The sequence below is a fragment of the Hamadaea tsunoensis DSM 44101 genome (genome assembly GCF_000428945.1).
Classification (GTDB): Bacteria; Actinomycetota; Actinomycetes; order Mycobacteriales; family Micromonosporaceae; genus Hamadaea; species Hamadaea tsunoensis.
In genome coordinates this window covers 1-57,160 of the sequence record NZ_AUAX01000035.1, presented here as the reverse complement: position 1 = coordinate 57,160, position 57,160 = coordinate 1, and the positions used below count along the sequence as shown (strand labels likewise).

General features: G+C 70.4%; 51 protein-coding genes. 32 read left to right on the top strand and 19 right to left on the bottom strand.

The features are described 5' to 3' along the window. Positions 1–833 precede the first annotated feature (833 nt). The 3 genes from G401_RS0134445 (at position 834) to G401_RS50395 (ending at position 3,789) form a co-directional block, all read left to right on the top strand. Positions 834–1,682: a sterol desaturase family protein gene (locus G401_RS0134445; RefSeq protein ID WP_027346071.1), complete on the top strand. Its 849-nt coding sequence runs from the start codon at positions 834–836 to the stop codon at positions 1,680–1,682. After that, positions 1,679–2,308 carry a lysoplasmalogenase gene (locus G401_RS0134440; protein WP_027346070.1) on the top strand — a complete coding sequence of 210 codons (630 nt, stop codon included), beginning with the start codon at positions 1,679–1,681 and terminating at the stop codon, positions 2,306–2,308. The genes G401_RS0134445 and G401_RS0134440 overlap by 4 nt, the downstream gene beginning before the upstream one ends. Before the next feature lie 122 nt (positions 2,309–2,430). Beyond that, positions 2,431–3,789 carry a nitric oxide synthase oxygenase gene (locus G401_RS50395; RefSeq protein WP_064741924.1) on the top strand — a complete coding sequence of 453 codons (1,359 nt, stop codon included), beginning with the start codon at positions 2,431–2,433 and terminating at the stop codon, positions 3,787–3,789. A 109-nt stretch (positions 3,790–3,898) separates the two neighbouring features. Here G401_RS50395 and G401_RS0134430 read toward each other — a convergent pair whose 3' ends face one another. Further along, on the bottom strand, positions 3,899–4,531 hold the full coding sequence (locus tag G401_RS0134430) for a hypothetical protein (RefSeq protein ID WP_027346069.1): 633 nt from the start codon (positions 4,529–4,531) through the stop codon (positions 3,899–3,901). A gap of 107 nt (positions 4,532–4,638) precedes the next feature. Between G401_RS0134430 and G401_RS50390 the strand changes: the two genes are divergently transcribed. Genes G401_RS50390 through G401_RS0134415 form a run of 3 tightly spaced genes read left to right on the top strand, consistent with a single transcriptional unit; the run spans position 4,639 to position 7,295 of the window. Continuing rightward, positions 4,639–5,313 (top strand): TMEM175 family protein, encoded by a 675-nt coding sequence (locus G401_RS50390; RefSeq protein WP_051367573.1) that lies wholly within the window; start codon positions 4,639–4,641, stop codon positions 5,311–5,313. A gap of 15 nt (positions 5,314–5,328) precedes the next feature. Next, complete coding sequence (locus G401_RS50385; RefSeq protein WP_051367571.1) at positions 5,329–6,396, top strand: SPFH domain-containing protein; 1,068 nt, start codon at positions 5,329–5,331, stop codon at positions 6,394–6,396. After that, positions 6,393–7,295, top strand: coding sequence for a diacylglycerol kinase catalytic domain-containing protein (locus G401_RS0134415; RefSeq protein WP_027346068.1), 903 nt, complete (start codon positions 6,393–6,395; stop codon positions 7,293–7,295). The genes G401_RS50385 and G401_RS0134415 overlap by 4 nt, the downstream gene beginning before the upstream one ends. Positions 7,296–7,417: 122 nt before the next feature. Here the strand turns inward: G401_RS0134415 and G401_RS0134410 are convergent, their stop codons facing one another. After that, positions 7,418–8,671, bottom strand: a complete 1,254-nt coding sequence (locus G401_RS0134410) for a glycosyltransferase (protein WP_157546689.1) — start codon at positions 8,669–8,671, stop codon at positions 7,418–7,420. 121 nt (positions 8,672–8,792) lie between these two features. On the opposite strand from G401_RS0134410, the gene G401_RS0134405 reads away from it, so the two are divergent. After that, positions 8,793–10,793 carry an SPFH domain-containing protein gene (locus G401_RS0134405; RefSeq protein ID WP_027346066.1) on the top strand — a complete coding sequence of 667 codons (2,001 nt, stop codon included), beginning with the start codon at positions 8,793–8,795 and terminating at the stop codon, positions 10,791–10,793. Positions 10,794–10,811: 18 nt separating this feature from the next. Here the strand turns inward: G401_RS0134405 and G401_RS0134400 are convergent, their stop codons facing one another. From G401_RS0134400 to G401_RS0134370, 7 genes are all read right to left on the bottom strand, one after another. Further along, positions 10,812–11,834 carry a GNAT family N-acetyltransferase gene (locus tag G401_RS0134400; RefSeq protein WP_027346065.1) on the bottom strand — a complete coding sequence of 341 codons (1,023 nt, stop codon included), beginning with the start codon at positions 11,832–11,834 and terminating at the stop codon, positions 10,812–10,814. 126 nt (positions 11,835–11,960) lie between these two features. Next, positions 11,961–12,746: an ACT domain-containing protein gene (locus G401_RS0134395; protein ID WP_027346064.1), complete on the bottom strand. Its 786-nt coding sequence runs from the start codon at positions 12,744–12,746 to the stop codon at positions 11,961–11,963. A 242-nt stretch (positions 12,747–12,988) separates the two neighbouring features. After that, positions 12,989–14,017 (bottom strand): LacI family DNA-binding transcriptional regulator, encoded by a 1,029-nt coding sequence (locus G401_RS0134390; RefSeq protein WP_027346063.1) that lies wholly within the window; start codon positions 14,015–14,017, stop codon positions 12,989–12,991. Between the two features lie 11 nt (positions 14,018–14,028). Next, positions 14,029–15,435 carry a GH1 family beta-glucosidase gene (locus G401_RS0134385; RefSeq protein WP_027346062.1) on the bottom strand — a complete coding sequence of 469 codons (1,407 nt, stop codon included), beginning with the start codon at positions 15,433–15,435 and terminating at the stop codon, positions 14,029–14,031. After that, a complete protein-coding gene (locus tag G401_RS0134380) occupies positions 15,432–16,256 on the bottom strand; it encodes a carbohydrate ABC transporter permease (RefSeq protein ID WP_027346061.1) in 825 nt (274 codons plus the stop codon). Before G401_RS0134380 ends, G401_RS0134385 begins: the two co-directional genes overlap by 4 nt. Before the next feature lie 68 nt (positions 16,257–16,324). Then, complete coding sequence (locus tag G401_RS50380; RefSeq protein WP_051367568.1) at positions 16,325–17,338, bottom strand: carbohydrate ABC transporter permease; 1,014 nt, start codon at positions 17,336–17,338, stop codon at positions 16,325–16,327. 74 nt (positions 17,339–17,412) lie between these two features. Beyond that, positions 17,413–18,720 carry an ABC transporter substrate-binding protein gene (locus G401_RS0134370; RefSeq protein ID WP_027346060.1) on the bottom strand — a complete coding sequence of 436 codons (1,308 nt, stop codon included), beginning with the start codon at positions 18,718–18,720 and terminating at the stop codon, positions 17,413–17,415. Positions 18,721–19,010: 290 nt separating this feature from the next. Between G401_RS0134370 and G401_RS50375 the strand changes: the two genes are divergently transcribed. The 9 genes from G401_RS50375 to G401_RS0134325 all read left to right on the top strand — a co-directional run bounded on the left by G401_RS50375 (position 19,011) and on the right by G401_RS0134325 (position 29,817). Next, positions 19,011–20,036: a potassium channel family protein gene (locus G401_RS50375; RefSeq protein ID WP_034594000.1), complete on the top strand. Its 1,026-nt coding sequence runs from the start codon at positions 19,011–19,013 to the stop codon at positions 20,034–20,036. Positions 20,037–20,044: 8 nt separating this feature from the next. Beyond that, a complete protein-coding gene (locus tag G401_RS0134360) occupies positions 20,045–20,707 on the top strand; it encodes a dihydrofolate reductase family protein (RefSeq protein ID WP_245601959.1) in 663 nt (220 codons plus the stop codon). A 99-nt stretch (positions 20,708–20,806) separates the two neighbouring features. After that, positions 20,807–21,298: a SigE family RNA polymerase sigma factor gene (locus G401_RS0134355; RefSeq protein WP_245601958.1), complete on the top strand. Its 492-nt coding sequence runs from the start codon at positions 20,807–20,809 to the stop codon at positions 21,296–21,298. Beyond that, the gene (locus tag G401_RS0134350; RefSeq protein ID WP_027346058.1) at positions 21,298–22,350 is read left to right on the top strand and encodes a hypothetical protein; all 1,053 of its coding nucleotides are present in this window, start codon (positions 21,298–21,300) and stop codon (positions 22,348–22,350) included. Before G401_RS0134355 ends, G401_RS0134350 begins: the two co-directional genes overlap by 1 nt. 116 nt (positions 22,351–22,466) lie before the next feature. Further along, entirely contained in the window at positions 22,467–24,248 is a 1,782-nt protein-coding gene (locus G401_RS0134345; RefSeq protein ID WP_027346057.1) for an ATP-binding protein, read from the top strand. A 28-nt stretch (positions 24,249–24,276) separates the two neighbouring features. Then, on the top strand, positions 24,277–25,416 hold the full coding sequence (locus G401_RS0134340) for an exonuclease SbcCD subunit D (RefSeq protein ID WP_027346056.1): 1,140 nt from the start codon (positions 24,277–24,279) through the stop codon (positions 25,414–25,416). Beyond that, positions 25,417–27,897, top strand: coding sequence for an AAA family ATPase (locus G401_RS0134335; RefSeq protein ID WP_027346055.1), 2,481 nt, complete (start codon positions 25,417–25,419; stop codon positions 27,895–27,897). It begins immediately after the preceding gene. A 10-nt stretch (positions 27,898–27,907) separates the two neighbouring features. Further along, a complete protein-coding gene (locus G401_RS0134330; protein ID WP_027346054.1) occupies positions 27,908–28,855 on the top strand; it encodes a hypothetical protein in 948 nt (315 codons plus the stop codon). Positions 28,856–28,917: 62 nt separating this feature from the next. Further along, entirely contained in the window at positions 28,918–29,817 is a 900-nt protein-coding gene (locus G401_RS0134325; RefSeq protein ID WP_027346053.1) for a DNA-3-methyladenine glycosylase family protein, read from the top strand. A gap of 892 nt (positions 29,818–30,709) precedes the next feature. On the opposite strand, the gene G401_RS58455 is transcribed toward G401_RS0134325, so the two are convergent. Then, a complete protein-coding gene (locus G401_RS58455; protein ID WP_064741923.1) occupies positions 30,710–32,692 on the bottom strand; it encodes a glycosyl hydrolase family 18 protein in 1,983 nt (660 codons plus the stop codon). 288 nt (positions 32,693–32,980) lie between these two features. On the opposite strand from G401_RS58455, the gene G401_RS0134315 reads away from it, so the two are divergent. Then, entirely contained in the window at positions 32,981–34,057 is a 1,077-nt protein-coding gene (locus tag G401_RS0134315; protein WP_027346052.1) for an ATP-dependent DNA ligase, read from the top strand. A 39-nt stretch (positions 34,058–34,096) separates the two neighbouring features. Beyond that, positions 34,097–35,602: an alpha/beta hydrolase gene (locus G401_RS0134310; protein WP_027346051.1), complete on the top strand. Its 1,506-nt coding sequence runs from the start codon at positions 34,097–34,099 to the stop codon at positions 35,600–35,602. 13 nt (positions 35,603–35,615) lie between these two features. Here G401_RS0134310 and ligD read toward each other — a convergent pair whose 3' ends face one another. Then, a complete protein-coding gene (gene ligD, locus G401_RS0134305; protein ID WP_027346050.1) occupies positions 35,616–36,623 on the bottom strand; it encodes a non-homologous end-joining DNA ligase in 1,008 nt (335 codons plus the stop codon). Between the two features lie 29 nt (positions 36,624–36,652). Between ligD and msrB the strand changes: the two genes are divergently transcribed. Continuing rightward, positions 36,653–37,075: a peptide-methionine (R)-S-oxide reductase MsrB gene (msrB, locus tag G401_RS0134300; RefSeq protein ID WP_027346049.1), complete on the top strand. Its 423-nt coding sequence runs from the start codon at positions 36,653–36,655 to the stop codon at positions 37,073–37,075. Positions 37,076–37,155: 80 nt separating this feature from the next. Continuing rightward, positions 37,156–37,401: a hypothetical protein gene (locus G401_RS0134295; protein WP_027346048.1), complete on the top strand. Its 246-nt coding sequence runs from the start codon at positions 37,156–37,158 to the stop codon at positions 37,399–37,401. 16 nt (positions 37,402–37,417) lie between these two features. Here G401_RS0134295 and G401_RS0134290 read toward each other — a convergent pair whose 3' ends face one another. After that, the gene (locus G401_RS0134290; RefSeq protein WP_027346047.1) at positions 37,418–37,789 is read right to left on the bottom strand and encodes an STAS domain-containing protein; all 372 of its coding nucleotides are present in this window, start codon (positions 37,787–37,789) and stop codon (positions 37,418–37,420) included. A 230-nt stretch (positions 37,790–38,019) separates the two neighbouring features. On the opposite strand from G401_RS0134290, the gene G401_RS50365 reads away from it, so the two are divergent. The 3 genes from G401_RS50365 to G401_RS0134275 are packed head-to-tail and all read left to right on the top strand — an operon-like array spanning position 38,020 to position 41,457. Then, positions 38,020–39,309, top strand: coding sequence for a PP2C family protein-serine/threonine phosphatase (locus G401_RS50365; RefSeq protein ID WP_084557933.1), 1,290 nt, complete (start codon positions 38,020–38,022; stop codon positions 39,307–39,309). A gap of 37 nt (positions 39,310–39,346) precedes the next feature. Further along, positions 39,347–41,020: a sensor histidine kinase gene (locus G401_RS50360; protein WP_064741921.1), complete on the top strand. Its 1,674-nt coding sequence runs from the start codon at positions 39,347–39,349 to the stop codon at positions 41,018–41,020. Then, entirely contained in the window at positions 41,017–41,457 is a 441-nt protein-coding gene (locus G401_RS0134275; RefSeq protein ID WP_027346046.1) for a response regulator, read from the top strand. The genes G401_RS50360 and G401_RS0134275 overlap by 4 nt, the downstream gene beginning before the upstream one ends. 16 nt (positions 41,458–41,473) lie before the next feature. Here the strand turns inward: G401_RS0134275 and G401_RS50355 are convergent, their stop codons facing one another. Beyond that, positions 41,474–43,747 carry a beta-glucosidase family protein gene (locus tag G401_RS50355; RefSeq protein WP_051367566.1) on the bottom strand — a complete coding sequence of 758 codons (2,274 nt, stop codon included), beginning with the start codon at positions 43,745–43,747 and terminating at the stop codon, positions 41,474–41,476. Between the two features lie 21 nt (positions 43,748–43,768). After that, the gene (locus G401_RS0134265; RefSeq protein ID WP_027346045.1) at positions 43,769–44,770 is read right to left on the bottom strand and encodes a LacI family DNA-binding transcriptional regulator; all 1,002 of its coding nucleotides are present in this window, start codon (positions 44,768–44,770) and stop codon (positions 43,769–43,771) included. Positions 44,771–45,039: 269 nt separating this feature from the next. On the opposite strand from G401_RS0134265, the gene G401_RS0134260 reads away from it, so the two are divergent. Further along, positions 45,040–45,498, top strand: coding sequence for a DUF4442 domain-containing protein (locus G401_RS0134260; RefSeq protein WP_027346044.1), 459 nt, complete (start codon positions 45,040–45,042; stop codon positions 45,496–45,498). A 10-nt stretch (positions 45,499–45,508) separates the two neighbouring features. Continuing rightward, positions 45,509–46,678: a winged helix DNA-binding domain-containing protein gene (locus tag G401_RS0134255; protein WP_027346043.1), complete on the top strand. Its 1,170-nt coding sequence runs from the start codon at positions 45,509–45,511 to the stop codon at positions 46,676–46,678. 12 nt (positions 46,679–46,690) lie between these two features. Here the strand turns inward: G401_RS0134255 and G401_RS0134250 are convergent, their stop codons facing one another. Beyond that, on the bottom strand, positions 46,691–47,794 hold the full coding sequence (locus G401_RS0134250) for a winged helix DNA-binding domain-containing protein (RefSeq protein ID WP_027346042.1): 1,104 nt from the start codon (positions 47,792–47,794) through the stop codon (positions 46,691–46,693). A gap of 23 nt (positions 47,795–47,817) precedes the next feature. Here G401_RS0134250 and G401_RS0134245 point away from each other — a divergent pair, with 23 nt between their 5' ends. Together G401_RS0134245 and mscL are read left to right on the top strand one after the other, a co-directional pair. Further along, positions 47,818–48,240 carry a hypothetical protein gene (locus G401_RS0134245; RefSeq protein ID WP_027346041.1) on the top strand — a complete coding sequence of 141 codons (423 nt, stop codon included), beginning with the start codon at positions 47,818–47,820 and terminating at the stop codon, positions 48,238–48,240. A gap of 36 nt (positions 48,241–48,276) precedes the next feature. Further along, entirely contained in the window at positions 48,277–48,735 is a 459-nt protein-coding gene (gene mscL, locus G401_RS0134240) for a large conductance mechanosensitive channel protein MscL (RefSeq protein ID WP_027346040.1), read from the top strand. Positions 48,736–48,738: 3 nt separating this feature from the next. On the opposite strand, the gene G401_RS0134235 is transcribed toward mscL, so the two are convergent. Together G401_RS0134235 and G401_RS0134230 are read right to left on the bottom strand one after the other, a co-directional pair. Continuing rightward, positions 48,739–49,992: an enolase C-terminal domain-like protein gene (locus G401_RS0134235; RefSeq protein WP_034593987.1), complete on the bottom strand. Its 1,254-nt coding sequence runs from the start codon at positions 49,990–49,992 to the stop codon at positions 48,739–48,741. 9 nt (positions 49,993–50,001) lie between these two features. After that, positions 50,002–50,337 (bottom strand): NIPSNAP family protein, encoded by a 336-nt coding sequence (locus tag G401_RS0134230; RefSeq protein WP_034593986.1) that lies wholly within the window; start codon positions 50,335–50,337, stop codon positions 50,002–50,004. 245 nt (positions 50,338–50,582) lie between these two features. Between G401_RS0134230 and G401_RS0134225 the strand changes: the two genes are divergently transcribed. After that, positions 50,583–51,656 (top strand): 3-deoxy-7-phosphoheptulonate synthase, encoded by a 1,074-nt coding sequence (locus G401_RS0134225; protein WP_027346037.1) that lies wholly within the window; start codon positions 50,583–50,585, stop codon positions 51,654–51,656. Positions 51,657–51,809: 153 nt separating this feature from the next. Here the strand turns inward: G401_RS0134225 and G401_RS56385 are convergent, their stop codons facing one another. Further along, a complete protein-coding gene (locus G401_RS56385) occupies positions 51,810–51,986 on the bottom strand; it encodes a hypothetical protein (RefSeq protein WP_157546688.1) in 177 nt (58 codons plus the stop codon). A gap of 87 nt (positions 51,987–52,073) precedes the next feature. Next, positions 52,074–52,445 (bottom strand): cupin domain-containing protein, encoded by a 372-nt coding sequence (locus G401_RS0134215; protein WP_027346036.1) that lies wholly within the window; start codon positions 52,443–52,445, stop codon positions 52,074–52,076. Positions 52,446–52,510: 65 nt separating this feature from the next. Here G401_RS0134215 and G401_RS0134210 point away from each other — a divergent pair, with 65 nt between their 5' ends. The 4 genes from G401_RS0134210 (at position 52,511) to G401_RS50350 (ending at position 56,181) form a co-directional block, all read left to right on the top strand. Beyond that, positions 52,511–52,987, top strand: a complete 477-nt coding sequence (locus tag G401_RS0134210; protein ID WP_027346035.1) for a MarR family winged helix-turn-helix transcriptional regulator — start codon at positions 52,511–52,513, stop codon at positions 52,985–52,987. A gap of 49 nt (positions 52,988–53,036) precedes the next feature. Continuing rightward, on the top strand, positions 53,037–54,539 hold the full coding sequence (locus tag G401_RS0134205) for an outer membrane protein assembly factor BamB family protein (protein WP_027346034.1): 1,503 nt from the start codon (positions 53,037–53,039) through the stop codon (positions 54,537–54,539). A 101-nt stretch (positions 54,540–54,640) separates the two neighbouring features. Continuing rightward, a complete protein-coding gene (locus tag G401_RS0134200) occupies positions 54,641–55,186 on the top strand; it encodes an EF-hand domain-containing protein (protein ID WP_027346033.1) in 546 nt (181 codons plus the stop codon). An 11-nt stretch (positions 55,187–55,197) separates the two neighbouring features. Beyond that, positions 55,198–56,181, top strand: coding sequence for a terpene synthase family protein (locus tag G401_RS50350; RefSeq protein ID WP_051367564.1), 984 nt, complete (start codon positions 55,198–55,200; stop codon positions 56,179–56,181). The last annotated feature ends 979 nt before the right edge of the window (positions 56,182–57,160 follow it).

Sequence of the window (57,160 nt, the reverse complement as noted above, 5' to 3'; positions counted from 1 at the left end):
GTTCGTCGATCTCACTTCCGCCCCTCCCGCGGGAGACCGTTGCGCCCCTGTCGCTGCGCTCCGGGGACTCCACTGCCAGCTTTCTGGGGCGACGCATCGTCCACCGTCGTCCGGTCACCGTCCAACGCCACCCCCGCCCAGCCCTTGTCCTGACTGTCCGGCTTGCGGCGGTCGCGGTCGACGATCTTGAGGATCGGGGTCACCATCCGCCCTGGCCGGTTCTGGCTTTGTCGCGACTGTCCGATATGGGTGCGGGGCGGCGGTCGGTGGGGTGATCGTTTACGGCTGTGGTGTGGAAACGGCCACCCGATGCATGATCGTTTACGGTTCTGGAGCGCGCTGACCGGGTCCTGCTACACCTGACGCGTAATTGATCATGCAGATCGGGCCGGATTTACACCCCAGCCGCAAACGATCAAGGAGCCAGTGCGCCGTGCCCGCCTGGCGGAAGATCGTTCCCGCATCACGGACTATGGCTCTCAGCGGGACGGCGTGGACGTGATCCACAACGGCTGAGACGTCAAAACGCACCCCATCTCCAAGATCCACGGCGGTCGGGATGCAGGAAAACAGCCTCTACCCACATCCCAACCGCAATGGATCGAGAGGATGGACCCGGAAACTACATCCCCACCGCGAACGATCACCGACCAGCCGATCCACCCAGCCGCCACATCAGACAGTCGCGACAAAGGCCGGGCAGGGGTTGGGGGTAAACGGTCTCCCGCGCGAGGAGCGGACGTGAGATCGACAAACCCGGGACAAAATCTTATAAAAGATCTTGAACTTGAAGCCTCTTCCTAACGCGAAAAGTACTCGCTAGTATCCCGCGCATGCCCGCGCTGCCCAACGTCGTGCTGTGGTCCGTCCCGGCGTTCATCCTGCTCACCCTGCTGGAGGCGATCTCCTACCGGCTCCATCCGGACGAGGACGAGGTCGGCTACGGCGCCAAGGACACCGCCACGAGCCTGTCCATGGGCCTGGGCAGCCTCTTCTTCGACACGCTCTGGGGCATCATCCCGGCCCTCGTGTACTCGGCGATCTACACGGTCACGCCGGTACGCGTACCGATCGAGTGGCAGTGGATCCTGCTGTGCCTGCTGGCCCAGGACTTCTTCTACTACTGGTCGCACCGGGGCCACCACAACATCCGGCTGCTGTGGGCGTCGCACGTCGTGCACCACTCCAGCCGGCGGTTCAACCTGTCGACCGCCCTCCGGCAGCCGTGGACCGGCTTCACGAGCTGGCTGTTCTACCTGCCGATGATCGCGCTCGGCGTACACCCGGCGGTGCTGGCGTTCTGCAGTTCGGTGAACCTGGTGTACCAGTTCTGGATCCACACCGAGCGCATCGACAGGCTGCCCCGGCCGTTCGAGTTCATGCTGAACACGCCGTCGCACCACCGCGTACACCATGCTTCGCAGGGCGGGTACCTGGACCGCAACTTCGGCGGCATCCTGATCGTCTGGGACCGGCTCTTCGGCTCGTTCGCCCCGGAGACCGAGCGGCCCGTCTACGGCCTGACCAAGAACATCGACACCTTCAACCCGCTGCGCGTGGCCCTGCACGAGTACGCGTCCATCGGCCGTGACCTGAAGGCCGCCACGACCTGGCGTGAGCGCCTCGGCCGTGTCTTCGGCGGCCCGGGCTGGCAGCCGTCCCGCTCGGAGGGAGACGCATGATCCTCGTCGCGTACGCCATGGTGGGTCTGGCTCATCTGGTCTCGCTCGAAACGGGGCCGCACTGGCTGGAGCAGCTGACGAAGTGGGTGCTGGTGCCCACGCTGGCGCTGTGGGTGGCGACGCGGCGGGGGCCGAAGCCGATCGTCGCGGCGCTGCTGTTCGGCGCGGCGGGCGACATCACGCTGGGCTTCGACGGCTGGTTCATCGTCGGCATGGGGTGCTTCGCGGTCGGGCACGCCTGCTACGTGACGTACTTCGTGCGCAACGGCGCCTTCGCGGGCCTGCGCAGGCGGCCGTGGATCCCGGCGGCCTACCTGGTCGTGTGGCTGCTGCTGATCGTGTGGCTGTGGCCGGGGCTGGACGCGGGTCTGCGCGTCCCGGTGGCGGCCTACTCTCTGCTGCTGATCGCCACCGGCGCGACGTCGGCCGGCTACGGCCTGCGTACGGGCCTCGGCGGGCTGCTGTTCGTCGTGTCCGACGCGATCCTCGCGATGGGACTGGCCGACCGGCCGCAGCTGTGGCCGTCGGACATCTGGGTGATGACCACCTACATCCTGGCCCAGTTCCTGCTCGCGACCGGTGTCGTGTACGCGCTGCGCCCGGCGGTGCGGGAGGCCGTCGCCTAGACGGACGGTCACCGGGAAGGGCTCCCCCGTCCGAGCGGCATCGACATTCGGTCATGTGTGGCCCACGCGTGTCGCACATTATGTCCGACACGCCGCATCAAGCCACACCAATAACTGACGGAATGAACCCGCCCCCCGGCTATCGTGATGCGCCCCTCAGCCAGTTCCACAACGAGCCCACCGATCCCGACGAGGCAGCGGACTTCCTGCAACGGGTGTACGCCGAGAACCCCAAGCTCGGCGGGGACGCCCAGGCGGCACACCGGATCGAGCAGGTACGCGAGCAGATCGCCGCCCTCGGCACGTACGCGCACACCCGCGCGGAACTGGCGCACGGTGCCCGGATGGCGTGGCGCAACGCGAGCCGGTGCATCGGCCGGCTCTACTGGAACAGTCTGGTCGTCCGCGACCTGCGCGGGGTCACCACCGTCGAGGCCACCGCCGAGCACCTCGTCGAGCACCTGCTGATGGCTTCCGGCCGGGGCGTGAACCGGGGCCGCCTGCGGCCGGTCATCTCGATCTTCCCGCAGGCCGTGCCGGGGCGGCCGCGTACCGTGCTGTGGAACGAGCAGCTCATCCGGTACGCCGGCTACCGCGACGGGCTCGGCGACCAGGCGTACGTGGAGTTCACCGAGGCGGTGTCGGAGCTCGGCTGGCGGGGCAAGCACAGCTCGTTCGACATCCTGCCGCTCGTCCTGCAGGAACCCGGGCAGGAACCCCACCTCGTCGACCTGCCCGAGGACGCCGTCCTCGAAGTGCCGCTCAGCCACCCCGACCTGCCGTGGTTCGCCGAGCTGGGGCTGCGGTGGCACGGCGTACCGGCGATCTCCAACATGCGGCTGACCATCGGCGGCGTGCACTATCCGCTCGCCCCGTTCTCGGGCTGGTACATGGGTACCGAGATCGGCGCGCGCAACCTCGCCGACGCCGACCGCTACGACCAGCTGCCGGTCATCGCCGCCCGGCTCGGCCTCGACACCGGCCGCGAGACGACCCTCTGGCGGGACCGGGCGCTGGTCGAGCTCAACCGCGCGGTCCTCTGGTCGTTCGAGCAGGCCGGCGTGAAGATCGCCGACCACCACACCGAGTCCCGGCACTTCCTGACGCACATCGAACGCGAGGAACGGTCGGGGCGTACCGTCCCCGGGGACTGGACCTGGCTCGTGCCGCCGATGTCGGGCTCGATCTCGCCGGTCTTCCACCGGTACTACCCCGAAGCGGACCAGCGCCCCAACTTCTACCTCGACGAGACAGCCCGCGACCTGGGCCGTTGTCCGTTCCACGCGTCGGCGACGGCACCGGTCCCGACGCCGGCCATCCCCGCCCAGCGCCGGGCAGCACCGATCGTCCGGCCGCCGGTCCCCGGCCTGTCCGAGCCGACCGGAGAACTGCCGGTGATCACCCCCGAACGGCTGCAACTCGGCGGCCCGGAATCCGGCCCCGTCCGCAAGGGCTGGCTCCTGGGGTCCCGCAAGAACTGATCTCCGCTCCCGACGATCTTGCACGAATGTCTCAAAATTCGTCCGGAATGCCCGACAGGCCCGAACATTCGCGCAAGATCGCCGGAAGAGGGGGAGAGGAGAGAAGGAGCTACAGGCCCGCGACCTTGTCCTTCGCCTGCTGTACGCGGCTGATCAGGTCGTGCACGGGCTTGGTTCCACTGCCGACGATCAGGCCGGTGATCAGCGCGTCCAGCCACTGCGGGATCACGTTCCAGTCCGGATTCGACGCGATCATGTGGAGCATGTAGAACCCGCTGCCCGCCGAGAACAGCGTGGCCAGCGCGGTCGCGATGCCCCAGGCGATGACGCCCTTGTCCGCCTTGGCCTGCTCGGCCCCGGCCTTGGCGTCCGCGGCGCTGACGACGCTGCCGACGCCGTTCTCCATCGCGGCGATCGCCCAGTCCAGTTTCTGCTGCGCGGTCTTGCCGGGCAGCCAGCGGGTGAAGGGCTCCATGACCCGCTCGACCGCGGCGGTGAAGACGACCAGGGCGGCGAAGATGGATCCTTCGCTGGTCGCGCGGAAGGTGTTGGCGTGCATGCCGTTCCAGATCAGGTACCCCCCGAGCAGGCCGGCCGCGACGAAGCCGACGCCGATCGCCACGGCCCACAGGTGGGCGGGCTTGGTCGGCGCCGCCGCGGTGTCCGACGCCGCCGGTGTCGCGGGTGCTGCCGCTGCTGTCTGATGTGGTACGACGTTGCCCGTACGCCTGACGACCGCCATGGAGTCTCCCTGAGCCTGACCGCCCGGCCGGGCGGAACCGGGGGCGAGCGTAGACGGCGGGCGACCGGCGAGTCCCACAACTGTCGGGCGTATTGCAGAATGACGCCGTGACGACGACCGCCGAAACGACCGCCGACCTCGACGAGCCGGGCCACAGCCTCGAACGGACCATCTACTTCTCCGACGCCGTGATCGCGATCGCGCTGACGCTGCTGGCGCTGGAGCTGCCGGTGCCCGAGGGCCTCGGCAAGAGCACCCATGAGGTGTGGGTGGAGTTCCTGGCGGGAGGAGACGAGTACCGGTCCTTCGCCATCAGCTTCGCCGTGATCTCGTTCTTCTGGTGGGAGCACCACCGGTTCTTCCAGCGCATCAACGTGCTCAGCGGCCGGCTCGTCTTCCTCAACATGGTGAGCCTGTTCGCGATCGTGGTCGTGCCGTTCGGAACGCGGCTGCTCAGCGTCGACAACGGCGGCCCGCTCGGCCCGGTCTTCTACGCGAGCGCGATGATCCTCTGGTCGCTGGCCCTCATCCTCATGGTGATCACCGCCAACCGGCAGAAGCTGTGGCGCAAGGGTACGCCGGCGCACGTCAGCCACAACATGATCGTCGGCGCCGGGGTGGCCGCGTTCGTCTTCGCGCTGTCCATCCCGATCGCCTTCGCGAAGCCGGACTACGCCGAGTTCTCCTGGCTGCTCATCATCGTGTTCTCCCGGCTCGCCGGAATGCTGTCCCGCCGTACCGCGAAGACTCCCGGGGACGCGAAGACCCCCCATAGAGCGTAGGAAAGGACTCCCCCCATGGCCGACATCTCCCGTCGGTTCTTCCTTCGGCACCTGCGCAGCACCCCCACCACCTGGATCAGGCACCACGCCAAGGGCCGGGTCAAGCGCGAGGGCGTCGGCCTGTCCTTCTGGTACCGGCCGCTGACCGCCGTGCTCAGCGAGGTCCCCGTCGACGACCGCGAGCTGCCGCTGCTGTTCCACGCGCGGTCGGCCGACTTCAGCGACATCACCGTCCAGGCGACGGTCACTTATCGCGTCGCCGACCCCGCGGCCGCCGCTTCGCGCCTCGACTTCTCCATCAACCCGGCCACCGGCGCCGCGGCCGCCCGCCCGCTCGACCAGGTGGCCACGCTGCTCGCGGAGCTCGCCCAGCAGCCCGCACTCGACCTGCTGGCCCGCCTCCCGCTCGCCGAGGCCCTCACCGCGGGGATCTCGCCGGTGCGCGAGGCCGTCTCCGCCGCGCTCGCCGAGGACGCCCGGCTCTCCGATCTCGGCGTACGCGTCGTCAGCGCGCGCGTGGTCGCCATCCGGCCCGAGCCGGAGCTGGAGCGGGCCCTGCAGACGCCGACCCGGGAGACGGTCCAGGCGGACGCCGACCGGGCCACGTACGCCCGCCGCGCCCAGGCGGTCGAGCAGGAGCGGGCGATCGCCGAGAACGAGCTGCAGAACAAGATCGAGCTCGCCCGGCGAGAGCAGCAGCTGGTCGAGCAGCACGGCGCCAACGCCCGGCGGCAGGCCGAACTGGACGCGGCCGCGCAGCTCGCCGAGGCGCAGGGCCAGTCCGAACGGGAGAAGCTGGCCACGGCCGGGCAGGCCGAACGCGAGAAGGTGCTCGCCGACGCCCGGGCCGCCGCCGTCCGCGCGCTCGGCCTCGCCGAAGCCGAGAAGGAGGCGGCGCGGCTCGCGGCGTACCGGGACCTGCCGGATGCCGTCCTGCAGTCCGTGACCGTGCGCGAGTTCGCCGGGAAGCTGCCCGACATCAAGGCCCTCACGATCACCCCGGACGTCGTCACCGATCTCCTGCAGCGGCTGGCCCCGGGCGGTGGCGAGGTGCCCGCGCAACGGCGTACGAAGAACACATGAGCAGCTCGCTCGCGCCGCGGGTGGTGATCGTGTCGCGCCACAGCGAGCTGGAGGAGCTCCTCGACCGCCACGGTACGCGCGCCGCCGCCGGCTACTTCCTCAAGCAGCGCAAGCGCAGCCTCGACGAGGTGCAGGTGCGGCACGACGCGCTGGAGGCGGCGCTGATCTCGGTCAGCGCCGCCATTCCGGCCTCGTGGCGGCGGGGTTCGGTCAGCCGGGCGGACCTGTCCCGGTTCCTGTTCGGGCCCGAGGACATCGTGGTCGCCGTCGGCCCCGACGGGCTGGTCGCCAACGTCGCCAAGTACCTGTCCGGCCAGCCGGTCCTCGGGGTAGATCCGGAGCCGGGGCGCAACGCCGGCGTACTCGTGCCGTTGCGGGCCGGGCAGGTCGCGGGGCTGCTGCCGGCGGTGCAGGCGGGGCGGGCGGCGGTGCAGCGGCGGACGATGGCGATGGCGACCCTCGACGACGGCCAGCGGATCACCGGGCTCAACGAGATCTTCTTCGGCCACACCAGCCACCAGTCCGCCCGGTACGCCCTGTCCACACCGGACGGACGCCGGGAGCGGCAGTCGTCGTCCGGGGTGATCGCCGGGACGGGTACGGGCGCGACCGGCTGGTGCGCGTCCATCGCCCGCGAGCGGGCCAGTTCGCCCGCGCTGCCCGCGCCCGAGCAGGCCGAGCTCGCCTGGTTCGTCCGCGAGGCCTGGCCCTCCCCCGCGACCGGCGTCACGCTGACCGCCGGGCTGGTCGAGAGCGGCCGGCGGCTGGAACTGACGAGCGAGGGCGAGCAGCTGGTCTGCTTCGCGGACGGCATCGAGGACGACCGGCTGACCCTGGCCTTCGGCCAGCGCGTCGCGATCGAGGTCGCCCCCACCCACCTCTCCCTCGTCACCGCCTGACCGCTACCCCGCGGGTCCCGCCCCCAAGATCCCGTTTGGATCAGGGAAATCACCCGAATCTTGGGCCAAGATTACGTGCGAAAACCTGATCCAAACCGGATCTTGGCGGCCATGATAGACACTCATCGTGACGCTGCGAAGGCGTAGACGTCACGCATCGTGGCGGCGTACCGGGCGGGGGTGTGGTGCATCGCGCGCTCCCGGGCCCGCGCCCCGGCCGCCTTGGCCGTCCCCGGGCTCGTGAGCAGCGCGGTCAGCATCTCCGCGTACGCGTCGGGGAGCGGCGGGGCCAGCAGAGCCGTCTCGCCGAGCACTCCGGTCCGGTGCAGCTGTGGATCGCAGAGCAGCGACGGTACGCCGGCCAGCGCCGCCTCCTGCAGCACGAGTCCCTGGGTGTCGGTGAGGGACGGGAAGGCGAACACGCGCGCGCAGGCGTACGCGGCCGCGACCTCCTCCGGCGGCAGCTGACCGGTGATCACCACGCGGGACTCCACTCCGGCCGCGGCGAGCAGGCGGCGTACCCAGCGGGGTTCGTAGACCGCTCCGATCAGGAGCAGCCGGGCCGCCGGCACCCGTGCGGCGACCCGGGCGAACGCGGAGATCAGCAGGTCGACGCCCTTCTCCCGGTTGACCCGGCCGACGAACAGGGCCACGGCGTCGTCCTCGCGCAGGCCCCAGCGCGTACGGAAGGCGGCGACCTCCGCGGGGGTGACCGGACGCGCGGCGACCCCGGCGGGGACGAGGAAGATCCGTTCGGCGGGGACGGGCAGGTGGGCCCGTTCGAGCACCGCCGGCGTCGGGACGATCACGGCATCCGCCCGGCCCAGCAGCAGCTTGTGCAGACCGTCCAGCGCCCGGTGCCGGCGGCTGATCTCGCCCGCCTGGCCGCACCGGCCCGGCGCGCCGAGATGCCGGGCGTAGTACTGCAGGCCGAGTTCCAGAGCCCTGGCCGGCACCCGGTACGCCTCGGCGTACGCGTACAGGTCGGTGTGATAGCTGTGCACCAGCGGTACGCCGAGCCGGCGCGCGACGATCGTGCCGAGCAGGCCCATGGGCCCGGGCGTGTGGACGTGGATGAGGTCGGGTCGCCGGTGGGCGACACGTTCGAGGGCGGCGGCGGTGGGCCAGCCGCCGAGCCGCAGATCGGCCACGCCGCACGGCACCGAGCGGAGCGTGAGCAGGTCGGTGGACGGCGGCTGCTCCCGGTGGCGCGGGGCGACGGTGACCGTGGCGCACCCGTCGGCGTCCAGTTCCCGGCACAACGTCCGCAGCGACGTCACCACCCCGTCGCGCCGCGGCAGATAGGTGTCGGTGAAATGCGCGACACGCTGTACGCGCTGCTCGGCGCGGGTCGGTGGGCTGATCGCCTGCGTCATGGCGCTGTTGGTACGGCACCCGGCGGACACATCGATGGCGGTCAGATGTGCTGGCGGCGAACATCCGCTTGCGGACAGGGTCTAGCGTCTTGATCGACCCTTCTCGTGGCTGGAGGCCACATTGGAGAACATCGCTTTCGGGGGCGTCGCCGTCATCGTGGCGCTAGGCGTACTCCTGATCTTCCTGCTTCTCGTCGCCAAGTCCTGGCACCGGATCGGCCCGACCCAGGTCGGACTGGTGACGAAGAAGTTCGGGCGCAAGCTGCCCGACGACAACCCGATCGCGTTCCGCGGCGAGGCCGGCCACCAGGCCGACCTGCTGATGCCCGGCGCGCGGTTCAAGCTGTGGCCGGTCTACTCGGTCACGAAGTACCCGTGGGTGCAGATCCAGGCCGGCGAGATCGGCGTGGTCATCTCCCAGGTGGGCCGCCCGCTGCCGATCGGCGCCAAGAGCGCCTTCTACCACCCGTCCTTCGGGAACTTCTCGGACCTGCGGGGCTTCATCGGCAACGCGGGCGAGAAGGGCGTACAGCGGCCCGTGCTGCCGCCCGGCACGCTGATGCCGATCCACCCGGTCGGCTTCCTCGTGCTCACCGCGCGCCGCGTGTTCGGCCTGCCCGTGGCGCCCGAGTTCGCCACCCTCGCGCACGACAACAAGCTCACGCCCGCGGCCTTCAAGCTGCGCCCGGAGCACCTCGAGGTCACCGTCATCGCGCCGCAGGGCAACGTCGACATGGTCGGCCTCGTGACCGCCCTGGAGGGCGAGCCGCTCGACTCCGGCGACCTGGCCAGCCGCCTCGGCGGCTTCGACGACGTCACCCAGCTGGAGACCCTGCCCGCGACCCAGGACGCCGAGATCATCGATCTCCTGCTCGGCTCCAAGAACGAGCTGCACAACAACTACCAGGACTTCCAGGCCTTCCTGGACAAGGGCGGCCGCATCGGCCTGCAGCACGACCCCCTGCTCTACGGGGCCTACCTGCTCAACCCTTTCCTGGTACGCGTAGAGCTCGTCGCGATGCTCGTGGTGAACCAGGGCGAGGTGGCGGTGATCAAGTCCTTCGTGGGCCTGCCGACGCTGGACACGTCCGGCGTGGAGTTCAAATTCGGCAGCATCGTCCGGCCGGGACACCGGGGCATCTGGCAGGAGCCCCTGCGCACCGGCAAGTACGCGATCAACCCCCGGATCTATTCAGCGGAGTTGGTCCCGACCTTCATCCTGACGTTGAACTGGGCCAACGCCAGTTCGCAGGCGCACGACCTGGACGCCCGGCTGGAGCCGATCGTGGGCAAGAGCCGGGAGGGCTTCGTCTTCACGATCGACCTCCAGGTGCAGATCCACGTCCCCGATCAGCGGGCGCCGAAGGTGATCTCGATGGTCGGCACGATGAAGAACCTCGTGAACGAGGTGCTCCAGTCCGCCGTCGGCAACCACTTCCGCAACACCCTGCAGCAGCTCGAAGCGGTCAAGTTCATCGAGACCCGCATGGAGGTGCAGCAGAGCGCGCACGGCGTGGTCACCCGCTACCTGGCCGGGTACGAGATCGAGACGAAGGGCGTCTACATCCAGGACGTCACCTTCCCGCCGGAGCTGGTCGAGGTGCTGACCCGGCGCGAGATCGCCAACCAGGAACGCGCCACGTACAAGGAGCAGCAGCTCGCCCAGACCGCCCGCGTCGAGATGGAGAAGGCCCGCGGTACCGCCGACATGCAGGCGGAACTCGCGGCCGCCCAGGTCTCCGTCGAGATCAACGGCAACCGGGCGAAGGCCCGCGAGGCGCAGGCCGGCGGTGACGCGGCGTACACGCGGCTCACCGGTCAGGCCGACGCGGACAAGATCCAGGCGATCGGTCTCGCCGAGGCGAAGGCGGTCGAGGCCATGGGGGTCGCCCGGGCGACCGGCTTCGAGGCCCAGACCAGCGCGATCGGCGAGATGCCGACGGCCCTCGTGGCGGTGGCCGGTGCGATCGCCGAAGGCAACATCAACATCGTGCCGGAGGTCCTCGTCACCGGCGGATCCAGCCTCGACGGGCTGGCCGCGGTGATCATGCGGGCCCTCGGCGAGGGCAAGCTCTCCCTGCCGTCGCAGGCGAAGTCCTCCGAGGACGAGCCCGCCCGGTAACGCGTGACGGCCGGGGCGTCAGGCAGGTTGCCGCGCCCCGGCCAGCGCGAGCGTCGCGGTGACGATCGAACCGTCCCGGTCGTACGCGACCGGCTCCCCCAACCGCCGCACGGTACGCAGCATCGCCGCGTTGTCGGCATGGGTGTGCAGCTCGATCGCCACGATGTCGGCCGGGCGGGCGAGCGCCACGAGCCGGCGCAGCAGGGCCGTTCCGAGACCGCGCCCCTGCCAGCCGTCCTGCACGAGCAGGGCCGCCTCGGCCAGGTCGCCCTCGCCGAGCAGGTTCGCGAACGCGACCACGCGGCCGTCGGGCGTACCGGCGACGAGGGAGCAGCCGCGGCGGGGCTCGACGAGCCGGGCGACCTGCTCCGCCGTCGGACCACGGGTCCCGGTCAGGTACCGCCGGTAGAGGCTCTCCGCCGAGCACCGGCCGTGCATGGCGACGATCTCCTCCACATCGGACGAATGCGCCACGCGTACGCTGAGCTCCGATCCGTCCGGCAGGAGCAGGCTGGCCTGCACGAGCTGGGCCGCCGTGGCCTGGGCCGCGATCTCGGCCAGGGCCTGCGCCCGGGCGTACTCGGCGGGGGTGAACGCGGGGTGGCGCCGGTTGAGGACCAGCATCCCGCCGGCGGGGTCGGTGACCGCCAGCTCGTCGGGCAGGAAGTGCACGGCGCCGCGGGCCGGCCGCCAGGAGACCTCGCAGTCGAGCAGGGCCTTGAGCACGTCGCCAAGCCCTTCCGGGTTGGACACCAGCCGCAGCGCGTGCCCGAGGGCCTGCGTCGGCGGATCCACCAGCCCGTGCGCGTCGGCGCGGCCGATCCAGGCGTCGCGGCCCCGGCCCTTCTCGACGGCGGCCATCAGGTCGGCCTCGCTGAGCCCGGCCGGCGCGTCGACCAGGAAGTCGTCGACCGCGCCCGCCTCGGTGGTGTGCACCTGGACGGAGAGGATGTTCACCGAGCGCAGTGCGAGGCTCGCCGCCAGCACCGCCAGATAGCCGGGCCGGTCGTCCACCGTCGCCCGTACGCGCCACAACGACATGTCTGCCCCCTGCCGAACGATCGGGATATCGGCTCCGCTGCCTCCTCCTGAGCCTGATCCTCCGCCATTACACGGCGGTTACCAGGGGAAATCGTCCGGATTCTGTGGTCGGGATCACGATCAAGGTCAGCTCAGCGGAGCCGGCGTCCGGACCGGCGGCGCGCTCACCAGGTCCAGGCGGTCGCCCAGCACCAGAGCGGCCGCGCGGACGAGCTGGGCCAGGCGGTCCACCTCGGAGGTGTGGAAGGCGGCGGCCGGCGGGTGCGGCAGGTCGTCGACCGGTACGCCGAAGAACGGCTCCGGCTCGGCCGGCAACGTGTTGATCTCCCCGCCCCGGGCCGTGACGAGCACCAGTCCGGCCCGGCCGAAGGGCGCGACCGCGTACCGGGTGCCGTCGGGGCCGCTGAGCGCCCGCGCCCGCAACGGGGTCACGGCCGGCAGTTTCGGGGACTCCGGCGCCCGCCAGCTCGCGTGGACGACGGCGGGCTCGGCCGCCTCGATCCGGCGTCCGCCGGCGCTGCGCAGCGCCCAGTCGGCCGGCACGACCAGGACGGCGGCCCACTCGGCGGCCAGCAGCCCGGGAACGGCGTCGACCAGGGTGGCGAGGCCGTCGTTCGGGTGCACGGCGACCTGGGCCAGCAGCTCGGCGTCGTTGCCGCCGTGCACGGGAGCGCCGATCGCCTGCCAGACCCCGTCGACGCGGACCCCGGGCATCGCACCGAGACCGGACATCAGGCGGCGTACGCTCGCCCCGCTCGGCCACACGACGGTGAAGTCGTCCACGGCCCGGCCGACGGCCCGTTCGAGCACGACGACCTGGACGATGTCGGCCCCGGCGACGCCGAGGGTACGCGCGACCTGACCGAGCGACCCCGGTCGATCAGGCAGCGCGACCCTGATGCGCAACAGCATGGACGCCTCCCCATGTGCGAAGTGTTCCGCAGAAGAATGACGTCCAGAATGCCCCATTGGCGTTACGCGCCGATTGCCTGCCCATCACGGCGACAAATCCACCCAAGATCCGCCCCCCAGGATCCCGTTTGGGTCAGGGAAATCACCCGAATCTTGGACCAAGATTACGTGCGGATCCCTGATCCAAACGGGATCTTGGGGCGGATCTTGGGCGAGGGTCGGGGCGAGAGTGAGGGCGCGGGTCAGGCGCTGGCGCGGTGGACGAGGTGGGTGTCGAGCAGCACCGTCTTCGGCGGCTGCTCGCCCCGGATGAGGTCGACCAGCATCCGGGCCATCTGCCGGCCCATCTCCTCCACCGGCTGGAAGACGCTGGTCAGCTGCGGATCCGTCTGGCGGGCCACGACGGAGTCCTCGAAGCCGACGATGGCCACGTCCCGGGGCACCACCCGGCCGGCCTCGCGCAGCGCCCGCAGGGCACCGGCGGCCATGACGTCCGAGGCGGCGAAGACCGCGTCGATCCCCGGTACGCGTTCCAGCAGCGCCTGCATCTCCGCGTACCCGGAGGCCTCGGAGAAGTCACCGCGGGCGATGAGCTCGTCGCGGACCGGGAGTTTCGCGTTGTGCAGGGCCTGCTCGTAGCCGGCGAGGCGGTCGACGCCGGGGGCGAGGTCGGGCGGACCGGCGATGGTGGCGATCGTGCGGCGGCCCGAGGAGATCAGGTGCTCGGTGGCGATCCGGCCGCCGCCGACGTTGTCGACGTCGACGAAGTAGCCCTCGCCGTCGGCCGGCCGCGGCGAGATCACGGTCGGCAGGCCGCGCGATTCGAGCATGTTCGGCAGCGGATCGGCGTAGTGCAGCGACAGCAGCAGTACGCCGTCCACGTGCTGGTCGGTCAGGTGCTGCTCGACCCGGTGCCGCTCGGCCGGCGACTGCGCCATGGCCAGCCAGAGCTGCAGCTGGGTGTCGGACAGGGCGTTGGAGATGCCGCGCAGGATGGCCGCGAAGAACGGCTCGGCGAACAGCCGCTCACCGGACTCGGAGACCACCAGCGCGACCGAATCCGTACGCTGTGTGACCAGGGCCCGCGCGGCCCGGTTCGGCACGTAACCCAGTTCCTCGATCGCCTTCTCCACGACAGCCCGGGCTTCCGGGCTGACCTGTGGGGAACCGTTGACGACGCGGGACACCGTTCCACGGCCGACGCCCGCATGGGCGGCGACCTGGTCCAGCGTGGGTCGCCCGGCCGACCGGGCGCGCGGGGTGGCTGCCATACCTGTGAACTCTACTTCCCGGTATCCGGTGCTGTGATCAAGGCGTTGTTCCTGATCACGTCGGCGTACCAGGAGAAGCTCGCCTTCGGCGTGCGTACCTGGGTGGCGTAGTCGACGTGGACCAGTCCGAACCGCTTCTCGTAGCCCCACGCCCATTCGAAATTGTCCATGAGCGACCAGGCGAAGTACCCCCGCAGAGGTACGCCGTCCGCCGCCATCTGGGCGCATTCGCGCAGGTGCAGGTCGTAGTACGCGATCCGGTCGGGGTCGGCGACCTGGCCGTCGGCGCCCACCTCGTCCGCGTACGCGGCCCCGTTCTCGGTGATGTAGAGCGGGATCGGGCCGTACTCGGCGTGCACCCGCTCCAGCAGCGCGGTCAGGCCGGGCGCGTCGATCTCCCAGCCCATCTGCGTCACCGGCAGGCCTCGGGTGTGGAACTGGACCTTGTCGCTGCCCGGCCACGCCCCGCTGTGCGAGTCGTGGAAGCCCTCGTCGTCCTCGGGTCCGCTGACGACGCTGCGGCTGTAGTAGTTCACGCCGAGGAAGTCGAGCGGAGCGGCGATGGTCGCCAGGTCACCGTCCTGGATGAAGGACAGGTCGGTCAGCCCGGCCACGTCCCGCGCCACGTCGGCCGGGAACTCGCCCTTGAAGATCGGGTCGAGGAACACCCGGTTGCCGATGCCGTCGATGCGGCGTACCGCGTCCTGGTCGGCGGCCGAGTCCGTCTTGGCCAGCAGCGAGTGCAGGTTCAGCGTGACACCCACCTGCGCGCCCGGATCGGCCGCGCGGATCGCCCGCACCGCGAGGCCGTGCGCGAGGTTCAGGTGGTGCACCGCCGCGAGGGCGTCCGCGCCGTTCGTGCGGCCCGGCGCGTGGTGGCCGTTGCCATAGCCGAGGTACGCGGTGCACCACGGCTCGTTGAGCGTGATCCAGTGCCGGACCCGGTCGCCCAGGGCGGCGTGCGTGATCTCGGCGTACTCGGCGAAGCGCTCGGCGACCTCCCGCGACGGCCAGCCGCCGAGGTCCTCCAGGGCCTGCGGCAGGTCCCAGTGGTAGAGCGTCACCCACGGCTGGATGCCGTTGGCGAGCAGCTCGTCCACGAGGCGGGAGTAGAAGTCGAGGCCGGCCTGGTTGGCCGGGCCCCGGCCGTCCGGCTGGATGCGCGGCCACGCCGTGCTGAACCGGTACGCCTTGAGCCCGAGCTTGGCCATGAGGGCGACGTCCTCGGCGACTCGGTGGTAGTGATCGTCGGCCACGTCTCCGGTGTCACCGTTGACCGTCCGGCCGGGAGTGTGGCTGAACGTGTCCCAGATCGACGGGCCGCGGCCGTCTTCGGCGACGGCCCCCTCGATCTGGTAGGACGCGGTGGCCGCACCCCACAGGAAGTCGGCCGGGAAGGTCCGGTTGTCGCTGGTCACGCCTTGAGTGCACCTTCCATGATGCCGCCGATGATCTGGCGGCCGAAAACGATGAACACGATGAACATCGGCAGGATGGACAGCAGCGTACCCGCGAACACCTGCGCATAGTCGTTGTAGTAGCCGGTCGACAGCAATTTGAGCGAAATCTGGACTGTCGGGTTGGACGGGTCGTTCATGGCCAGGGACGCCCAGAAGAACTCGTTCCACTGCGCCATGAAAGTGAACAGCGCGAGCACCGCGATGGCCGGCCGCAGGGCCGGCAGGACCACGCTCCAGTAGATGCGGAACGTGTTGCAGCCGTCGACGCGGGCCGCCTCGATCAGCTCGTCCGGCACCGACTGCGTGACGTACTGCCGCATCATGAACACGCCGAAGCCGTTGACCAGGAACGGCACCGTGACGGCCGGCAGCCGGCCGGTCCAGCCCAGGTCGTTCATGAGCATGTACAGCGGCACGACGCCGAGCTGCGCCGGGACCATCATCGTGATGAGGATGGCCAGCATGAACTTGTTGCGGCCGCGGAAGCGCAGCTTGCCGAAGGCGAACCCGGCCAGGGTCGAGAAGAACACCACGGACACGGTCACCATCAGCGACGACAGCGCCGAGTTCATCATGCCGGTGAGGAACTGCGCGTTCTCGTTGTTGAGCAGGCGCGACATGTTCGACCCGAGGTTGCCGCCCGGCGTGAGCGGCGGCGGGATGCTGGCGACGGTGTCGTTCGTCCGCGTCGCGACCACGATCATGTAGTACAGCGGGAACACCGACATGGCCACGGTCGCGATGATCATGACGTAGGTGAGCGGCGTCGCGGCGAACATGTCCCGTCCGCGACGCTTGGGCGCCGGCGGGGTCGGCGTCGACCTGGGCGTACGCACGGCGGTCGTGGTCATCGCGTACCTCCGCGCTTCTTGCTCGACTTCTTGTCGGAGCGCTCCAGCCGGGAGGTGATCAGGTAGTTGATCCCGGCGAAGATCATGATGAGCAGGAACAGCAGCCAGGCCACGGCGGCCATGTCACCGAACTGGAACCGTCCGAAGAACTGCTCCATCAGGTACATCGTCACCGTCTGCGACTGGCGCAGCGTTCCACCGAGGAACGGGTTCGTGCCGCCGTTGAACAGCAGCGGCTCGGCGTACAGCTGGAGGCCGCCGATGGTCGAGATGATCACCGTGAAGATGATCGTGGGCCGCAGCATGGGAACCGTCAGGGTCCAGAACTGCCGCCGCGACGAGGCGCCGTCGAGCGAGGCCGACTCGTAGATGTCCTTCGGGATGGACTGCATGGCGGCCAGGTAGATCAACGCGTTGTAGCCGATCCAGCGCCAGTCGACCATCGTGGACACCGCGATCCAGGACGACCACTTGTACGCCTGCCACTCGAACGGCTGCACGCCGAAGAAGTGCAGGATCCAGTTTATGAAGCCGAAGTCCCGGCCGAACAGCTGGCTGAAGACGATGGAGACGGCCGCGACCGACGTGATGTTCGGGATGAGCACACCCATCCGCCAGAACGTGCGGCCCCGCATCCGCTTGTTGAGCGCGTTCGCCAGGACGAGCGCGAGCAGCAGCTGGGGGATCGTCGACAGCACGAAGATGCCGACCGTGTTGTAGACGGCGTTCCAGAAGTCCGAGTCGGACAGGATCTTCGTGAAGTTGTCGAGCCCGACGAACGTGTGGGTGTCGGCGCCGACCTCCCAGTGGTGCAGCGCGACCCAGGCCGTGTAAACGAGCGGGTACGCGCCGAAGATCCCGAAGAGGATGAAGAACGGGGCGATGTAGAGGTACGGCGAAGCCTTCGTGTCCAGCTTGCTGAACCGCCCCCAGCCCGGCCGCGGAAGCTCGCGGTCCGCCGGGCGCCGGTCCGAACGCGTCGGCCGGGGTGCCGTGGTCGGCAGGGTCATTGGAACTACTCCCAAGGTAGCTGTGCGCCGGTACGCGGCTTGCCCCGCGTACCGGCGCCCTGCGTGAAACCTGGTTACGCGGCGGCCTTCTTGCCGTCCGCGACAGCCGCGGCCCAGGCGGCGTCCGCCTGGCGCGTACCCTGCTCGACGGTGCGCAGCGCGTTCTCGACCGCAGTGCGGACCGGAACGTTCTTGGCACCCAGGTAGACGGGCTTCAGCTGCTTCGCGCCGTCACCGAAGATCTGGCCGGTGGGGGCGTTGCTGAAGTACTCGTTCACAGCGGCCTTGACGGCCGGGTCGTCCAGCGCCTGCGGCGAGGAGGGCAGGTTGCCCTTCGACTTGAAGGCGGCGATCTGACCGGCCGGGCTGGTCAGGAACTTGGCCAGCTCAGCGGCCTCCTTCTGGTGCTTGCTCTGCTTCGGCACGCCGAGCCAGGAGCCGCCCCAGTTGCCACCGTTGCCCGGGACCTTGGCGATGTCCCACTTGCCCTTGCCGGCGTCGCCGTTCTGGGTGGTGATGTAGCCGGTCATCCAGGCGGGGCAGGCGATGGTCGCGAACTTGGCGTTCTTGAAGCCCGCGTTCCACTGGTCGGTCCACGCCTGCAGCTTCGCCGACAGGCCGGCGTTCAGGATCGCGACCGAGGTGTTCCAGGCCTTCTGGACGGCCGGGTTGCTGTCCGCGACGTAGTTGCCCTGCGGGTCGAAGTAGGTGTAGCCGGTGGTGTTGCCGGCCTCCTGCATCAGGATGGAGTTGTACGTGTTGGTGACGGCGTCGATGAAGCCCGCGTCCGGGACCTTCGACTTGAAGGTCTTGCCGACGTTGATGTAGTCGTCCCACGTGGGCCACAGCTTGGAGACGTCATCACGGTTGGTGGGCAGGCCCGCCTTGGCGAACAGGTCGGTGCGGTAGCACATGGCCATGCCGCCGACGTCGGTGCCGAGACCAATGATCTTGCCATCAGAGGTCGTGACAGCCTTCTGCTTCCAGTCGAGGAAGTTGCCCGCGAGGTCCTTGGCACCGTACTGGCCCAGGTCCGCGAAGTTCGAGGACTTGGCCATGATGTCGATGCTCATGCCCTCCTCGATCGCGATGACGTCCCCAAGGCCGCTGCCGGCCGCGAGGCGCTGCGTCACCTGCTGGGTGTAGTCACCCAGCTGGGAGCCCGTACCGCGCTCAACGATCTTGATGTTCGGGTGCTCCTGCATGTACTGCTTGTAGAGCTCCTCGTAACCGAAGTTACCGAACACGTCGACGTTCAACGTGATCTGCTCCGAGCCGGAGGACGACTTGTCCTTGCTGTCGCCGCAAGCCGTAAGGCCCAGGGCGGCCACGGCGAGAACAGCGGCCGCCGCGAGGGCACGGCGGCGCGGGGTTACGCCCATCGAAAGACCCCTCTCAGGTCGATGTCAGTGCAGGTGGGGGTGGATCCGCTCGCTGCTCGGAGTGGCGTGGACCACACAGCCGGGAGCGCTCCCATGAGATTGCCGTGAGGTTACATCGGTGTCAAGCGGCGGATGGGAGCGTTCCCAAGTTGTTACCCGGGTCGATACCGAGGTCACGCCTTCCGACCAGTGACGCCTCCGCCGACCGGTCCAATCGCGTACCGGCCGAACGGCGGCGACGCGCCTGTGAACTCGGCATGAATCGCCTATAGGCCGCATACAGTGTGGACATGGCGGAGGAGGGTACGCCCGAGGACACCGACCGGGGTGCGATCCGGCTGCCCGAGCGGGCTGTCACCCAGCCGCTGAAGCAGATCGGCCGCCGGGTCGGGTACGCGATCGCGATCCTCATCCTGGTCGTCTTCGTCGTCATGCTCGACCGCAATGGCTACAAGGACGCCAACCACGACCGGCTGACCTGGCTGGGCGCCCTGTACTACGCGACCGTGACCCTGTCGACGACCGGCTACGGCGACATCGTCCCGGTCAGCGACGCCGCCCGGATCACCAACATCGTGCTGATCACGCCGCTGCGGGTGGCCTTCCTGGCCGTCCTGGTCGGCACCACGTTCGAGGTGCTCACCCGGCGTACGCGCGACCAACTGCGGCGCAACCGCTGGAGGCAGCAATTGAGCGGGCACACGATCGTGGTCGGCTACGGCACCAAGGGCTTCACGGCGATCAAGACGCTGCTGGAGCACGGGCACACGCCGGCCGAGTTCGTCGTCGTCGACACCCACACGGCCAGGGTCGACGAGGCCAACCACGACGGGTTCGCCGGCGTACTCGGGGACGCGACGAGAGGTGCGGTGCTGCGGAAGGCGGCGGTCGAGACGGCCGACAAGGTCATCGTCGCGACCGACCGGGACGACACGGCCGTCCTCGTCGCCCTGACCGTCCGCCAGCTGAACACCAGGTGCACGGTCGTGGCCGCCATCCGGCAGGCCGAGAACGAGCCGCTCCTGCTGCGCTCCGGGGTGGACGCGGTGATCACGTCGTCCGAGGCCGCCGGCCGGCTGCTGGGCGTGGCCGCCCGCTCCCCCGCGATCAGCGAGGTCTTCAACGACCTGCTCATCCACGGCGAGGGACTCGACCTCATCGAACGTCCCGTCGCCGCGACCGAGGTCGGCCGCTCCGTACGCGACTGCCCCGAACCCGTGATCGCGGTCCTGCGCGACGGGCACGCCCTGCCGTACGGCCGGGTCCAGAGCCTTCGGGAGGGCGACCGGCTCGTCCTCGTCACCAGCCCGCGATAATTCCGTCCGTGATCGACGAGTGGCTGCTGGCCCGGTATCCGCGTACGCCGGGGGTGCGGATCAACTTTGTGACCAGCGTCGACGGGGCGGCCGCCGTGGACGGGCTGTCCACCGCCCTGTCCAGCCCGGCCGACAAGGAGGTCTTCCGGCTGCTGCGGATGACCTGCGACGCGCTGCTCGTCGGGGCCGGGACGTTCCGGCAGGAGGCGTACCGGCCGTTGACCCTGGACGCGGCGCGACGGGAGTGGCGCGTCGGCGCGGGGCTCTCGGCGTACCCGAGGCTGGTGGTCTTCTCGAACCGCCTGGACCTGGATCCGGGACATCCGGCGCTGGCGTCCGCGCCGGTGCGGCCCTTGATCGTGACGCGGGCGGCGCCGGCCGGCCATCCGCTGGCGGGCGTGGCCGATCTGGTCGGCACCGAGGAGCCGGTCGCGGCGCTGCGGCAACTGGGGCTGACCCATCTGCTGTGCGAGGGCGGACCCGGGCTGACCGGGTGGCTGACCGCGCGGGACGAGGTGGACGAGGTGTGCCTGACGCTCGCGCCGCTGCTCGCGGGGCCGGGCGCGCCCCGGCTGGTCACCGGGCAGCAGCATGCCGCCCGGGGATTGCGGCTGGTACACGCGCTGCCGGCCGAGGGGGCGCTGCTCCTGCGGTACCGGCGTTCGCGCTGAGGTCCCGCCGGTCGCGGGCCCGCGGAAAATCGGGTCGGCGCCGGGCAACCTATCTCCGGGCCGGGTCGTAATATCGGCGACCCCTGAGGAGAGATGCCGGTGTCCGACTCGACTTTCGAGGACTTCGTGGCGACTCGCTCGCCGCGCCTTCTGCGAACAGCCTTCCTGCTGACTCATGACTGGGCCCTCGCCGAGGACCTCCTGCAGACCGCCCTGGTCCGGGCCTGGGGCGCCTGGAAGCGCATCGACGCCGATCCCGAGCCCTACGTGCGGGCGATCCTGGTCAACACCTATGCGACCTGGTGGCGGCGCCGATGGCGCAACGAACGGCCGACCGAGACCCTGCCGGAGGCCGCCGTCGCCGACCGGACCGCCCAGGTCGACACCCGTGACCAGGTGTGGCAGGCGCTGGGCCGGCTGCCGCGGCGGCAGCGCGCGGTGCTGGTGCTGCGCTACTTCGAGGAACTGTCCGAGGCCGAGATCGCCGAGACGCTCGGCGTCTCGCTCGGCACGGTCAAGAGCCAGGCCGCCCGCGCCCTGGCCAAGCTGCGGGTCGACGACGCGTTCGCGCTGGAAGGAGTGCTGAAGTGATGGACCTCAAGGAGCTCATGGAGCAGCGCTCCGCCGGCGCGCCGTCGCTCGACGGGCTGCGGATGATCTCGGTACGCGCGCGGATCGTGCGGCGCCGGCGCCGCCTCGCCGCCAGCGCGGTCGCCGCCGTCGCCGCGGTCGCCGTCCTGGTCACCGGCCTGATCATCGGCACGCCGGCCCACCGGTCCGCGCCCACGCCGGCGGCCACACCGTCCCCCAGGACGATCAACGGCTTCCCCGAGTACGCGAGCGGAGCGCGCGTGATCGCGTCGGGCCGGCAGGCGTACTCGGCGGGGCCGCTGACGCTGACGTGGACGCCGACTTCGACATCGAACGAGATCACGATCTTCCATTCCTGCTCGTTCCACGCGCCGGAGGGCACCCAGCTCTTCCTGAAGGTCAAGCTCAACGGCCGGGGGTTCGCCGGATTCAGCTGCAGCGACGGCGGCGACGGCAGCACCGGGCGGTGGAAGGTCGACGAATGGTCGAAGTACGGGGTGGTGCTCGGCACGCCGGCCACGCTGACCGTCACCGCCGACAAGGCCGCGACGTTCCGGAACGGACCGACACCCGGCAGCTCGCCCATCGCCGTACCGGACGACGCCGTGATCGGCGTGGCGGTGGGCGAGTCGGTGGCCTTCGACGAGTACCCGCTGCCGCCACGGCCGAGCGTACTGCCCTCGCTGGAGATCCCGGTGGGCACCCATCACGGCGACGACCTCCGCAACCTGGACGACGATCTGTTCACCAGCGCCGACGACGTCACCGCGCCGATCACCCGGCAGATCATCTGGACCGGATCGTTCGATCTGACGATGGGCTCGGCCACCCCCGGCATCCTGCGGGCGACGGTCGACGGCGTCGAGGTGGACACCTGCTCGTTCTGGCTCTACAGCCAGCAGAGCTGCGGGATCACGCTGACCGCCGCCGGACCGGACGTGGGCGGCACGACCTTCCCCGGACTGCGGGAGAAGGCGGGGCAGGTCGTCACCCTGACGATCACCCCCGAGCACGTCACCGGCCCGTGGGGCGTACGCGTGACGCCGTTCTGAGATGAACCTCTATTGAGAGTTTCCGCTGCCCGGCGGGGTGGTCCGGTGTCGCCAAAACGACTCGGCACGCCCCGCCGGCCCGGTCTTGTCGCAGGTTGGCACTAGGGTCTTGTCTCGTGAGCTTCCCCGCGCGCACCCCCAGCAACGACGCATCTCCGGGCACGCCGGTCGGGCGCGTGCTCGGAACGCAGGACGCGAGCCCGCTGACCTTCTGGGTCGCCGTGGGCTCCGACGCGTACCTGCAGCTCGACGACGTCGTGGTCACCCAGCGCGAGCTGCCCGACCGCGGCACGGTCACCATCTCCGGCGTCGTGACCTCCGTGCGTGCCCGGCACGAGGGCGCCGCGTTCGAGTCCGACGTCTTCGCCATCGCCGACGGCATGCTGCCCGCGATGGTCCAGGAGGCCGCCGAGATCACGGTCACCCGGGTCGAACCCGAGGTCTACGTGCCGCCGGCGCCGGGCGCGGTCGCGTACCGGGCCGAGGGCGAGACCCGCGACGCGGCGCTCAGCTTCGACCGGATGCGCCGCCGCCTGCCCATCGGCACCGGTCGCGACGGCGCGCCGCTCTACCTGAACGCCGACTTCCTGGACGGCAGCCGGGGCGCGCACGTCAGCATCTCCGGCATCTCGGGCGTCGCGACGAAGACGAGCTTCGCCACCTTCCTGCTCTATTCGATCTTCAATTCGGGTGTGCTCGGCTCGAAGGCGGAATCGGCCAACACCAAGGCGCTGATCTTCAACGTCAAAGGTGAGGACCTCCTCTTCCTCGACCACGAGAACAACCGGCTGGACGCGCCGACGCGGGAGGCGTACCACAAGCTCGGCCTGGACGCCGGCGCCTTCAAGCAGGTCACGGTGTTCGCGCCGGCGCGGGCCGGCGACCCCTCCGGCAGCCCGGACGTGGCGAGCCGGCTGACCGGCGTGGACCCCTTCTACTGGACCCTGGCCGAGTTCGCCGAGCAGCGCCTGCTGCCCTACGTCTTCGCCGACGCCGACGACGAGCGCCAGCAGTACACGATGGTCGTGCACGCGGTCACCGCGCACCTCGCCCGCGAGGCGCTGCCCGCGGGCGGCGCGCTGAGCATCGGCGGCCGCCGGCTCGGCAGCTACGACGATTTCGTGGACTACGTGGTCGAGCAGCTCAACGACGACGAGACGCGGTCCGGCTGGACCGGCAGCGCGGTCGGCCTGGGCACGGTCAACGCCTTCGCGCGGCGGCTGATCGCCAGCAAGCGCGACCTCGGCCGGCTCATCCGGGGCGACCTGCCGGGCGGGCGTGCGCACCAGATCAGCACCGCCGAGGCGGGCCAGGTCACCGTCGTCGACCTGCACAACCTGCCGGACCGCGCGCAGCGGTTCGTCGTCGGCGTCACGCTGAAGACCGAGTTCGAGCGCAAGGAGAAGGCGGGCACCGCCAAGCCGCTGCTCTTCGTCGTCCTCGACGAGCTCAACAAGTACGCGCCGCGCGACGGCTCCAGCCCGATCAAGGAAGTGCTGCTCGACATCGCCGAGCGGGGCCGGTCCCTCGGCGTGATCCTGATCGGCGCCCAGCAGACCGCGTCCGAAGTGGAGCGCCGCATCGTCTCCAACTCCGCGGTCCGCGTCGTCGGCCGGCTCGACCCCGCCGAGGCGTCCCGCCCCGAATACGGGTTCCTCCCGCCGACCCAACGGCAGCGGGCGCTGCTGGCCAAGCCGGGCACGATGTTCGTGGCGCAGCCGGAGATCCCGGTGCCGCTGGCGGTCGAGTTCCCGTTCCCGGCGTGGGCGACGCGACCGTCCGAGGCGGGCGCGGCCCCGCGGGCGACGCTGGCCAGCATGGTCAGCGCGACCGACCCGTTCACCGTGGTCGGCGCGGCCCGCGACGGCGGCATCTCCGACGACGACATCCCGTTCTGATCCACAGCGACCCCGGGAGGCTTCCGGCGTGAAGATCCTGCACACCTCCGACTGGCACGTCGGGAAGGTCCTCAAGGGACAGTCCCGGTCGGACGAGCAGCTGGCCGCGCTGTTCGCGGTGATCGGCGTGGCCCGCGAGGAGCGGCCCGACCTGATCATCGTGGCCGGCGACCTCTTCGACACCGCCGCACCGACGCCCGAGGCGCAGAAGGTCGTCTACCGGGCGCTGGCGGCGCTGCGGCAGGTCGCCGAGGTGATCGTGATCGCCGGCAACCACGACAACGGCCCGGCCCTCGACGCGCTGCGGGTCTTCGCCGAGACCGAGAACCTGCACCTGCGCGGCCGGGTCTCGGACAAGCCGGACGACCACCTCATCACCGGGGTCACGCCGGGCGGCGAGCCGTGGCGGTGCATCGCCCTGCCCTTCCTCTCCCAGCGGTACGCGGTCCGCGCGCTGGACATGTTCGAGCTGACCCAGGCCGAGGCCCACAGCACCTACGCCGACCACCTCGCCCGGCTGCTGTCGGCGATCGCGGCCGAGGGCTTCTCCGACCCGGCCGCGGTGAACCTCGTGACCGCGCACCTGACGGTCGTCGGCGCGGCGATGGGCGGCGGCGAGCGGGAGGCCCACACCATCCTCGGGTACGCCGTCCCCACCACCGTCTTCCCGTCGAACACGCATTACGTGGCGCTGGGCCACCTGCACCGGGCGCAGACGATGCCCGGCGCGTGCCCGGTGCGCTACAGCGGCAGCCCGATCGCGATCGACTTCGGCGAGGGCGAGAACGAGCCGTCGGTGACGGTCGTCGAGGCGACCGCCGACACGACGGCCCTCGTCCGGGCCGTGCCGCTGCCGGTGACGACGCGTCTGCGTACCGTCCGGGGGACGCTGGAGGAGCTGGCCTCGCTGGAGCCGGGCGAGGACTGGCTGCGCGTGATCGTGCAGGAGAAGCCGCACGCCGGGCTGCGGGAGAAGGTGCAGGAGATGCTGCCGCGCGCGCTGGAGATCCGGGTCGACCCCGCCCTGCTGGACGGGGACAAGCCGAGCCGGACGACGCGCGCCGAGCGCTCTCCCACCGATCTCTTCGCCGACTACCTGCGCGACCGGGGCCACGACGATCCCGCGACGCAGCGCCTGTTCGAGCAGCTGTACCAGGAGGTGAGCTGAGTGCGCCCGCTCCGGCTGGACCTGCGGGGGTTCACGGTCTTCCGGGAGCCGACGGTCGTCGACCTGACCGACGCGGACTTCTTCGCGCTCGTCGGGCCGACCGGCGCCGGCAAGTCGACGCTGCTCGACGCGATCTGCTTCGCGCTCTACGGCCAGGTGCCGCGGTGGAGCGGCAAGACGGTGGCGAACGCGCTGGCTCCGTCCAGTGTGGAGGCGGCCGTTCGAATGATCTTCGAGTCCGGCGGCCGCCGGTACGCGGTGAGCCGGGTCGTGCGCCGCGACGGCAAGGGCCGGGTCGCGACCAAGCACGCGGGTCTGCAGCTGCTGCCGAACAACTTCAATCCGGCCTCCCTCGACGGCGGCGAGCCGATCGACGAGCTGGGCCAGATCCTCGCCGGTACGCCGAACGAGCTCGACGGCGCCGTGGTGGACGTGGTCGGCCTGCCCTACGACCAGTTCATCAAGTGCATCCTGCTGCCGCAGGGCGAGTTCGCGGCGTTCCTGCACGCCAAGCCGGCCGAGCGCCAGGAGATCCTGGTCAAGCTGCTCGGGCTGGAGGTCTACGACAAGATCCGGGAGAAGGCCGCCGAGCGCGAGAAGGCCGCCGTCAACCAGCTGGCGGCGACGGAGCGCGTCCTGGCCGAGGCGACCGAGGAGTCCTCGGACGAGCGGCTGGCCGACGCGGAGGACCGGGTCACCGCCGTCCGCGACCTCGCCGACCGGCTGGCGGCCGAGGCGCCGCGGCTCACGGCGCTGGACGCGCGCCGGCAGGCCGCCGTGGAGAAGCTCGCCACCCTGGACGGCCAGCTGGCCGCGCTCGGCCGGATCCGGCCGGACGCCGGAGCGGTCAACCTCGCGGGGGCCGCCGACGAGGCCCGGCAACGGGTGTCGGCCGCGGCCGAGGTGCTGACCGCCGCCGAGGAGGCCGAGGAGAAGGCGAGGGCGCGGCTGGCGACCACCGCGGACCCGGCCGAGACCCAGGCTTTCGTGAAGTCGCGGCAGGATCTCGCCGCCGGTCTGGCCCGGCAGAAGCAGGGCGCCGCCGCGCTCGCGAAGGCACAGGAGGAGCACGACACCGCCGTCCGCGACCTGGACCGGGTCCGGGGTGTGGCGGACAGCGCGGCCACCGCCCTCGGCCACGCTCAGCAGGTGCTCGAGGACGCCCGCAACACCGACCGGGTCGCCGTCCTGCGCCCGCTGCTGCATGCCGGCGAGGCGTGCATGGTCTGCGAGCAGATCGTCACGACCCTGCCGCAGCAGCGGTCGGTCGGCGCCACCGTCGCCGCCCAGGACCGCCTGAAGCAGGCTCGGGCGGCGGCGGAGAAGGCGGAGGCGGCGCGCGGCGAACGCGACCAGGCCGCCCGCGAGACCGACCGCCGGCTCGCCTCCGTGCGCGCCAAGGTCGAGGAACTGGCCCAGCAGGTGGCCCGGATCCAGGAGGCGCTCGCGACCGCGCCCAGCGACGAGGAGCTGGCCGCGCGCCTGGCGGTACGACGCGAAGCCGAAACCGATCTCGAACGATCCACAGTGGAACGCAAGCAGGCTGCCGAGCGGCAGCGGGCGGCCCAGACGCAGCTGCAGCGCGCCGAGGATCAGCTGCGCTCGGCCTGGCGGGTGTTCGACGCCGCCCGCGACACGGTCGCCCCGATCGGCACTCCGCCGCCGGTCGAGCGCGACGATCTGCGGGTCGCGTGGCAGGTGCTGGCCGACTGGGCGGCCACGACCGCCGGGAAGGTCGGCGCCGACCGGGCCGCCGCCGAGCAGGCTGTGGCCGAGGCCAGCCGCACCGAACAGGAACTGCTGGCCAAGGTCGCCGAATGGTTCCGGATCGCCGAGGTCATGATGCCGAAGGAGATCGCCGGCCTGGAGAAGGCGGTCACCATCGCGGTCGAGCGGGCGGCGGCGGGGCGGGAACGCGTACTGGACGCGCGGCGGCGGGCCGACGATCTCCGTCAGCAGCGCGCCGCCGTGGAGGCCGACAAGGTCGTCGCGGCCATGCTCGCCCAGCACCTCAAGGCCAACAACTTCGAGGCCTGGCTGCTGGAGGAGGCCCTCGACGCGCTGGTCCTCGGCGCCTCGACGATCCTGCAGGAGCTGTCCGGCGGCCAGTACGACCTCGTGCACCGGGCGCGGGAGTTCTACGTCGTCGACCACCACGACGCCGGGCTGACCCGCGCCGTGCGTACGCTCTCCGGCGGCGAGACGTTCCAGGCCTCCCTGGCGCTCGCGCTCGCCCTCGCCGACCAGCTGGCCGGCCTGGCGCACACGGCCAGCCTCGAATCCATCCTCCTGGACGAGGGGTTCGGCACGCTCGACTCCGCCACGCTGGACACGGTGGCGGCCACCCTGGAGAACCTCGCGGCCCGCGGCGACCGGATGGTCGGCGTCGTCACCCACGTCGCGGCGCTGGCCGAACGCATACCTGTCCGCTTCGAGGTACGCAAAGACGGCCGGTCCGCCCGAGTTGACAGGATCGGGTAGAAATCTGGCCATGAGCTTCCACGTCGATGCCTGGGACCCGTCGTACGGCGCGAGCCTCGACGCGGCCCCGGGCAGCCCCGCCGACGGACTCGACGTCGACGTGGAGCTGCCCGCGAGCGAGTGGCGCCCGCTCAGCGCGCCGGCCGGCCTCACCCCGCCGGCCACCGTCCTCATGGTCGACGGCGTACGCCGGATCGACGCACGTATCTGGACGGCCGGCTCCGGCGGCCTGCCGCCCTACCCCGGACTGGCCTGTTCGTACGCGGCCGGCGTGGTCCGCTGCACCGCCACCGGGGCCCAGGTCGCGGCGGCACAGGTCGAGCGGACCATCTTCACCGCCGCCCGGGACCAGTCCGATGTGGCGGCCGCCGGCGGCTCGATCCGCTACACGGCCAGGCTCATCGAGGGCGCCCAGGACGCCGATCTGATGGCCGCGGCGCAGTCCGCGCTGATGCACCTGGAGCAGCAGACCACCGCGGACGTCCTCACCACGCTGGCCGACGGCGGCGACGAGCTGATCGTGGTCGACGGCCCGCTCCGGGGACCGGGCGCACCCCCACGCGTCCTCGGTTACGCCAAGACGCAGCAGAAGCAGTACCTGCCCGACCACCTGCTCCCGGTCGTCAGCGAGCTCGCGCCCGGGCAGCGTACGCCGGTGTTCCGGATCGGCGGCCGCTGGACGCGCTACACCTGGTACCTGCGCCAGCCCGGCGGGATGGCGATCCCCTGGTCGGGCGTCGTGCGGGTCGAATGCTCGGCCGAGCTGTCCCCGCAGGCCGCGATCGACCTGGCCCACCTGTCCTGCGCGACCCTCCCCCGGTACGCGTCGAGCGTCGTCAAGGATCCGCGGGCACCTCAGCAGCTCATCCCGATCGGCGGCCTGGAACAGCGGCTGCGCCGGATGCTCGGCGACACCAAGCTCCTCCAGCGGGCACTGGTGAGCGCCTCGGCCCGCTAGAGTCCCGTCTCCTGGACCACGGATGATCCGGAAGACGGGCCCAGGGGAGCCGCCCAGGCACAATGGTCGGCATGCACCGGCTGACCAGGACCATCGAGCTGCCGGCGAGGTACGACTTCGCCGGCTCGCTCGGCCAGCTGTCCCTCGGCCGGCATGACCCGTCCGTCCGGTTCATCGACGGCGTCTTCTGGCTCGCCGGGCGTACGCCGTCCGGGCCCGGATCGCTCGGCCTGCACCCGGACGGGACCGCGGAAGCGTACGGGGACGGGGCGGAGTGGTTCCTCGACCGGGCGGACGCCGTCTACGGGCTCCGCGACGACCTCACCGCCTTCGCCGAGCTGGCCGCCGCCCATCCGCTCGTCGCCGACCTCGCCCGCCGGCACGCCGGGCTCCGGCTGCCCGCCACGGGCCTCGTCTTCCCGCACGTCCTGCGGGCCATATGCGAGCAGAAGGTCACCGGGAAGGAGGCGTACCAGGCGTACTCGGCGATCGTCCGCAAGTTCCGGGAGTCCGCGCCCGGTCCGCACGCGTCCCTCCTCCTGCCGCCGCATCAGGAGCAGGTGGCGGCGTTGCGGTACTACGACTTCCACCCGCTCGGCCTCGAACAGAAGCGCGCCGACACCGTCCTGCGCGTCGCCCGGCAGCCCTGGCCGCTGCGCGAACGCGTACAGACCGAGCAACGCCTCCTCGCCGTGCACGGCATCGGGGTGTGGACGACGGCCGAGGTGCTGCGCAACGCGTACGGCGATCCGGACGCGGTCAGCGTCGGGGACTACCACCTCAAGAACCAGGTCGCTTGGGCGCTCGCGGGCGAACCACGCGCCACCGACGAGCGGATGCTCGAACTCCTGGAGCCCTTCCGAGGTCACCGCGGCCGCGTCTGCCAACTCCTGCTCCGCGAGGGCATCGGCGCGCCACGGTTCGGCCCCCGCATGCCGATCCGGTCGTTCAAGTCGTTCTAATAAAGATCCGTGAGAGCATTTTGTCCCGGGTTCGTCGATCTCACCTCCGCTCCTCGCGCGGGAGACCGCTCCGGCCCCGCCAAACCCGGGCGGGACCTCCACTGCCAGGTTTGTGGGGCGAAGCATCATCCACCGCGGCCCGGTCACCCTCTCACCCCAACCCCCACCGGACTTTGTCCCGACTGTCCAACTTGTGCGGCCGCCCGCCCGGTCGGGCGGGTGATCGATTACGGCTGAGGTGCAGAACAGCCGCCTCCCGCATGATCGTTTACGGTTCCGGAGCGCACTGACCGGCTATTGCTACACCTGACCCGCAAACGATCATGCAGATCGGGCCAGAATTACACCCCAGCCGCAAACGATCAAGAAACCCAGGCCCGGCGCCCACATGACGGAAGACCGTTCCCGCATCCCGGACCACCCGGGACGGCCTGACGGCTTGGGCATGATCCACAGCGGCCGAGATGTAAAAACGCACCCGCACCCAAGATCCACAGCGGGCGGATGTAGAAAACCAGCCCGAATCGACATCCCAGCCGCAATGGATCGAGAGAACAGCCCCGAAAACTACATCCCCGCCGCGAACGGTCACCAGCAAGCCGACCCACCCAACCACCATTTCGGACAGTCGCGACAAAGGCCGGGGCGGGGTTCGGGGTAAACGGTGACCGGACGACGGTGAACGATGCTTCGCCCCACTGTGCTGGCAGTGGAGTCCCCGGAGCGCAGCGATAGGGGCGCAACGGTCTCCCGCGGGAGGAGCGGAAGTGAGATCGACGAACCCGGGACAAAATCTTTAAAAAGATCTTGAATTTGATCTTGAGGTGCGGAAAGGCCGGCGCCCCATGGGAGAGAGCGCCGGCCTTCGTCTCAGAGAGTTTGTTTCAGAGAATCAGCTGATGAGCTGCCAGAGGGCCGGGACGTTCGGCGGTTCCCAGCCGACCAGCGAGGTGTGCGGCTGGAGGCACTTGTAGGTGTGCCCGCCGTACGTGACCAGGTCACCCGCCGCGTACGCGTGGTTCGCGGTCCAGGCCGGGTAGGACCCGGTCGTGGACGGCGACGGGGACGCGGACTTGGACGGGCTGACCGACGGGGACGGCGAGGCCGACCGCGACGGGGACGCCGAGGGAGACGCCGACGGGGACGTCGTCGGGCCGCACGGGCCGTTGTCCGTCCACGGCTTGCCGTCGCCGACGTTCAGGTCGGGCTGGTTGCCCTGCGTCCACCACTTCGCGGTGTACTGGTGGCCGTTGTAGGACACCACCGCACCGCCGTTGTACGCCGTCGCCGCCACCCAGGCCGCCGCCGTGCAGCCGCTGGTCGGGGACGTGGACGGGCTGGGGCTCGCCGAGCGGCTGGCCGAGGCCGAGGCCGACGGGGAGGCGGACGCCGAGGTCGAGGCGGACGGACTGGAGGACGGTCCGACGCAACCGGGCGTCGCGGCGTTGACGGAGTTGACGACCGCGTTGAACAGGGTCTGGCCCGGGTCGCCGGCTTCCAGCGAGTACATCATGGCGCCGCCGAGACCCTGGCAGTGCGCGTAGTCCGCGCGGGCCTTGATGGACTGCGCGTTGTCGCCCGACCAGAAGGTCGTCCCGTCGTAGAAGTACGCCGACTTCGTCGCGTCGTCCCAGTACGTGTACGAGGGGTTGTCGACGAATCCGGTGAGTTCCTTGTAGAACGAGACGCCCGCGACGCTGCCCGAGAGCGGGTGCCCTGCCGCGCCACCCGTCGCGGACTGGTAGAGGCCGTGGTTCGACCCCGCCGGTACGCCGGTCCAGCCGCGGTAGTACAGCGGGTACCCGACGGTCAGCTTGGCCGGTGGGAAGCCGCCCGCGATGCCGTACGACGAGTCGCCGGCGGTCCACGCCTTCACGGCGGCGTCCACACTGTACTTCCCGCTGCCCGGCGGGACCGGGGTCATCGGGTCGTTGGCCACGGTGTAGAGCGGGGCCTGGTGGTTGGTCGGGCCGGTCGCGTCCCACGCGCCATGCATGTCGTACGTCATGGCGTTGGCGTAGTCGAGGTAGTTGCCGACCTTGTTCGTCTCGATGTGCATGATCTTGTCCTGGCCGGCCGGCACCGCGGCGGTCAGGTACATCTTCTTGCCGACCGAGGCGCCGTACGCGTCGAGCTGCGTACGGAACTCCTGCAGCAGCAGCGTGTAGTTCTGCATGTCGGCGGCGGCGTAGTGGTTGCCGGTGTGCCCGGGCGCGCCCGGGTACTCCCAGTCGATGTCGATGCCGTCGAAGATCCCGGCACCCGAGCCCGTGCCGCCGTAGCCGCCCTGGACCGGCAGGTTGCCCTTGATGAACATGTCGATGCAGGACGACACGAGCTTCTGCCGCGACGCCGCGGTGGCCGCCGCGTCCGAGAAGTACTTCGAGTACGTCCAGCCGCCGATGGACAGCTGGATCTTCAGGTTCGGGTACTTCACCTTCAGCTTCTTCAGCTGGTTGAAGTTGCCGACGATCGGCTGGTTGTACACGTCCGCGACGCCGTCGACGCTGATGTCGGCACCGTAGGACTTCTGGTAGTCCGCGAACGCGTCACCGGCGTTGTCGCCCGCGTTCGGGTTGTTCTCGTCCTGCGAAGCCGCCGAGGTGGCCTCGAAGCAGGACAGTGTCGTCGGGCTGATGTTCTCGAAGGCGTACACGAGGAAGTCGAGCTTGCCGGCAACACCCGAGGTGTCGAGGTTCTTCGGGTAGTACGCGTTGCCGTAGACGCCCCACTGCGTGAAGTACGCGAACTTGGCGCCGCCGCTGCTCGCCGCGGCCTGGGCCGGGGCGGAGACGGCGGTAGCGGCGAGGATTCCGGCCCCCGCCGTGACGAGTGCCGCCACCGCGGCGGCGAGACTTGCGCGTTTGTAGATCACTTGCACTCTCCTGCGCGTCGCTGATCCCTGTCCGCGGCCGTACGCTGTGGCGTCCGGCGCGTCTTGCGCTGTCCCCCCGCGGTTCGCCCGCCCGCCGTCCACGCCGACCGGCAGGACGGTGAGCTGGCTCACCCATGGATGAAGTTATAAGTAAACTTTCCTAAAAGCACAAGAGTCTCGATCATTTCGGGACCATGAAGGCACATTCGTCGTTCTCTCACGCGCCCCGTGAGCAGGTGATCCGCGTGGGGCGAGCGGGATGTCAGGGGGCGGTGGAAGACTTGCCGCATGAAGCTTCCGCTCGACATCTCACTGGAACCCATGCTGGCCACGGCCGTGCCGGCGATCCCGGAGGACCCGGGGATGAGCTACGAGCCCAAGTGGGACGGCTTCCGCTGCATCGTCTTCCGCGACGGGGACGAGGTCGAGCTGGCCAGCCGCGGCGGCAAGACCCTGACGCGCTACTTCCCCGAGGTCGTCGACCAGGCGCTCGCGCAGCTGCCCGAGCGCAGCGTCATCGACTGCGAGCTGATCGTGGTCCGGCGCGACCCGGGCGTCCTGCCCAAGCTCGACTTCGAGCTGCTCGCACAGCGCATCCATCCGGCCGCCAGCCGCGTACAGAAGCTCGCCGTCGAGACGCCCGCCGAGATCGTCGCGTTCGACCTGCTCGCGCTCGGCGACGAGGACCTGACCGGGCTCCCCTTCCCACAGCGCCGCGCCCGCCTCGCCGAGGCCCTCGCGCAGGTGAAGCCCCCCGTGCACCTCACCCCGGTCACGACGGACGCGGCCACCGCGCACCGGTGGTTCGAGGAGTTCGAGGGCGCCGGGCTCGACGGCCTCATCGCCAAGCCCGCCGACCTGCTCTACGTGCCGGGCAAGCGGCTCATGAAAAAGATCAAGCACGCGCGTACGCTCGACGCGGTCGTGGCCGGTTTCCGCTGGCACAAGTCCGGTCCGGTGGTCGGCTCGCTGCTGCTCGGCCTCTACGACGACGGCGTACTGCACTCGATCGGGGTCACCTCGGCGTTCAGCGTCGCGCGCCGGTCGGAACTGCTCGACGAGATCGCCGCGTACCGGGATCCGGCGGAGCATCCGTGGAACGAGCCGGTGGCCGGCCAGCGCATCCCCGCCGCCCCGAACCGCTGGAACTCCGGCAAGGACACCTCGTTCGAGCGCCTGGAGCCCAAGCTGGTCGTCGAGGTCGGGTTCGACGCGATGGAGGGCGACCGGCTGCGCCATCCCGGTCAGTTCCTGCGCTGGCGGCCCGACCGCGACCCGGCGTCGTGCACCTATGAGCAGCTCGAGCGCCCGATCCGGCTCGACGTCGCCGAGGTCCTCGCCGCCGGGGGTGAACCGGGCAAGTAGGCTCGAACCCGATCACAGCCGTCTGCCGGAGGGAAGACCATGCGAGTACGCCGGATGCTGATCCTGGCCATGGCGGCATTGCTGTCGGCCGCGTGCTTCCTGCCGCGCGGCCTCGGCGGCGGCGAGGGCGCGGCCCCGGCGGCCACCCAGGACGGCATGTGGACCCCCTGTTCCGATGTGGCGCAGGAGGTCTACCCGCACGTCTCCAAGAGCTTCCAGTTCCACTGCGCGAAGATCGACGTGCCGGCCGACTGGTCGAAGCCGGACGGCGAGAAGATCCAGATCTCGCTGATCCGGGCCCGGGTCGGCAGCCAGAAGGACCGCATCGGCTCCTTGCTGGTCAACCCGGGCGGCCCCGGCGGGTCCGGTGTGGACACCGCGGTGTACCTGACCAACGCGCTGCCGCTGGACGTGCTGCGCCGGTTCGATCTGATCGGGTTCGACCCGCGCGGCGTGGGCCGCTCGACGCCGATCAAGTGCATGTCCGACAGCGACCTGGACAAGCAGTTCGGCTACGACCCGGACCCGGTGAGCCAGGAGCTGTTCGACGGCCTCGTGTCGCTGACCAGGAAGATCGACGACGGCTGCCACGCCAAGTACGGGGACAAGCTCAAGAACTTCGGCACCGTGCAGGCCGCGAAGGACATGGACGCGATCCGCCAGGCCGTCGGCGACGACAAGCTCAACTACCTCGGCTACTCCTACGGCACCCTGCTCGGCGCCACGTACGCGCAGCTGTTCCCGACCAAGATCCGCGCGATGGTCCTGGACGGGGCGGTCGACCCGACGCAGACCTCGGTCGAGTCCGGCGAGTCGCAGGCCAAGGGCTTCGAGCGGGCGTTCACCAACTTCACCGACTGGTGCAAGGGGCACACCTCCTCGTGCCCGATCGCGCCCGACGCCCGCTCCGTCATCACGCAGCAGATCGACAAGGCGCGGACGAATCCGGTGGACGAGAAGGGGCGGCTGGCGACGTCCGGCTGGGTCTTCTACTCCGTGATCTCGGCGCTTTACACGAAGGAGCGCTGGTCCGACCTGGCCGACGCCATCGACGCCCTGCGCGACGGTGACGCCAGCCGGGTCTTCGACCTCGCCGACGAGTACGCCGAACGCTCCCCCGACGGCACGTACAGCAACCTGTTCGACGCCAACGCCGCCGTCAACTGCACCGACGACCCGCACCCGCCGACCGTCGACCAGGTACGCGACCTGCAGTCCCAGTGGCGCGGCAAGTACCCGATGTTCGGGGCCCCGCTCGCGGTCGGCTCGCTGACGTGCTCGCTGTGGCAGGGCGGCCACGATCCGGTGCCGACCGGCAAGGCCGTGGGCGCCCCGCCGATCGTGGTCGTCGGCACCAAGGGCGACCCCGCCACGCCCTACGAGCAGACGGCCGTCCTCGCGAACATGCTCGGCGTCGGACACGTGCTGACCTGGGAGGGTGAGGGGCACACGGCGTACCCGGCGACGCGATGCATCTCCGACGCGGTCAACAGCTACCTGATCGACCTCAAGGTGCCGGCCGAGGGGAAGACCTGCCCGGCCTGATCACTCCTCGACGTCACTCCTCGACGTTGCGCGCCCGCGAGGGCTGGACGCGCATGGGCTCACCGGGCATCTTGGGATAGTCCGGCGGGTAGGGCTGCTCGACCGGGTCCTTCTCCCACCAGTCCAGCAGCGTTTCCAGCCCCGCGGGCGCGTCGTCGAGGCCGGCCCAGGCGTCGCCGCGGCGGGCCAGCAGTTCCGGCACCGTGCGCAGATCGAAGTCGTCCGGGCCGACGTCGGGCAGTTCGTCCCAGGTGACCGGCGTACTGACGGTGGCGCGGGGGTTGGCTCGCAGGGAGTAGGGTGCCGCGATCGTGCGGTCCCGGCACATCTGGTTGAAGTCGATGAAGATCCGCTCGCCGCGCTCCTCCTTCCACCAGGCCATCGTGACCTTCTCCGGGTTGCGCCGTTCCAGCTCCCGGCCGAAGGCGATCACCGCATGCCGGGCGGCGATGAAGTCCCATTCCGGGCGGATGCGCACATAGAGGTGTACGCCGCGGCCGCCGGACGTCTTCGGCCACGCGGTCAGCCCGGCCTCGGCGAGCACCTCGCGGGCCTGGAGCGCGACCGCCACCGCGTCGCCGAAATCGGTGCCCGGCTGGGGGTCCAGGTCGATCCGCAGTTCGTCGGGGCGGTCGGTGTCCGCCTGGCGTACGGGCCAGGGGTGGAAGACGATGGTGCCCATCTGGGCCGCCCAGGCGAGGTGCGCCACCTCGGTCGGGCACAGCTCGGTCGCCTTGCGTCCACTCGGGAAGGTGATCTCGGCTGTCGTCAGCCAGTCCGGCGTCCCCCGCTCGGGTACGCGTTTCTGGTAGAACACCTCGCCGCCGATCCCCTCGGGGAAGCGCTGCAGGGTCGTCGGCCGGTTGCCGACCGCCCGCAGCATCGACTCGCCGACCGTCACGTAGTAGTCGAACACGTCCCGCTTGGTGAAACCGCGGTCCGGGAACATCACCTTGTCGGGGCTGGAGAGTTTGACGGATCTATTACCGATCTCGAACGTCTGTGCCTCGGCCTTGGGCATGCCCCGACGCTACCGCGTACCGTTCAGGTATGGACAAGATCTCCTCAGACACCACGCCGCCGGTGGAGCTGACCGAGGACGAGTGGCGGGTACGCCTCACGCCGGCGGAGTTCCGGGTCCTGCGCGAGGCCGGCACGGAACCCGCGTTCACCGGCGAGTACACCGACACGAAGACCAAGGGCGTCTACCGGTGCCGGGCGTGCGGCGCGGCGCTGTTCGAGAGCGACACGAAGTTCGACTCGCACTGCGGCTGGCCGTCGTTCTACGACCCGAAGGACGCCGCGGTGACCTTGCACACCGACCGCAGCTTCGGCATGACGCGGGTCGAGGTGCTGTGCGCGAACTGCGGCTCGCACCTGGGGCACGTGTTCGAGGGCGAGGGCTACCCGACCCCGACGGACCAGCGCTACTGCATCAACAGCATCAGCCTGCGGCTGGAGCCGGCCGAATAAGGTCACCATCGGTTGATCGGCCGGACATCGATCGACAGCCAACTGTTTTGGTTGTTAACAGATCGATATAACGTCATCTCATGATGAAGAAGATCGTGCGCGCGGCCGCGGTCGCGGTGCTCGCCGGGACGCTGCTCACGGCGCACGCCACCGCGGCACAGGCCGCGTACCGGCTGGCCGGCAACTACGGCTGGCCGGACCAGTGCTCCTACTACGGTCAGGCCGGAGTCGCCAACCACAACTGGACGCAGTGGTACTGCCAGACGGTCACCCCGGCCAACATGGCCCTGGGCTACCCGGGCAACTACAACCTCTGGGTGCAGTGAGCGCCGGGCCGGCCGTTCAGACGGCCGGCTCGGCCAGGCCCCGCGCGGCCGCGTCCACCGACTTGTAGACGCCCACCACCCGGTCGACCCCGGAGATCTGCAGCAGGCTCGCCAGCCGCTGCCGCGGTCCGGCCAGCACCAGGCGTACGCCCGCCTCCCTGGCCCCGCGGTGCAGGCCGACGATCGCGCCGAGCCCGGTCGAATCGCAGAAGGCCAGGCCGGCGACGTCGAGCACGAGGTCGATCTTGCCGTCGAGGCGCTCGGTGACCGCCTCCCGGAACGCCTTCACGGTCGCCAGGTCCAGCTCGCCGGCGACGGCAAGCACCACGACGTTCTCGTGCTCGGTGGTCGCGTCCTGGACGCGGAGATCGGAACCGGCGGCAGTCATGGTCTGGTTATAGCGCATGGTGCCCGACTCGTCACCGCCACCGGACCACGGCGTGGTCCATGTCGCCGGTACGCCTGCCCGGGCCGCCTGCCGAGCCGATGACGGTACGCGAGCCATGCTCTAGTCTTGGCCCGACATCCAGGCGGTCCCGGCCCGGCATCCAGGCCCGGGACGGCCGGGGCGACCACGGCACGCACGCCGGATCCGGCGGTGCACAGGGGAGGCGGGAGATGGTGCGATCACGCGACGCCGGATTCCCGCCGGCGGCCGCGGGACGTGCCGGGCTTCCGCCTGTGCCGAGCCAGGGCGCGGGTCACCAGGGCATCCCCGTCCAGCGGCCGGCCCCGGCGGACGAGCGCATTCTCGAAGTGCTGCTGGTCGAGGACGACGAGGGCGACTTCGTCATCGTCGAGGAGCTGCTGAAGGACGTGCCGGACCGCGTACGCCTGCGCTGGGCGCGGTCGCTGTCCGAGGCGCGGGAACTGCTCGACGGCGTCGACTGCGTCCTGCTGGATCTCGGGCTGCCCGACACCGTCGGCCTCGACGGCCTGCGCCGCCTGCACGAGCACGCGGTACGCGTACCCATCGTGGTGCTGACCGGGCTGAACGACGAGGCGCAGGGTGTCGCGGCGATGGGCTCCGGCGCGCAGGACTATCTCGTCAAGGGCACGGTGACCGGCCGGCTGCTCATCCGCACGATCCGGTACGCGATCCAGCGCAGCCACGTCGACGACGTGGAGTCTGCGCTGCTGGAGGAGCGGTTGCGGGCGGCGGAGAACGCGCGGCTGGAGCGCGGGCTGCTGCCCCGGCCGATCGTCGCCGATCCGCGGCTGGTGGTCGTCCCGCGCTACCAGCCGGGCGGCGGGCGGATGCTGCTCGGCGGGGACTTCTACGACGTGGTCGAGGACGCCGCCGGCGCGGTTCACATGATCATCGGCGATGTCGCCGGGCACGGGCCCGATCAGGCCGCGCTCGGTGTGGCCCTGCGCATCGCCTGGCGCGCCCTGGTGCTCGCCGGGCGGCCGGCCGCGGAGATCCTGGCGACGATGGACCGGGTGCTCAGCCACGAACGCCACGAGGACCTGCTGTTCGCGACGGTCTGCACGGCCTCGATCACGCCGGCCCGGGACGAGGTCTCGATCTTCGCCGCGGGACATCCCCCGCCGCTGCTCGCGACCCCGGACGGCTGGCGGCAGATCACGCTGTCGGGCGGGCCCGCGCTCGGGCTGCTCGACGACGCCTCGTGGCGGCCGACGCGGGTCGCGCTGCCGCCGGGCTGGCGGATGCTGCTGTTCACCGACGGCCTGATCGAAGGGCTCGACAGCGAGGCGTCCGGCGACCGCGAGCGGCTCGGCGTCGACGGCCTGCTGCGGCTGCTGCCGGCCGGCGCGGCCGACGCCGAGGCGCTCGACGCCCTCGTGGCCGCGGTCACCGAACGCAACGGCGGCCCGCTCACCGACGATCTCGCACTCCTGCTGATCGCCGCGAACCCGCCCGCCCCCTCCGGAGGATCCGCATGACCCAGCCGTACCGGGAAACGCTCCCTGGAGAAGCCGCATGACCGGCGAGAACACCCCGGCCGGGGACACCACCGCGGCGCGCCCGGCCAACCGTCGGTCCCTGCGGCGCTGGGCTGCCTGGACCGCCCTCGCCGCCGTCGTCGTCTCGGTCGGCGCCATCGCCGGCGGCGGGTACGCGCTCATCCGTCTCCAGCGCGCCCGGACGACCGTGATCGACCACCTCGATCCCGCGATCCGGGCCGGGCTGATCTTGTCGAACGCGCTGGTCAACGAGGAGACCGGCGTACGCGGCTACATCCTGTCGGCCCAGGAGGACTTCCTCACGCCGTACACGAGCGGGCGCACCTCGGAACAGGACGCGACGAGGGATCTGCGTACCGCGGTGGAGGGGCGGTTCCCCCAGGTCATCGCGGATCTGGACGCCACCGCCGCGGCCGCGCGCGCCTGGCAGAGCCAGTACGCCGAACCCGTGCTGGCGATGGTGCAGCAGACGCGTACGCCCACCACGACCGCCGACGTCGACCGGGGCAAGCAGCTGTTCGACGAGGTCCGGCGCAGTCTGACCGCGCTGCGTACGCATCTGGACGGGCTGCAGGCCCAGGCACGCCGGGATCTCGCCCGGGCCGCCACCGTCCTGCAATGGACGTCTGTCGACATCGCCCTGGCCCTCGTGCTCGGGGTGCTGTGGCTCGCGGTCGCCTTGAACCGCAACGTCCTGCGCCCGGTGACCCTGCTCACCCGCAGCGTACGCCGGGTCGCTGCGGGTGACCTGACGTACCGGGTGCCCGCCGACGGTCCGGCCGAGATCGAGAGCCTCGCGGCCGATGTGGAGTCGATGCGGCAGCGGATCATGGTGGAGCTCTCCGCCCTCCAGAGCGCGCACGCCTCGCTGGAGGCGCAGGCCCACGAGCTGGAGCGGTCGAACTCCGAGCTGGAGCAGTTCGCGTACGTGGCCTCGCACGACCTGCAGGAGCCGCTGCGCAAGGTGGCCAGCTTCTGCGAACTGCTCGAGAACCGCTACGGCGACCTGCTCGACGAGCGGGGCAAGCAGTACGTCGCCTTCGCGGTCGACGGCGCGACCCGGATGCAGGTGCTCATCAACGACCTGCTCGCGTTCTCCCGGGTCGGCCGGATGAGCAACGGCCACAACGACGTCGACCTCAACCGGGTCCTCCACTCGGCCCGCAACAACCTCGGCGCCGCGATCGAGGACGCCGACGCGGAGATCGACGCGGACGACCTGCCCACGGTCAAGGGCGACATGGTGCTGCTGACGACGGTCCTGCAGAACCTGATCGGCAACGCCGTGAAGTTCCGCCAGGCCGACGTGCCGCCGAGGATCGAGATCCGGGTACGCCCGGACGGCCCCGAGTGGCTGTTCACGGTGACCGACAACGGCATCGGCGTCGACCCCGGGTACGCCGAACGGATCTTCATCATCTTCCAGCGGCTGCATGCGAAGAGCGCGTACCCGGGGACGGGCATCGGGCTCGCCATGGTCCGCAAGATCGTCGAATACCATGGCGGCCGGATCTGGCTCGACACCGAACCTCGTCCCGACGGCGAGCACGGCAGCCGCTTCGCCTTCACCCTGCCCCGCGCCGCGGACGAGGAACCCGGCACCACCGAACAGCCCGCCCTCCCCGAACAGCCCGGCGCCGCCGACAAGTCCGGCTCCACCGAAGAAATCAGCGAGAAGGAACTGCGATGACCGAGGCCACCCTGAACATCATCGACGTCCTGCTCGTGGAGGACGACCCGGGCGACGTGCTCATGACCCGGGAGGCGTTCGAGCACCACAAGCTGGGCAACAGCCTGCACGTGGTGGACGACGGCGTCGAGGCGCTGGCCTTCCTGCGCAGGGAGGGCCAGTACGCCGGCGCGCCCCGGCCCGGCCTGATCCTGCTCGACCTCAACCTGCCCCGCATGGACGGCCGCGAGGTCCTCGCCGAGATCAAGTCGGATGAGAACCTCATGGACATCCCGATCGTGGTGCTGACGACCTCCTCCGCCGACGAGGACATCGTGCGCAGCTACAAGCTGCACGCGAACGCGTACGTGACCAAGCCGGTGACGTTCAACCGGTTCGTCGAGGTCGTCCGGCAGATCGACCAGTTCTTCGTCACCGTGGTCACGCTGCCCCGCTGAGCCGCGCCGCCCCGGGTCAGGCCGCCGAGACCGTCACCGCGCCGTCGTACTCCTGGACCGCCGGGCTCTTGCCCGGCACGATCCCGATCGTCCCGGCGGGGGTCAGCGCCTGCGACGAGGTGCCGACGAACAGCTCGACGGGGCCCGGCTCGACCGCGAACGCCATGTCCCGGCCGAGAAAGCCCAGCTGCCCGGCGCGCAGCTCGAACGTCACCCGGCACGACTCGCCGCCGGCGAGCGTCACCCGCGCGTAGTTCTTCAGTTCCAGTACCGGGCGCGTGACACTGGCGGTCGTGCGGCGCGCGTACAGCTGCAGGACCTCGTCACCAGCGCGCTCACCGGTGTTGGTCACCGTCGCGCCCACCGTCACCGTCCCGTCCCACGGCACCTCGGCCGCACCGGCCACCGCCGCGCTCACCGCGAACGTCGTGTAACTCAGGCCGAAACCGAAGGGGTGCAACGGTTTCGTCGACGAGTCGACGTAGTCGCCCTTCCAGTGCGAGCGGCCGCCCGACAGCTTGTGTCCATAGTAGACGGGCAGCTGGCCCACGCTCCGCGGATAGCTGATCGGCAGCTTGCCGCCCGGATTCACCACACCCGCGACCGCCGCCGCGACCGCCTCGGCGCCCGCCTCCCCCGGCAACCACGCCATCAGCACCGCCGCGCACTGCCCGAGGAGCGTCTCGCTGCCCATCGGCCGCCCACCCACGATCACCAGCACCACGGGAGTACGCGTGGCGCAGAGCTCGCGTACGAGGAGTTCCTGGACGCCGGGCAGGTCGAGGGAGGCTCGGTCGCGGGCCTCCCCGCTCGTGCAGTCGTCCATGAGACCGGACTTGTCCCCGACCACCACCACCGCCACGTCGGCGCCTTCGACCGCCGCGACCGCCTCGGCGAACCCCTCGGTCGACGCCGAGTTCACGTCGCAGCCGCGCGCGTACGCGACGTCGAACCGGTCGCGCAGCGCGTCCAGAACCGTCGGGTGCGTCAGCTCGACCGGGTCCAGGCGGTGGCCGCCGAGTTCGGCCAGCGACTCCACGTGCGCCGGGTAGCTGTAGTCGCCGAGCAGGTTGCGCCGGTCGTCCGCGTTCGGGCCGACGACCGCGATCCGCGTACCGGGTGCGAGCGGGAGCGTACCGTCGTTGGCCAGCAGGATCAGGCTCTTCTCGGCGATCTCGCGGGCGAGCGCCCGGCCGGCCGGATCGGCCACGGTCACCCGGTCCTCGTCGACGTAGGGCCGGTCCAGGAGCCCCAGGGCGAACTTGGCGCGCAGGACCCGGCGTACGGCCTGATCGAAATCGGCGGCGGAGAGCCGGCCCGAGGCCACGGCCGCGAGCAGCTCGGCGCCGAAGCAGTCGGTACTGGGCAGCTCGACGTCGAGGCCGGCGGAGACGGCGAGGGCCGAGGCGGCGACGCCGTCCGCGGCCAGCCGGTGGTACTCGTGCAGCTGGCGCACGGAGAAGTAGTCGGAGACGACGATGCCGTCGAAGCCCCACTCCTCGCGCAGGATGCCGGTCAGCAGCGTCCGGTGGGCGCCGCAGGGTACGCCGTCCAGCTCGTGGTAGCCGTTCATGACCGAGCGCAGGCCGCCGAGCCGCACGGCCGCCTCGAACGGGAAGAGGTAGACCTCGCGCAGCTCGCGCGGGCCGATGTGGGCGGGCGCCCAGTTCATCCCGCCCTCGGAGGCGCCGTAGCCGACGAAGTGCTTGGCCGTCGCGACGACCCCGTCGCTCAGGTCGTCGCCCTGCAGGCCCCGGATGAAGGCGACACCGGTGCGGGCGACCAGATACGGGTCCTCCCCGAACGTCTCCTCGGTACGCCCCCAGCGCGGATCGCGGCACACGTCCAGCACCGGCGACAGGCCCTGATGGGCGCCGACGGCCCGCATCCGGCGCCGGACGCTCGCGGCGAGGCGCTCGGCGAGCACCGGCTCCCACGTGCTCGCGACCCCGATGGCCTGCGGGAAGACGACGTTGTCGCGGGCCATCAGCCCGGAGCAGATCTCCTCGTGCACCATGGCCGGTACGCCCAGCCGCGTACCCTCCACGAGGAACCGCTGGATCTCGTTGGCCGTACGCGCCGCCTCGGCCGGCCGCGCGCCGCTGGCACCCCCGATCCGGGTGACCTGCCCCAGCCCGTCCTTCATCCTGCCGGTCGTCAGGCCGTCGGGCCCGGTCAGCTCGAAGACCCAGGCGCTGCCGAGCTGCGCGGCCTTCTCCTCGGGAGTCATGCGGTGCAACAGATCCTCGGCACGCTCGCCGAGGTCGCGGGTGGGGTCGCGGTAGAGCATCTTCTCTCCCTGCGCTAGGGCTCAGTAGGGGCGGCAGCTCTGGCGTTCGACGAGGGTGGTCGGCAGCACGAGGTGCGGCTGGCCGGGTACGCGTCCCTCGATCAGTCCGATGAGGAGCCGGACGGCCTCGAACCCCATCTCCTGGATCGGCTGGCGGATCGTGGTCAGGGCGGGGGTGGCGAGGGCCGCGTCCGGCACGTCGTCGAAGCCGATGACGCTCAGGTCGTCCGGCGTACGCAGGCCCCGGTCGGCCGCCACCCGCATCGTCCGGACGGCGCTCAGGTCGTTGGCGGCGAAGATCGCCGTCGGCTCCTGGTCCAGCAGCGCCCGGGCGGCCTCGTCGGCGGCCGCCTCGCCGTAGTCGCCGGTGACGACGAGCTCTTCCTCCACGCGTACGCCGGCGGCGGTGAGGGCCTGGCGGTAACCCCGCTCCCGCAGCTTGGCCGAGTCGAGGTCGGGCCGCCCGCCGAGAAAGCCGATCCGCCGGTGCCCCAGCCGGAGCAGGTACTCCGTGGCGGTCATGGCGCCCTTGAGGTTGTCGGCGGCGACGGTCGGCAGGTCCGACGGCCCGGCGAGCGGGTCGACGGCGACGACGGGGGCGCTGCTCACAGCGTTCATGACGGTGGGGGTCACGAGGATCGTGCCGTCGGTCAGCGTCCCGCTGATGCGCGACAGGTAACGGCGTTCCCAGCCGGCCTGCTCGCGGCTCTGGCCGCCGCCGGAGTAGACGATCAGCTCGTAGCCGGAGTCGTGCAGGGCGCGGGCCGCCCCTTTCAGCAGCTCGGCGCTGAACGCCTCGATGTCGGCCACGACGATCCCGATCACGTTGGTGCGATGGCTGCGCAGGCTCTGCGCGACGATGCTGGACTCGTAGCCCAGCTCCTCGATCACCGCCTGTACGCGTTGCGTCGTCCGGGCCGAGACACCGTAGCGGGCGTTGAGCACCTTCGAGACGGTGGCGATCGAGACGCCTGCGCGCTCGGCGACGTCGGCGATGGTGGCGCGGCGCCTGGTTACAGCCATCCCCCGAGCATGCCGCGCCGGCTGCGCGTTGTCGATACCGTTATCGATAACGCTCTCCACCCGCTCTCGCCGTGGCTCGCCCCCCGCCGTGGCTCGCCCCGCCCCCAAGATCCCGCTTGGATCACGGTTTTCACCCGAATCTTGGGCCATGATTCGGGTGAAAACCGTGATCCAAACGGGATCTTGGGGGCCTGGGCCGGGCGCGGGAGGGGTGCGGGTCGGGCGCGGGAGGGTGGCGGTCATGAGTTACTGGCGGGTAACTTGTTCGCATGACGATTGACGTGGCCGCCCTCGGGGCCGGCATGACCCGCTCCGTCCCGCTCGTCGGCACCCTCGGCATCACCTTCGTCTCGGCCGCCCCCGACGGCACCGAGGTCGTCGCCGAACTCCCCGACCGCGCCGACCTGCACAACCACGTCGGCGGGCCGCACGCCGGCGTCATGTTCTCCCTCGCCGAGACCGCCTCCGGCGCCGTCGTCCTCGCCGCCTTCGGCGACCAGCTCGATCGGGCCCTCCCGCTCGCCGTCGACGCGCGGATCGCGTACCGGAAGCTGGCCATGGGCACCGTGCGGGCGACGGCCCGGCTCGGCCGACCCGCCGCCGATGTGCTCGCCGAACTCGATGCCGGTGTACGCCCGGAGTTCGGAGTCGCCGTCGAGATCGCGACCGTGGACGGGACGGTCACCGCCGAGATGACGGTCGTCTGGACACTGCGACCGCACCGGTAGAATCCGTCCGATGGGGAAGATGACGGTCGCGGAGCGCCGGGCCCGGCTGGGCGTACGCCATCGGCTGGCGGTCGCGGCGGCGGATCCCGTCGAGGTGGCGCGTTCGATGGTCGCCCTGCACTCGACGGACACGGTCACCGTCTTCCTCTCCACCCTCGCCCGGTGTCCACAGGTGACGGTCGAAGCCGTCGAGGACGCCCTCTACGAGCAGCGTTCGCTCGTCCGCTTCCTCGGCATGCGGCGCACCATGTTCGTCATACCGGACGAGCTGGCCCCGGCCGTGCTCGCTGCCTGTTCGCGGCCGGTCGGCGAGCGGTCCCGCAAGACGTATCTGAAGTACCTGGCGGATGCCGGGGTCGGGGACGCGGCCTTCCTGTCCGGTGCGGAGGACGTCGCGTACGCCGCCCTGGCCGGACTCGGCGAGGCGACCGGAGCCCAGGTGTCGGCGGCCGCACCGGTTCTGCGTACGCAGTTCACGATGGCGGAGGGCAAGAACTACGGGGGCAAGCAGACGCTCACGCCATGGGTGCTGATCCTGCTGGCCGCCGAGGGGCGGATCGTGCGCGGCCGGCCGGTCGGGACCTGGTCGAGCATGCAGTGGCGCTGGTCCCTGGCCGAGAAATGGTTCCCGGCGGGGATTCCGGACGTGCCGCCGGAGGTCGCCCGGGCCGAACTGGCCGGCGCGTGGCTGCGTGCTTTCGGACCTGCTCCGGCAGAGGACTTGAAGTGGTGGACCGGCTGGACCGTCGCGCACACGAAGCAGGCGCTGAAGGCGATCGGCGCGGTCGAGGTGGAGCTGGACGGGGAGACGGGTTTCGTCCACGCGGACGACCTCGACCGCACGCCCGAACCCGATCCGTGGGTGGCGCTCCTGCCGCCGCTCGACCCGACTCCGATGGGCTGGACGCGCCGCGGCTGGTACCTCGGGGAGCACGCCGAGCGGCTGTTCGACCGCAACGGCAACGTCGGCCCGACGGTCTGGGCCGACGGCCGGATCGTGGGCGGCTGGGCCCACCGGGCCGACGGCGAGATCGTCTTCGAGCTGCTCGAAGACCTCGGCCGGGCCCGGAACGCCGAGGTCGCGGCCGCCGCCGAACGCCTGGCGACCTGGCTCGGCCCGGTACGCCTCGCGCCCCGCGGCCGGGTCCGGGCGCCGCTGGAGACCGAGCTGCTGAGTTAGTCGGCCGCTGAGCTAGTCGGCCGTGGCGAACTCGACGACCTGATCCGTCGCCGCCGGCTGCTGGAAGGCCAGCAGCCGCAGTCCTTCCGCCTCGATCTCGGCCGCCACCGCGCGGGGGAACGGCTTGAACGAGGTGACGACGAGCCGGGCGGTCTTCTTCTCACGGATGTGTTTCCAGCTGCCGGCCGTGAAGCCGTCCACCAGGACCGAGCCGAGCGCAGTGTTGGACAGCGGCCAGAGCAGCCGGCGGTGCTCGCCGTCGATCACGCGGGTCCGGTCGGCGTGCGAGAGCTGGATGTTGTCGAAGTCGTAGAGCAGCCGCACCGGGGCCGGGACGTCGCCGCCGGGCCGGGGCGCCTCGGGCAGGTCGAACAGCTCGCGCCCGTCCTCGCCGACGAACACCCGCAGCTTCGGCCGCAGCCGCTCGAAGACCTCGCCGAGCCCGGTCAGCCCCGACCACGTACGCGCGTCGTTGACCGAGGCCGGCCCGAACGCGCCCAGGTAGCGCAGGAGGAGATCGTCGACCGACGGGTTCGCCGCCAACGGCCGGCCGAGATAGTGCTCGGCGGTCTCGTGCACGGCCAGCCCGCTGTGGCCCCACAAGCCCCGCGGCGGGATCTGGACGAGGCACGCGTAGGTCCGGACGGCCTGGGCCATGGAGGCGCCGTCCAGTCCGGGGAAGCGCTCCTGCAACCGTCCACCCAGGACGCTGAAGGTCGCCGGCTGCTCGTCCAGCAGCTCCCGGCCGGCGGCCACGATCGCGGCCAGGTCCGCGCCGCGCAGGTTCTTGCCCCAGTTCGTCGCGAACGAGCGCTCCCCCACCACGTTCAGCAGCGGTCGCAGCTCAAGGCAGTCGCGGTCGCTCACCAGGTGGATCGTCGAGCGCATCAGGCTGACCCGGACCAGCCGCCGGTCCCGCATCATCGACACCACCGTCTGCGGGTCGAAGTCCGTGATCCGGGCCCAGAGTCCCGCGTACCACGTGGTGGTGGTCTGGGCCTGCAGGCCGACCAGATGATCTATCAGCCGGTCCGGGGCCATGGCGACCCGGTCGAGCAGCATCTGGCGTGCGAGGGTCGCGCGGTTGAGCTCGCGCAGGCTCAGCTTTTCACCCACGCACCGCAGGTTACAGTCGCGGTGTGACAGACGACTGGCGCGCGCGCCGCGACCTCGCGGTGACCCGGCACGCCGAGGCGGCCGCGAACGTCCGCGCGAGGGAGGCGGCCGAGGCCCGCGCGTTGATCGCCGACTTCCTCACGAAGGCCCGCGACCTCGCCCCGGTACGCCTGAAGGCGCGCTCCTACAGCGGCGGCGCCCGGTACAGGACGAACGTGACCGGCTGGTACATCCATCCCGACGAATCGATCGCGATCGGCGTCGACGGCGGGTTCTATCTGCTGTCGACCGTGCCGTCCATCACGGCGTGGTTCCGCGGGGCGACCGTCGAGCCGCAGGAACCGCTGCTCATCATCGGTAAGGGCGCCAAGGACGGCGAATCGATCTCGCTCAAGGAGCTGCTGCGCCGTCGGCTGGACGCAGGAGACGACTGGCCGCGTCCGTAGGAGGCGAACGCCGTCCGGGCCGGTTAGGGTGGCTGGGTGCTCAAGGGTTTCCGTGACTTCATCATGCGTGGCAACGTCGTCGACCTCGCGGTCGGCGTCGTCGTCGGCGCGGCGTTCACCGCACTGGTGGGCGCCTTCACCTCCTCCTTCCTCGAACCACTGATCAACATGGTCGGGGCGGGGAACAAGGCCGTTCAGGGGGCGGCGATCCGCCTGCCCGGTGTCGACGCCAACGGCGACCCCAACGCCCTGAAGTTCGGGGTCTTCGTCAGCGCCGTCATCACCTTCCTGCTGACCGCCGCAGTGATCTACTTCCTCGTGGTGCTGCCGATGAACAAGATCGCCGAGCGGCGCAAGCGGACGGGCGAGCCGCAGACCGAGCTGCCGAGCGAGGAGATCATCCTGCTGCGGGAGATCCGCGACGCGCTGCTGTCGGGCAAGCCGGCGCCCTCGCCCCGGCAACCGGCCCCCTCCCCCGTACGCGAAGAAGCCTGATCGTCAGGCGGGTTCGATGCCGCCGTCGGGGCGGCGGTTCTGGACCGCCCAGCGCTCGAACAGGTGCGTCACCGGCGGGTACTTCGCCGCTTCCCGCTCGTCGGGCTCGATGCCCCAGCCGGGCCGGTCCGACGGGTAGAGGTAGCCGTTCACCGGCATCAGGGCGCCCGGGAACACGTCGTGCACCGGGTCGGGCCAGAGGTGGCCTTCCTGGATGCCGAAGGCCGGCGTACTGACGTCGAGGGCCACGTTCGCCGCGGCGCCGATCGGCGAGACGTCCGCCGGCGCGTGCCAGGCCGTCCCGACGCCGAACAGCTCGCACAGCGCCGTCAGCTTGCGCGCCGGCGTCAGTCCGCCGATCGCCGACACGTGTACGCGCAGCAGGTCCACGCCTCCCCCGGTCACGAGCCGGGCCGCGTCGGCCACCGAGGCGACCTGTTCTCCCACGGCGAGCGGCATCGGGGCGGCGGCGCGTACCTCGGGGAGGCGGTCGTAGAGCTCCAGCGGGATCGGGTCCTCGAGGAAGAACAGCCGGTAGGGCTCCAGCGCTCGGGCGAGTCCGATCGCCTGCTTCACCGTCAGCCGGTGGTGCACGTCGTGCAGGAGGTTCGGCTCCTCGCCGAGCACGTCACGGGCGTGGGCGAACAGTTTCGGGGTGTCGCGCAGGTACTGCTGGACGTCCCAGCCGTCCGGGTTCGGGCTGCCCGGATACGCCCCCGGTGTCCCCGGTGCGCCGTACGTCCCGAGACCCGGCCCGCCGGCCTGGATGCGGACGTGGCGGTAGCCGTCGGACAGGATGCGGGCCGCGTCCTCCACGGCCTCCGTGATGTTCGCCCCACTGGCGTGCAGATATACGGCCGCCGCGGCGCGTACGCGACCGCCGAGAAGTTCGTAGACGGGCATGTTCGCCCGCTTGCCGGCGATGTCCCACAGCGCCTGGTCCACACCGGACAGTGCGCTGTTGAGCACCGGGCCGCCCCGCCAGTACGACGACAGGTGCACCATGCGGGTGATGTCCTCGATGTCGGCCGGGTGGCGGCCGATGAGCATCGGCGCGACGTGCTGGTCGACCGCGGCGGCCACGGCGGCGTACCGCTGGGTGAAGGTGGCGCAGCCCCAGCCGATCAGGCCCGGCTCGCTCGTCTCGACCCGGACGACCACGACCGGCAGCCCTTCGGGGGCCGTGACGACGGCGCGTACGCCGGTGATCCGGGTGCCGTCCCGGCCCGGCCAGGGGGCCTGCGTCTCCTGCATCATGCCCAGACGCTAGCGCGACCAGGTCTCCACGAGATCGTCAGGGACGCTCAGCACGATGGTGTGGTACTCGTGGATCCGCGACACGATCCCGTCGCGCGGCCCGTCCAGCCACTGCTGGCTGCTGTAGAACTTCTCCTCCAGGCGCTCCCGCTCGTCGGCCGAGGAGAAGGCCCGCACCAGGTACGCCTCCTCGTGCCCGTCCTCGTCGACCTCGGAGGCGCCGCAGTCGACCACGCGGATGCCGAACTCGGCGAGCAGCGGGACGGCCTGCTCCCGCATGACGTGGAGGAAGTCGGTACGCGTACCGGGCAGCAGGCGGTAGGTACGGATTTCGAGGGTGGCCATGTGAGGAAGCGTACTCACATCGCGGGAAACGCATCGACCGCGCGATCCGATGGGGTACTGTTCCTTCTCGTGACTCGTCGGTATTGGCGCTTTACGCTGGCTCTGGGTGGAGCCCGCGTCAGTAGGCGCTGACAACCGACGACACCCAGAGCCGGCAGGGCGGAGACCGACAGGTCTTCGCCCTTTGTCATTCCCGACGGCCGGCGGGGTGTCCGACGGCCGCCATCGAGACTACGGAGGACGTCATGCCCGTCACCAACGACCTGCACGTACTCAACTTCGAACCGCTGCAGCCGCCGACCGGCCTGCTCGCGGAGTACCCGCTCGGCGAGGGGCGAGGCGCGCTGGTCGAGCACACGAGACAAGACGTCCGCGCTGTGCTCACCGGCCAGGACGATCGATTGCTGGTCGTCGTCGGCCCTTGTTCGGTGCATGATCCCGTCGCCGCCCTCGAGTACGCCCAGCGCCTCGCCCGGGCCGCCGAGCGCCACCGCGACGACCTGATGATCGTGATGCGGGTGTACTTCGAGAAGCCGCGTACCACGCTGGGCTGGAAGGGCTTGATCAACGACCCCGGGCTGGACGGCACGTACGACGTCCAGCGGGGCCTGCGCATGGCCCGGCGGCTGCTGCTCGACATCCTCGACCTCGGCGTACCGGTCGGCTGCGAGTTCCTCGACCCGATCAGCCCGCAGTACATCGCCGACACCGTCACGTGGGGCGCGATCGGCGCGCGTACCACCGAGAGCCCGGTGCACCGCCAGCTCACGTCCGGCCTGTCGATGCCGGTCGGCTTCAAGAACGGCACCGACGGCGGCGTACGCATCGCGATCGACGCCTGCCAGGTCGGCCGCAGCAGCCACACTTTCTTCGGCATCGACGCGGACGGCCGGGCGAGCGTGGTCACGACGACCGGCAACGAGGACTGCCACGTCATCCTGCGCGGCGGCACCGGCGGCCCGAACTACGGCCCGGAGCCGGTCGCGGCGGCCATGGCGGCCGTCGAGCGCGCGGGCCTCAAGCACAAGCTCGTGGTCGACGCCTCCCACGGCAACAGCGACAAGGACCACGTGCGCCAGGCCGTCGTCGCCCGCGAGATCGCCGAGCAGATCGCCCACGGCCAGACCGGCATCGGCGGCGTCATGCTGGAGAGCTTCCTCGTCGAGGGCCGCCAGGACCTGGAGTCCGGCCTGCCGCTCGTCTACGGCAAGAGCGTCACCGACGCCTGCATGAGCTGGGAGACCACCGAGTCCGTCCTGTCCACTCTGGCCGATGCAGTCGCGGCCCGCCGGGCGTCCTCGCACCTCGGCTCGCTCTGACCGCGCCGGCTTCCGCTTCATTCCACAAGCACATGCGGTAATACGCGTTACGGAGTGCTCCAGTTCACGGAAAGTGCTCCGGTTGCGGAAAGTGCCCCGGCTGCGACGGCCGGGGCACGGAAGCATGATCGGCGGAGCGGTCACCGGTAGCGATCACCGGTAGTAGAGGGTCTCCGGACCTTGGGGCGGCTGATTGTCGTGCGCGGGTTCGCTCTGCACGGATTCCACGGTCTGTGCGGGCGCGACCCGCTCGGGCAGTTGCCCGAAGCGCAGGAAGCGGAAAAGCTCGGCCTCCTCGTCCGTCATCGGAGTGATCGGCTCTGGCTCCATGCCTCCATCATCCGCCGACCCGCGGGGTGCGAACCATCGGTCGGCCGGGCGTGTCGGGCATCTGCTTGATCAGGCCGCCCTCCCCGGTCAGGCCGCCCAGGGGATCGGGATGCCGGTCTGACCGTCCGCCAGCGAGGCCGTACCGCCCACCGCCATGCAGACCAGCGCTTCAGCCTGCTCGTCCGTCGTCACCTGCCGCAGTTCGCCCGCGGGCAGGACCACGGTCGCGCCCGTCGCCACCCGCGCGGCGGTCCCGCCGGCCGTCACCGTGATCGCGCCGGACACCACCGTCCAGATCTGCTCGCGGTCGATCGCGTGGTTCGGCCCGCTCGCCCCCGCCGGGATCAGGACCCGCCACATGCTCAGTTCCGTGCTGCCCAGCGCCGGTGACGCGAGCGTCGTCATCGTGCCGCCCGCGGTCGTCGTCTCGCGTACGCCGGTCGGTTCGGTGATCTGCATGTCAATCTCCTTTACTCGTACGGGTTGAGTAAAGCCGCTTTACTCGCCTGTGTCAAGATGGACCGATGCCGACCACTGATCCGCTGGCGCGTACCGAGCTGACACTCCTGCTGGGGCTGGGCTTCCAGGTCGTGCTGGCCGAGTTCCTGGCCCGGGTCGACGCCACCGGCGAGTACGCCGACCTCCGCCCCGTCCACGGCGCCTTCTTCCAGGCCCTGGGTCCGCACGGGGCCACCGGCGTCGAGGTCGCGCAGCGGCTCGGGATGACCAAGCAGGCCGCCGGACAGATCGCCGACGAACTCGAACGCAAGGGCTATGTACGCCGCGACGCCCACCCGGCCGGCGGCCGCCGCCGTTTGATCACCTTGACCGGCAAGGGGCACGGGCACATGCGTACGGCCGGGGCGGTCCTGCACCGGCTGGAGGCCGAGATCGGCGGCCGGATCGGCGACGAGACGCTGGTCGACCTGCGGGAGACGCTCGCAAGGATCATCAGGGATCTTGTAGGCGACGATGTTCCGGCCCTGCGGCCGCAATGGTGAAGGCGAACGGGTGATGGCCCGCATGTGATCGCCTCGGCACACTGTGCCGATGACGGGGAGGCTTCCACGCCGCGCGTACGCGCTGGCGGCAATCGTCCTGCTGTGCACCGCCGCCGCGTGTTCGAACACGCCGAAGGACGACGTCCAGGTGGTGCCGGGAAAGTCGAGTGCGGCACCGGCCGCCACCGCGACGAGTGCCCCCGCCGCGTTCACCGGCTGGTCCGATCCGGCGAACGAGGGCAAGCCCTACGGCACCAAGGTGGACGGCCTGCTCACGTTCCGCGGCAATCCGACGCGGACGTTCTACGGCGTCGGCCCGGTCCCGCGCGAGAAGCCGGCGATGAAGTGGCGCTTCCCCAAGACCGGCAGCCTCTGCCATCCGTCGACGGACGAGAAGGGCACCCGGATCTGGTGCGGTTCCGGCTGGACCGGTCAGCCCGCCGTCTTCGAGAAGGACGGGCGTACGTGGGTGGTGTTCGGCGCGTACGACGCGAAGATCCATTTCCTGGACGCGGCGACGGGTGAGCGGATCATCGCCGACTTCCCGACCGGCGACATCATCAAGGGCTCGGTGACCATCGACCCGGACGGGTACCCACTGGTCTACTCGGGTTCGCGGGACAACTACTACCGCGTGATCGCCATCGACCGCGGCAAGCCCGTCGAGCTGTGGAAGCTCAGCGCGTACGACGTCTCCCCCACGAAGTGGAACAACGACTGGGACGGCGCGGGCCTGATCATCGACGACTACCTGTTCGAGGGCGGCGAGAACAGCCAGATCCACATCGTGAAGCTGAACCGGCACTACGGGCCGGACGGCAAGGTGGCGGTCTCGCCGAAGCTGGTGTTCCACGCGCCGGGCTGGGACGACCAGCTGCTGCGCGACCTGCACGACCAGATGGTGTCGATCGAGAACTCGGTGGCGATCTCCGGCGACACCGTCTTCTTCGCCAACTCCGGCGGCCTCGTGCAGGGCTGGGACATCGGCGGGCTGAAGGACGGCAAGACCCCGAAGCGGGTGTTCCGGTTCTGGACCGGCGACGACACCGACGCCTCGATCACCGCCGACAAGGACGGCTACATCTACCTCGGCTCGGAATTCGAGCGCGGGACGGTCCGGTCACGGCAGCTCGGGCAGATGATGAAACTGGACCCCCGCAAGCCCGACAACCCCGTCGTGTGGGCCGTGAAGGACACGCAGAAGCTGCCGAAATCGGGGATCTGGGGCTCGCCGGCCCTCTACAAGGACATCGCGATCTTCGACACGCACGGCGGCGACGCGCTCGGCATCGACCGCGAGACCGGCACCGTACGCTGGAAGTTCCATCTCCCCGGCGGCGAGACGTGGCAGTCACCGGTGGTGGTCGACGACGTGCTGCTGCTCGGCGACTGCACCGGCACGATGCACGCGTACGACGTGGCGGACACGCACGCCCAGCCCAAACTGCTCTGGAGCTACAAGGTCGGCGGCTGCATCGAGTCCACGCCGGCCATGTGGAAGGGGACCATGTACTTCGGTACGCGGGCCGGCGGCGTCGTCGCGCTGGGATAGTCGCGCCGGGATGGTCACGCCGGGATAACGGTCGATATACGAGGAATATCCACGCCAAAACAGGTAGGAAAAGGGCATACACCCACCTACAAGGAGATGGCATGGCCACCGACCTGCAGATCGAGAAGCTCGACCGCGCGTTCGACCACATCGACGCCGGGCACACCGGCGAGATCGAGCGCGACGACATGCTCAGCCTCGGTTCGCGCGTACTGCTCGGCTTCGGCGAGGCGCCGACGTCCCACAAGGGCAAGAACCTGCTCGACCGTTTCGACGAGCTGTGGACGGAGATCCTCGCCCACGCCGACAGCGACGGGTCCGGCACGATCTCGCCCGCCGAGTTCCGCACGGCGATGGTCACCGCGTACATCGACGGGCAGAAGTTCGACAAGACGTTCCGGCCGGCCGCGATCGCGCTGGCCGCGCTCTGCGACACCGACGGGGACGGTGCCATCACCCTGCGGGAGTTCGAGTCGCTGCAGGCCGCCTTCGGCACGCCCGACCCCGAGGCCTCCGCCGCCTTCGAGCGCCTCGACCTCGACCGCAACGGCACGCTCTCGGTCGACGAACTCGTCCGGGCGGCCCACGAGTACTACACCAGCCCCGACCCGGGCGCGCCGGGCAACCATCTCTTCGGCCCGCTGTAACGGCGATCGCCATGACGTCAGCGCCCATCGCGCCGGCGCCGGTCGTGGGCGTGGACACCCTGCTCCCCTTGGTGGACAGGGTGCCCGCGCTCGCGGCCGAATGCCGCCGGCACCGCGAGGAACCCCAGATCACCGCCGCCGTCGAGACCTGGCTTTCGGCCATCGGGCTCGACGACGAGCGTACGCACGCCGCGTGCTTCGGCGGCATGGCATCCCGGGCCTTCCCCGAGACGCCCACCCGGGACGTCGTGCTCTTCGGCGAGTGGCTGGCGTGGCTGTTCGCCTTCGACGACCTGCGCGACGACGGGCCGCTCGGCCGGGACCCCGACGGTGTCGACCGCCTCTACCGGGCAGTGGAAGCCGTGTGCGACAAGGGAACCCCGCGAGGCGCCCATCCGGTCGTGGCGGCCTTCGGGGACCTGTGGCGGCGTACGGCGACGCGGACCGGGCCGTCCTGGCGGGCGACGTTCCGCCACCACCTCGACGACCACCGGCGCGCCTGCATCGCCGAGGCCCGCCATCGGATCGTCCACAAAGTACCGTCCATACGCGACTACGCGAACCTGCGCCGGCAGGCGAACGGGTCCTTCATGTTCGACCTGGCCGAACCGATCCTGCGGGCGGACGTGCCGGGCGCACTGCGTACCACGCCGGCGTGGCGGCGGCTCTTCGCGGCCTGCAACGACGTCACCGCCTGGTGCAACGACATCGCCTCCGCCCGCAAGGAGCAAGCCGTCGGCGACGTGCACAACTTCGTCCTCGTGGTCGCGTACGAGCGGAATGTGGACCTGCCGACGGCCGCCGCGTACGTCATCGAGTTGATCGTGGAACGGATGGGCGACCTCCAGACGGCGGCGCGGGCGCTGCCGGCGGAGTTCCGGCGCCTGGAGATGAGCAAGGTCGCCGCACGCGACGCGAGCCGGGTCGCGGTCACCCTGCTCGGCGCGCCGCGCGGCCACCTCGAATGGCTCCTGGAGTCGGGGCGGTACATGTAGTGGGGCGACGCATCATCCACCGTCGTCCGGTCGCCGTCCCACCCTTCACCCTGGCCTTTGTCGTGACTGTCCGACTCACACCCGGGATGCTCGACGATCTTGCGCGAATGCCCCGAATTACGTCCGGTGTACCCGGAATGCCCGAACATTCGTGCAAGATCGTCGACCGCGGGGTGATCGTTGACGGGTGAGGTGTGGAAACCGCCACCCGATGCATGATCGTTTACGGTTCTGGAGCGCGTTGACCGGCTTCTGCTGCACCTGACGCGTCATCGATCATGCAGATCGGGCCGGATTTACACCTCAGCCGCAATCGATCAAGAAATCAGCACCCGGCGTCCACCTGGCGGAAGATCGTTCCCGCATTCCAGACGTTGGCCGTCGGCAGGACGCTGTGGATGCGATCCACAGCGACTGAGATGTCAAAACGCACCCCCCGCCCAAGATCTACAGCAATGGGGATGCAAGAAGTCGGCCTTTACCTACATCCCAGCCATACTGGATCGAGGGGACGGGATCGAAAACTACATCCCCACCGCGAACGATCACCACCCAGCCGATCCGCCTCACCGGCCACAACGGACAGTCGCGACAAAGCCCGTACCGGCTTCCCGACGCTCGACGATCTTGCACGAATGTTCGGCTCTCCGGTTGCCTGTGTGGGTGATCCGTCGGGGCCGACAACTTCGTCCCCACCCGCGACACGATCACCTTGATCAAGTACCGCTATAACGGCATCGCGACGCCGATTCCCTTGATCAAATACCGTCATTACGGCGGGCGGGCCCTCCTTTGCCGAATAGGCGGTACTTGATCAAGGCCATCTGCCGCGTCCCGCCGTAATAGCGGTAAATGATCACTCGGGACAGTGATCGTCCATCAGACGTGAAGGCATGATCAAGTTCCCAAATCCTGCAGAAAACAGGCCGAATCCGCAGCTCCAGGGAACCTGATCACGCCACAGAGATCCACTACTACA

Excerpts from the sequence above, each read along its gene's own strand:
- G401_RS0134400 (WP_027346065.1), bottom strand. The coding sequence starts at position 11,834 with ATGTCGTTGTGGCGCGTACGGGCGACGGTGGACGACCGGCCCGGCTAT.
- G401_RS0134415 (WP_027346068.1), top strand. The coding sequence starts at position 6,393 with ATGAGCAGCTCGCTCGCGCCGCGGGTGGTGATCGTGTCGCGCCACAGC.
- G401_RS0134370 (WP_027346060.1), bottom strand. The coding sequence starts at position 18,720 with ATGGGCGTAACCCCGCGCCGCCGTGCCCTCGCGGCGGCCGCTGTTCTC.
- G401_RS0134290 (WP_027346047.1), bottom strand. The coding sequence starts at position 37,789 with ATGACTGCCGCCGGTTCCGATCTCCGCGTCCAGGACGCGACCACCGAG.
- G401_RS0134390 (WP_027346063.1), bottom strand. The coding sequence starts at position 14,017 with ATGGCAGCCACCCCGCGCGCCCGGTCGGCCGGGCGACCCACGCTGGAC.
- G401_RS0134210 (WP_027346035.1), top strand. The coding sequence starts at position 52,511 with ATGCCGACCACTGATCCGCTGGCGCGTACCGAGCTGACACTCCTGCTG.
- G401_RS0134235 (WP_034593987.1), bottom strand. The coding sequence starts at position 49,992 with ATGATGCAGGAGACGCAGGCCCCCTGGCCGGGCCGGGACGGCACCCGG.
- G401_RS50360 (WP_064741921.1), top strand. The coding sequence starts at position 39,347 with ATGACCGGCGAGAACACCCCGGCCGGGGACACCACCGCGGCGCGCCCG.
- G401_RS0134315 (WP_027346052.1), top strand. The coding sequence starts at position 32,981 with ATGAAGCTTCCGCTCGACATCTCACTGGAACCCATGCTGGCCACGGCC.
- G401_RS50375 (WP_034594000.1), top strand. The coding sequence starts at position 19,011 with ATGGCGGAGGAGGGTACGCCCGAGGACACCGACCGGGGTGCGATCCGG.
- G401_RS0134255 (WP_027346043.1), top strand. The coding sequence starts at position 45,509 with ATGGGGAAGATGACGGTCGCGGAGCGCCGGGCCCGGCTGGGCGTACGC.
- G401_RS0134350 (WP_027346058.1), top strand. The coding sequence starts at position 21,298 with ATGGACCTCAAGGAGCTCATGGAGCAGCGCTCCGCCGGCGCGCCGTCG.
- G401_RS0134205 (WP_027346034.1), top strand. The coding sequence starts at position 53,037 with ATGACGGGGAGGCTTCCACGCCGCGCGTACGCGCTGGCGGCAATCGTC.
- G401_RS0134310 (WP_027346051.1), top strand. The coding sequence starts at position 34,097 with ATGCGAGTACGCCGGATGCTGATCCTGGCCATGGCGGCATTGCTGTCG.
- G401_RS0134275 (WP_027346046.1), top strand. The coding sequence starts at position 41,017 with ATGACCGAGGCCACCCTGAACATCATCGACGTCCTGCTCGTGGAGGAC.
- G401_RS0134225 (WP_027346037.1), top strand. The coding sequence starts at position 50,583 with ATGCCCGTCACCAACGACCTGCACGTACTCAACTTCGAACCGCTGCAG.
- G401_RS50350 (WP_051367564.1), top strand. The coding sequence starts at position 55,198 with ATGACGTCAGCGCCCATCGCGCCGGCGCCGGTCGTGGGCGTGGACACC.
- G401_RS0134445 (WP_027346071.1), top strand. The coding sequence starts at position 834 with ATGCCCGCGCTGCCCAACGTCGTGCTGTGGTCCGTCCCGGCGTTCATC.
- G401_RS0134200 (WP_027346033.1), top strand. The coding sequence starts at position 54,641 with ATGGCCACCGACCTGCAGATCGAGAAGCTCGACCGCGCGTTCGACCAC.
- G401_RS0134430 (WP_027346069.1), bottom strand. The coding sequence starts at position 4,531 with ATGGCGGTCGTCAGGCGTACGGGCAACGTCGTACCACATCAGACAGCA.
- G401_RS50355 (WP_051367566.1), bottom strand. The coding sequence starts at position 43,747 with ATGCTCTACCGCGACCCCACCCGCGACCTCGGCGAGCGTGCCGAGGAT.
- G401_RS0134330 (WP_027346054.1), top strand. The coding sequence starts at position 27,908 with ATGAGCTTCCACGTCGATGCCTGGGACCCGTCGTACGGCGCGAGCCTC.
- G401_RS0134395 (WP_027346064.1), bottom strand. The coding sequence starts at position 12,746 with ATGCTGTTGCGCATCAGGGTCGCGCTGCCTGATCGACCGGGGTCGCTC.
- G401_RS50365 (WP_084557933.1), top strand. The coding sequence starts at position 38,020 with ATGGTGCGATCACGCGACGCCGGATTCCCGCCGGCGGCCGCGGGACGT.
- G401_RS0134230 (WP_034593986.1), bottom strand. The coding sequence starts at position 50,337 with ATGGCCACCCTCGAAATCCGTACCTACCGCCTGCTGCCCGGTACGCGT.
- G401_RS56385 (WP_157546688.1), bottom strand. The coding sequence starts at position 51,986 with ATGGAGCCAGAGCCGATCACTCCGATGACGGACGAGGAGGCCGAGCTT.
- G401_RS0134440 (WP_027346070.1), top strand. The coding sequence starts at position 1,679 with ATGATCCTCGTCGCGTACGCCATGGTGGGTCTGGCTCATCTGGTCTCG.
- msrB (WP_027346049.1), top strand. The coding sequence starts at position 36,653 with ATGGACAAGATCTCCTCAGACACCACGCCGCCGGTGGAGCTGACCGAG.
- G401_RS0134215 (WP_027346036.1), bottom strand. The coding sequence starts at position 52,445 with ATGCAGATCACCGAACCGACCGGCGTACGCGAGACGACGACCGCGGGC.
- G401_RS0134380 (WP_027346061.1), bottom strand. The coding sequence starts at position 16,256 with ATGTTCGCCGCGACGCCGCTCACCTACGTCATGATCATCGCGACCGTG.
- ligD (WP_027346050.1), bottom strand. The coding sequence starts at position 36,623 with ATGCCCAAGGCCGAGGCACAGACGTTCGAGATCGGTAATAGATCCGTC.
- G401_RS0134295 (WP_027346048.1), top strand. The coding sequence starts at position 37,156 with ATGATGAAGAAGATCGTGCGCGCGGCCGCGGTCGCGGTGCTCGCCGGG.
- G401_RS50380 (WP_051367568.1), bottom strand. The coding sequence starts at position 17,338 with ATGACCCTGCCGACCACGGCACCCCGGCCGACGCGTTCGGACCGGCGC.
- G401_RS0134325 (WP_027346053.1), top strand. The coding sequence starts at position 28,918 with ATGGTCGGCATGCACCGGCTGACCAGGACCATCGAGCTGCCGGCGAGG.
- G401_RS50395 (WP_064741924.1), top strand. The coding sequence starts at position 2,431 with ATGAACCCGCCCCCCGGCTATCGTGATGCGCCCCTCAGCCAGTTCCAC.
- G401_RS0134410 (WP_157546689.1), bottom strand. The coding sequence starts at position 8,671 with ATGACGCAGGCGATCAGCCCACCGACCCGCGCCGAGCAGCGCGTACAG.
- G401_RS0134260 (WP_027346044.1), top strand. The coding sequence starts at position 45,040 with ATGACGATTGACGTGGCCGCCCTCGGGGCCGGCATGACCCGCTCCGTC.
- G401_RS0134265 (WP_027346045.1), bottom strand. The coding sequence starts at position 44,770 with ATGGCTGTAACCAGGCGCCGCGCCACCATCGCCGACGTCGCCGAGCGC.
- G401_RS50385 (WP_051367571.1), top strand. The coding sequence starts at position 5,329 with ATGGCCGACATCTCCCGTCGGTTCTTCCTTCGGCACCTGCGCAGCACC.